This window comes from Salmonella sp. 5800, from assembly GCF_046558195.1.
Taxonomy (GTDB): Bacteria; Pseudomonadota; Gammaproteobacteria; order Enterobacterales; family Enterobacteriaceae; genus Salmonella; species Salmonella enterica.
In genome coordinates, this window is the sequence record NZ_JBGDOX010000001.1 from 169,673 (window position 1) to 226,860 (window position 57,188).

Annotated in this window: 54 protein-coding genes (2 of these 54 running past the window's edge); 19 read left to right on the forward strand and 35 right to left on the reverse strand. The window is 52.8% G+C overall.

What is annotated here, in order from left to right; all coding sequences use genetic code 11:
• From rsxC to blr, 6 genes are all read right to left on the reverse strand, one after another.
• On the reverse strand, positions 1-1,072 hold the 5' portion of the coding sequence (gene rsxC, locus ACLJZ5_RS00870; RefSeq protein WP_024798531.1) for an electron transport complex subunit RsxC. The gene continues 1,025 nt to the left of window position 1, outside the view; only the first 1,072 of its 2,097 coding nucleotides appear in the window; it begins with the start codon at positions 1,070-1,072; its stop codon lies off the left edge, out of view.
• Entirely contained in the window at positions 1,065-1,643 is a 579-nt protein-coding gene (gene rsxB, locus ACLJZ5_RS00875; protein ID WP_001092600.1) for an electron transport complex subunit RsxB, read from the reverse strand. Before rsxB ends, rsxC begins: the two co-directional genes overlap by 8 nt.
• On the reverse strand, positions 1,643-2,224 hold the full coding sequence (gene rsxA / locus ACLJZ5_RS00880) for an electron transport complex subunit RsxA (protein WP_000133179.1): 582 nt from the start codon (positions 2,222-2,224) through the stop codon (positions 1,643-1,645). The genes rsxB and rsxA overlap by 1 nt, the downstream gene beginning before the upstream one ends.
• Positions 2,225-2,300: 76 nt before the next feature.
• On the reverse strand, positions 2,301-2,741 hold the full coding sequence (locus tag ACLJZ5_RS00885) for a DUF2569 domain-containing protein (protein ID WP_000214061.1): 441 nt from the start codon (positions 2,739-2,741) through the stop codon (positions 2,301-2,303).
• Positions 2,742-2,829: 88 nt separating this feature from the next.
• Positions 2,830-3,045, reverse strand: coding sequence for a transcription modulator YdgT (gene ydgT, locus ACLJZ5_RS00890; RefSeq protein WP_000217946.1), 216 nt, complete (start codon positions 3,043-3,045; stop codon positions 2,830-2,832).
• A gap of 298 nt (positions 3,046-3,343) precedes the next feature.
• The gene (blr, locus tag ACLJZ5_RS00895) at positions 3,344-3,469 is read right to left on the reverse strand and encodes a division septum protein Blr (protein ID WP_001708800.1); all 126 of its coding nucleotides are present in this window, start codon (positions 3,467-3,469) and stop codon (positions 3,344-3,346) included.
• Positions 3,470-3,676: 207 nt separating this feature from the next.
• On the opposite strand from blr, the gene ACLJZ5_RS00900 reads away from it, so the two are divergent.
• The gene (locus ACLJZ5_RS00900; protein ID WP_000998242.1) at positions 3,677-4,717 is read left to right on the forward strand and encodes an oxidoreductase; all 1,041 of its coding nucleotides are present in this window, start codon (positions 3,677-3,679) and stop codon (positions 4,715-4,717) included.
• A gap of 74 nt (positions 4,718-4,791) precedes the next feature.
• Here ACLJZ5_RS00900 and add read toward each other — a convergent pair whose 3' ends face one another.
• From add to malX, 3 genes are all read right to left on the reverse strand, one after another.
• The gene (add, locus tag ACLJZ5_RS00905) at positions 4,792-5,793 is read right to left on the reverse strand and encodes an adenosine deaminase (RefSeq protein ID WP_000565565.1); all 1,002 of its coding nucleotides are present in this window, start codon (positions 5,791-5,793) and stop codon (positions 4,792-4,794) included.
• Between the two features lie 217 nt (positions 5,794-6,010).
• Positions 6,011-7,183 (reverse strand): MalY/PatB family protein, encoded by a 1,173-nt coding sequence (locus ACLJZ5_RS00910; protein WP_024798052.1) that lies wholly within the window; start codon positions 7,181-7,183, stop codon positions 6,011-6,013.
• Positions 7,184-7,192: 9 nt separating this feature from the next.
• Positions 7,193-8,785 carry a maltose/glucose-specific PTS transporter subunit IIBC gene (gene malX, locus ACLJZ5_RS00915; protein ID WP_000208903.1) on the reverse strand — a complete coding sequence of 531 codons (1,593 nt, stop codon included), beginning with the start codon at positions 8,783-8,785 and terminating at the stop codon, positions 7,193-7,195.
• 172 nt (positions 8,786-8,957) lie between these two features.
• Here malX and ACLJZ5_RS00920 point away from each other — a divergent pair, with 172 nt between their 5' ends.
• Positions 8,958-9,986: a Mal regulon transcriptional regulator MalI gene (locus ACLJZ5_RS00920; protein ID WP_000951918.1), complete on the forward strand. Its 1,029-nt coding sequence runs from the start codon at positions 8,958-8,960 to the stop codon at positions 9,984-9,986.
• A gap of 57 nt (positions 9,987-10,043) precedes the next feature.
• Here ACLJZ5_RS00920 and ACLJZ5_RS00925 read toward each other — a convergent pair whose 3' ends face one another.
• Positions 10,044-11,552, reverse strand: a complete 1,509-nt coding sequence (locus ACLJZ5_RS00925; RefSeq protein WP_024798053.1) for a YdgA family protein — start codon at positions 11,550-11,552, stop codon at positions 10,044-10,046.
• Between the two features lie 102 nt (positions 11,553-11,654).
• Positions 11,655-12,830, reverse strand: a complete 1,176-nt coding sequence (manA, locus tag ACLJZ5_RS00930) for a mannose-6-phosphate isomerase (RefSeq protein ID WP_024798054.1) — start codon at positions 12,828-12,830, stop codon at positions 11,655-11,657.
• Between the two features lie 199 nt (positions 12,831-13,029).
• Here manA and fumB point away from each other — a divergent pair, with 199 nt between their 5' ends.
• Complete coding sequence (gene fumB, locus ACLJZ5_RS00935) at positions 13,030-14,676, forward strand: class I fumarate hydratase (protein ID WP_000066609.1); 1,647 nt, start codon at positions 13,030-13,032, stop codon at positions 14,674-14,676.
• A gap of 167 nt (positions 14,677-14,843) precedes the next feature.
• Positions 14,844-16,247 (forward strand): class II fumarate hydratase, encoded by a 1,404-nt coding sequence (gene fumC / locus ACLJZ5_RS00940; RefSeq protein WP_024798055.1) that lies wholly within the window; start codon positions 14,844-14,846, stop codon positions 16,245-16,247.
• Here the strand turns inward: fumC and tus are convergent.
• From tus to rstA, 5 genes are all read right to left on the reverse strand, one after another.
• A complete protein-coding gene (tus, locus tag ACLJZ5_RS00945) occupies positions 16,244-17,173 on the reverse strand; it encodes a DNA replication terminus site-binding protein (RefSeq protein ID WP_000092497.1) in 930 nt (309 codons plus the stop codon). The two genes, fumC and tus, sit on opposite strands and share 4 nt — an antisense overlap.
• A gap of 75 nt (positions 17,174-17,248) precedes the next feature.
• Positions 17,249-18,550 (reverse strand): two-component system sensor histidine kinase RstB, encoded by a 1,302-nt coding sequence (gene rstB, locus ACLJZ5_RS00950; RefSeq protein ID WP_024798056.1) that lies wholly within the window; start codon positions 18,548-18,550, stop codon positions 17,249-17,251.
• Between the two features lie 110 nt (positions 18,551-18,660).
• A complete protein-coding gene (locus ACLJZ5_RS00955) occupies positions 18,661-20,367 on the reverse strand; it encodes an amidohydrolase (protein WP_077914000.1) in 1,707 nt (568 codons plus the stop codon).
• Between the two features lie 152 nt (positions 20,368-20,519).
• Positions 20,520-21,671: a porin OmpS2 gene (ompS2, locus tag ACLJZ5_RS00960; protein WP_020839367.1), complete on the reverse strand. Its 1,152-nt coding sequence runs from the start codon at positions 21,669-21,671 to the stop codon at positions 20,520-20,522.
• A 478-nt stretch (positions 21,672-22,149) separates the two neighbouring features.
• A complete protein-coding gene (gene rstA, locus ACLJZ5_RS00965; RefSeq protein ID WP_001080048.1) occupies positions 22,150-22,881 on the reverse strand; it encodes a two-component system response regulator RstA in 732 nt (243 codons plus the stop codon).
• Between the two features lie 126 nt (positions 22,882-23,007).
• Between rstA and ACLJZ5_RS00970 the strand changes: the two genes are divergently transcribed.
• Complete coding sequence (locus ACLJZ5_RS00970; RefSeq protein ID WP_000524877.1) at positions 23,008-23,343, forward strand: GlpM family protein; 336 nt, start codon at positions 23,008-23,010, stop codon at positions 23,341-23,343.
• Between the two features lie 61 nt (positions 23,344-23,404).
• Here ACLJZ5_RS00970 and ACLJZ5_RS00975 read toward each other — a convergent pair whose 3' ends face one another.
• Complete coding sequence (locus tag ACLJZ5_RS00975) at positions 23,405-24,787, reverse strand: amino acid permease (protein ID WP_000412353.1); 1,383 nt, start codon at positions 24,785-24,787, stop codon at positions 23,405-23,407.
• A 298-nt stretch (positions 24,788-25,085) separates the two neighbouring features.
• Positions 25,086-26,030 (reverse strand): DUF1471 family protein YdgH, encoded by a 945-nt coding sequence (gene ydgH / locus ACLJZ5_RS00980; RefSeq protein WP_000769292.1) that lies wholly within the window; start codon positions 26,028-26,030, stop codon positions 25,086-25,088.
• A 526-nt stretch (positions 26,031-26,556) separates the two neighbouring features.
• Between ydgH and pntA the strand changes: the two genes are divergently transcribed.
• Together pntA and pntB are read left to right on the forward strand one after the other, a co-directional pair.
• On the forward strand, positions 26,557-28,086 hold the full coding sequence (gene pntA, locus ACLJZ5_RS00985) for a Re/Si-specific NAD(P)(+) transhydrogenase subunit alpha (protein WP_001219354.1): 1,530 nt from the start codon (positions 26,557-26,559) through the stop codon (positions 28,084-28,086).
• Positions 28,087-28,096: 10 nt separating this feature from the next.
• Positions 28,097-29,485 (forward strand): Re/Si-specific NAD(P)(+) transhydrogenase subunit beta, encoded by a 1,389-nt coding sequence (gene pntB / locus ACLJZ5_RS00990; protein WP_024798533.1) that lies wholly within the window; start codon positions 28,097-28,099, stop codon positions 29,483-29,485.
• Between the two features lie 174 nt (positions 29,486-29,659).
• Here the strand turns inward: pntB and ACLJZ5_RS00995 are convergent, their stop codons facing one another.
• Complete coding sequence (locus ACLJZ5_RS00995; RefSeq protein WP_001118268.1) at positions 29,660-30,694, reverse strand: AI-2E family transporter; 1,035 nt, start codon at positions 30,692-30,694, stop codon at positions 29,660-29,662.
• Positions 30,695-31,111: 417 nt separating this feature from the next.
• Here ACLJZ5_RS00995 and mdtJ point away from each other — a divergent pair, with 417 nt between their 5' ends.
• Together mdtJ and mdtI are read left to right on the forward strand one after the other, a co-directional pair.
• Entirely contained in the window at positions 31,112-31,474 is a 363-nt protein-coding gene (gene mdtJ, locus ACLJZ5_RS01000) for a multidrug/spermidine efflux SMR transporter subunit MdtJ (protein ID WP_000500278.1), read from the forward strand.
• Entirely contained in the window at positions 31,461-31,790 is a 330-nt protein-coding gene (gene mdtI / locus ACLJZ5_RS01005; protein ID WP_001183821.1) for a multidrug/spermidine efflux SMR transporter subunit MdtI, read from the forward strand. Before mdtJ ends, mdtI begins: the two co-directional genes overlap by 14 nt.
• A 34-nt stretch (positions 31,791-31,824) precedes the next feature.
• On the opposite strand, the gene ACLJZ5_RS01010 is transcribed toward mdtI, so the two are convergent.
• Positions 31,825-32,646 (reverse strand): trypsin-like serine peptidase, encoded by an 822-nt coding sequence (locus ACLJZ5_RS01010; protein WP_000549649.1) that lies wholly within the window; start codon positions 32,644-32,646, stop codon positions 31,825-31,827.
• A 268-nt stretch (positions 32,647-32,914) separates the two neighbouring features.
• Positions 32,915-33,163, reverse strand: coding sequence for an acid resistance repetitive basic protein Asr (gene asr / locus ACLJZ5_RS01015; RefSeq protein ID WP_024798371.1), 249 nt, complete (start codon positions 33,161-33,163; stop codon positions 32,915-32,917).
• A 235-nt stretch (positions 33,164-33,398) separates the two neighbouring features.
• On the opposite strand from asr, the gene ACLJZ5_RS01020 reads away from it, so the two are divergent.
• Complete coding sequence (locus tag ACLJZ5_RS01020) at positions 33,399-33,491, forward strand: KPN_01571 family protein (RefSeq protein WP_023218294.1); 93 nt, start codon at positions 33,399-33,401, stop codon at positions 33,489-33,491.
• Between the two features lie 66 nt (positions 33,492-33,557).
• On the opposite strand, the gene ACLJZ5_RS01025 is transcribed toward ACLJZ5_RS01020, so the two are convergent.
• The gene (locus ACLJZ5_RS01025; protein WP_000091796.1) at positions 33,558-34,811 is read right to left on the reverse strand and encodes an MFS transporter; all 1,254 of its coding nucleotides are present in this window, start codon (positions 34,809-34,811) and stop codon (positions 33,558-33,560) included.
• A 119-nt stretch (positions 34,812-34,930) separates the two neighbouring features.
• On the opposite strand from ACLJZ5_RS01025, the gene ACLJZ5_RS01030 reads away from it, so the two are divergent.
• The 3 genes from ACLJZ5_RS01030 to bioD all read left to right on the forward strand — a co-directional run bounded on the left by ACLJZ5_RS01030 (position 34,931) and on the right by bioD (position 37,999).
• Entirely contained in the window at positions 34,931-35,830 is a 900-nt protein-coding gene (locus ACLJZ5_RS01030; RefSeq protein ID WP_001019577.1) for a LysR family transcriptional regulator, read from the forward strand.
• A 127-nt stretch (positions 35,831-35,957) separates the two neighbouring features.
• Complete coding sequence (gene mlc, locus ACLJZ5_RS01035) at positions 35,958-37,178, forward strand: sugar metabolism global transcriptional regulator Mlc (RefSeq protein WP_000225094.1); 1,221 nt, start codon at positions 35,958-35,960, stop codon at positions 37,176-37,178.
• 125 nt (positions 37,179-37,303) lie between these two features.
• Positions 37,304-37,999, forward strand: coding sequence for a dethiobiotin synthase (bioD, locus tag ACLJZ5_RS01040; protein ID WP_000919233.1), 696 nt, complete (start codon positions 37,304-37,306; stop codon positions 37,997-37,999).
• Here the strand turns inward: bioD and clcB are convergent.
• From clcB to ACLJZ5_RS01095, 11 genes are all read right to left on the reverse strand, one after another.
• The gene (gene clcB / locus ACLJZ5_RS01045) at positions 37,955-39,244 is read right to left on the reverse strand and encodes a voltage-gated ClC-type chloride channel ClcB (protein WP_031617772.1); all 1,290 of its coding nucleotides are present in this window, start codon (positions 39,242-39,244) and stop codon (positions 37,955-37,957) included. The two genes, bioD and clcB, sit on opposite strands and share 45 nt — an antisense overlap.
• Positions 39,245-39,379: 135 nt before the next feature.
• Positions 39,380-40,528: an osmoprotectant ABC transporter ATP-binding protein OsmV gene (gene osmV / locus ACLJZ5_RS01050; RefSeq protein ID WP_000593093.1), complete on the reverse strand. Its 1,149-nt coding sequence runs from the start codon at positions 40,526-40,528 to the stop codon at positions 39,380-39,382.
• Positions 40,528-41,175, reverse strand: a complete 648-nt coding sequence (osmW, locus tag ACLJZ5_RS01055; protein WP_000379677.1) for an osmoprotectant ABC transporter permease OsmW — start codon at positions 41,173-41,175, stop codon at positions 40,528-40,530. Before osmW ends, osmV begins: the two co-directional genes overlap by 1 nt.
• A gap of 9 nt (positions 41,176-41,184) precedes the next feature.
• Positions 41,185-42,087: an osmoprotectant ABC transporter substrate-binding protein OsmX gene (gene osmX, locus ACLJZ5_RS01060; protein ID WP_001211196.1), complete on the reverse strand. Its 903-nt coding sequence runs from the start codon at positions 42,085-42,087 to the stop codon at positions 41,185-41,187.
• Between the two features lie 28 nt (positions 42,088-42,115).
• Positions 42,116-42,826, reverse strand: a complete 711-nt coding sequence (gene osmY / locus ACLJZ5_RS01065; protein WP_000557304.1) for an osmoprotectant ABC transporter permease OsmY — start codon at positions 42,824-42,826, stop codon at positions 42,116-42,118.
• Positions 42,827-43,130: 304 nt separating this feature from the next.
• Positions 43,131-43,745 (reverse strand): Tat proofreading chaperone DmsD, encoded by a 615-nt coding sequence (gene dmsD / locus ACLJZ5_RS01070; protein ID WP_000206565.1) that lies wholly within the window; start codon positions 43,743-43,745, stop codon positions 43,131-43,133.
• 42 nt (positions 43,746-43,787) lie between these two features.
• Positions 43,788-44,645 carry a dimethyl sulfoxide reductase anchor subunit family protein gene (locus ACLJZ5_RS01075; protein WP_000534695.1) on the reverse strand — a complete coding sequence of 286 codons (858 nt, stop codon included), beginning with the start codon at positions 44,643-44,645 and terminating at the stop codon, positions 43,788-43,790.
• A 1-nt stretch (position 44,646) separates the two neighbouring features.
• On the reverse strand, positions 44,647-45,264 hold the full coding sequence (dmsB, locus tag ACLJZ5_RS01080) for a dimethylsulfoxide reductase iron-sulfur subunit DmsB (protein WP_000213062.1): 618 nt from the start codon (positions 45,262-45,264) through the stop codon (positions 44,647-44,649).
• A 10-nt stretch (positions 45,265-45,274) separates the two neighbouring features.
• Positions 45,275-47,710: a selenate/tellurate reductase subunit YnfF gene (ynfF, locus tag ACLJZ5_RS01085; protein ID WP_024798369.1), complete on the reverse strand. Its 2,436-nt coding sequence runs from the start codon at positions 47,708-47,710 to the stop codon at positions 45,275-45,277.
• 101 nt (positions 47,711-47,811) lie between these two features.
• A complete protein-coding gene (gene ynfE / locus ACLJZ5_RS01090) occupies positions 47,812-50,250 on the reverse strand; it encodes a selenate/tellurate reductase subunit YnfE (protein WP_024798368.1) in 2,439 nt (812 codons plus the stop codon).
• A 156-nt stretch (positions 50,251-50,406) separates the two neighbouring features.
• Positions 50,407-50,715 (reverse strand): DUF1161 domain-containing protein, encoded by a 309-nt coding sequence (locus tag ACLJZ5_RS01095; protein ID WP_000975516.1) that lies wholly within the window; start codon positions 50,713-50,715, stop codon positions 50,407-50,409.
• 103 nt (positions 50,716-50,818) lie between these two features.
• Between ACLJZ5_RS01095 and ACLJZ5_RS01100 the strand changes: the two genes are divergently transcribed.
• A complete protein-coding gene (locus ACLJZ5_RS01100) occupies positions 50,819-51,529 on the forward strand; it encodes a YnfC family lipoprotein (protein WP_024798367.1) in 711 nt (236 codons plus the stop codon).
• A 40-nt stretch (positions 51,530-51,569) separates the two neighbouring features.
• On the opposite strand, the gene speG is transcribed toward ACLJZ5_RS01100, so the two are convergent.
• Both speG and ACLJZ5_RS01110 read right to left on the reverse strand, forming a co-directional pair.
• Complete coding sequence (gene speG / locus ACLJZ5_RS01105) at positions 51,570-52,130, reverse strand: spermidine N1-acetyltransferase (protein WP_000199997.1); 561 nt, start codon at positions 52,128-52,130, stop codon at positions 51,570-51,572.
• Between the two features lie 35 nt (positions 52,131-52,165).
• Positions 52,166-52,507 (reverse strand): DUF1283 family protein, encoded by a 342-nt coding sequence (locus tag ACLJZ5_RS01110; protein WP_001066440.1) that lies wholly within the window; start codon positions 52,505-52,507, stop codon positions 52,166-52,168.
• Between the two features lie 152 nt (positions 52,508-52,659).
• Here ACLJZ5_RS01110 and ACLJZ5_RS01115 point away from each other — a divergent pair, with 152 nt between their 5' ends.
• The 5 genes from ACLJZ5_RS01115 to ACLJZ5_RS01135 form a co-directional block, all read left to right on the forward strand.
• The gene (locus tag ACLJZ5_RS01115; RefSeq protein WP_000921389.1) at positions 52,660-52,986 is read left to right on the forward strand and encodes a YnfA family protein; all 327 of its coding nucleotides are present in this window, start codon (positions 52,660-52,662) and stop codon (positions 52,984-52,986) included.
• A 121-nt stretch (positions 52,987-53,107) separates the two neighbouring features.
• Positions 53,108-54,322, forward strand: a complete 1,215-nt coding sequence (gene rspA, locus ACLJZ5_RS01120) for a starvation-sensing protein RspA (protein WP_000706264.1) — start codon at positions 53,108-53,110, stop codon at positions 54,320-54,322.
• 10 nt (positions 54,323-54,332) lie between these two features.
• Positions 54,333-55,352 carry a Zn-dependent oxidoreductase gene (locus ACLJZ5_RS01125; protein ID WP_000836487.1) on the forward strand — a complete coding sequence of 340 codons (1,020 nt, stop codon included), beginning with the start codon at positions 54,333-54,335 and terminating at the stop codon, positions 55,350-55,352.
• Positions 55,353-55,405: 53 nt separating this feature from the next.
• Positions 55,406-56,785, forward strand: coding sequence for an MFS transporter (locus tag ACLJZ5_RS01130; protein WP_000192118.1), 1,380 nt, complete (start codon positions 55,406-55,408; stop codon positions 56,783-56,785).
• A gap of 143 nt (positions 56,786-56,928) precedes the next feature.
• Positions 56,929-57,188, forward strand: partial view of a mannitol dehydrogenase family protein gene (locus tag ACLJZ5_RS01135; protein ID WP_024798485.1) — the beginning only. The gene runs 1,207 nt beyond the window's last position; 260 of the gene's 1,467 nt are visible here — the first part of the coding sequence; its start codon is at positions 56,929-56,931; the stop codon falls past the right edge of the window.

Consider the following 57,188-nt stretch of genomic DNA (forward strand, 5'->3'; position numbering starts at 1 on the left):
TGGTGATTTTTACGACCGGTACGTCAAGCCAGGGAAGGGTGAATCCCATCAACGGGCCGCCCATGATGACCATCTGGTCAGCGGAAGGGCAGAACCCGGCATCGTTAAGCAAATGACGAACGGGAGTGCCGAGCCGCGCCCAGACGTTACCCGGACGGCTTACCGCTTCACCCGTTAAGGTGACGACGCGTTCTGTGATCGGTTCGCCGTCAACCACGGCGCGTTTAACGGCATAAGCCGTACCGACGTTTTGCATCAGCACGCCAATATCAGAGGATCGCCCGCCGTGGGGAACCTGTTTTCCCGTCAGTATTTGGGTGAGCTGTTTTGCGCCGCCGGAAGGGTATTTGGTTGGGATAACACGTAACGAAATGTCGTGAGCGTCAGCCAGTACGGCACGCAGCATGGAAATAGCCTGCGGTTTGTTATCTTCAATGCCGATTAAAACCTCACGCGGTTGCAGAATATGCGCCAGGATGCGAATACCTTCCACAATCTGCGCGGCGCAGTCCTGCATCAGACGATCGTCCGCCGTAATGTAAGGTTCGCACTCTGCGGCATTGATAATAAGCGTAGTGATTTTATCGCCGCCGCCCTGCAATTTAACGCCGGTGGGAAACCCTGCGCCGCCAAGCCCGGCAACGCCATACTGATGAATGCGTTCAATGAGCGCTTCACGGCTGTGGGCGCGGTAATCAGACCAGCCCTCGCGTTCAATCCAGCGGTCCTCGCCGTCGGCATCAATGATGACGCTTAACTCCGCCAGCGCCGAAGGATGTGCCGTCGAGTGGGGGGCAATAGCGATAACCGTCCCGGAGGTGGGCGCGTGTACCGGCAGCATTCTCCCACGTCCACGGGTAAGCGCCTGGCCGCGTAGCACGCGATCGCCGACGCTAACGCACAGCTCGCCCTCAGCGCCAATGTGCTGTTTTAAAGGGATAACAAAGCGCGGCGCTAAAGGCACCTGGCGCAGCGGCGTGCCGTTTGACTGGGTCTTCATTTCGGGCGGATGAATACCACCGTCGAAATCCCAGATTTTATCTTTTCTGAAAGCGGAAAATAGTTTAAGCATGTTGTTCCACGGGAATGATGCGAACGGGAATGGTGTTCAAATCCCATTTCCAACTGTCGGGCGTCTCATTCACCGGACGTAATTCGATGCAGTGCGTCGGACACGGATCGACACACAGATTACAGCCAGTACAGAGATCGCTCATGACCGTGTGCATGGCGCGCGTTGCGCCAACGATGGCGTCAACCGGGCAGGCCTGAATGCATTTTGTGCAGCCAATGCAGTTATTTTCATCAATAACTGCCAGCATACGTACTGGCGCGGCCTGCTGTTCTTCACCATCGCATGGCTGCGGCTCTACGTTTAGCAGCTCTGCCATTTTCAGCATGACGGCTTCGCCGCCGGGCGCGCAACGATTGATTTTCTCGCCCTGGAGACCCACGGCTTCGGCGTAGGGGCGACAGCCGGGATAGCCGCACTGACCACACTGGCTCTGCGGCAAAATCGCATCGATTTTTTCAACAACCGGATCATCTTCAACCGCGAATCGGCGGGAGGCATAACCCAGAATGGCGCCGAACACCAGGCCCAGAAGGGTCAGGGCGCCAACGGCAATCCAGATAGTATTCATTACAACTTCACCAAACCACTAAAGCCCATAAAGGCCAAAGACATTAATCCTGCGGTAATCAATGCTATCGCGTTACCACGAAAAGGGGCGGGCACATCCGCCACGGCAAGGCGTTCGCGGATGGCGGCAAACAGAACCATCACTAATGAAAAACCGACGGCGGCGGAAAATCCGTACAGCGCCGACTGAAGAAAGTGATGACCGAGATTAATATTCAGTAACGCTACGCCCAGAACCGCACAGTTAGTGGTAATCAGTGGTAAGAAGATGCCTAACAAGCGGTATAACGCCGGGCTGGTTTTCCGTACAACCATTTCGGTAAATTGCACGACCACAGCAATGACGAGGATAAAGGCCAGCGTCCGCAGATAAATCAGATCCAGCGGAATAAGTATCCAGGTGTCGATAAGCCAGGCGCATATCGACGCCAGCGTCATGACAAAGGTCGTCGCGAGGCCCATCCCCATGGCGGTTTCCAGTTTTTTGGATACGCCCATAAAGGGACAAAGGCCCAGGAATTTGACCAGTACAAAGTTATTGACCAGTACAGTTCCGACAAAGAGCAGCAGGTAATCAGTCATGTTTCGGCCTGAAATAAAAAAGCCGCCTATTATCTGTCAAACTACCACAGGCGACAACAGGTTAACTGTAGGGTTATTACGGATTAACAAACGTTGTTTTGACGCGCGCTGAACGTTTGAGATAAGGCACAATGAGCGCCGTCGCCAACAGTGGGAAGAGTAACTGACGCACGGCAAAGGCATCTGAGACGGGCGAAAAGGCAAATGCTTTAACCGCCAGTAACACCGACACCAGCAGCCAGATAATGTAATGCTTCGGCACGCAGCGTCTGCGTTTGAAGAATGCGATTGTCAACCACAGGGTATAGTACCACATGGCGATAGCGGTAATAAATGAAATGCCCCATAGCAGTAAATTACCGGTTTCCTGTCCGCTAAGCGTCTTGAACGTTTGCGGTGTGGCAAGCGCCATAACGTAGAGTAATAACGCCAGCGAGGCGCTCAACAACGCGACTAACAGCCAGGCTAACGGGCCAAGAAGCCAGCCTCCAATTCGTTGTGGCGGTGTTGTAGTCATATCTTCTCCGGGGTTACGCGCATTAACGGTCATGCCGCTCATTTTGGGGCAAATATTATAAGGTTTTTGATGTTAAACGCTACTTTCTTTATTGCACATAGCGCCAGACGGATTGCGGAACCTGACCTACATCAAACAGGCGTCCTCCGGAAACCAGTTCGGCACGGCGGTGATCTGCAGCGCGATACATATTAACAATATCCATGTCATCAGTAAGGGTATAGTTAAGGTGGTCGAACAGTTTTTCCAGACTTTCGAGCGAACTAATTTTGCGGAATTTTAATAGATAATCCTGAACAGTCATATAAAGTTGATCCATATTAAATATAATGCCAACGGAGTAGTCACTGATAAAAAATAAACAAAACCGCACCAGTGAGAGGTCAGGGGTGCAGGTAAAAAGGGAATATTCTTACCGGTAAAGAGTCAGGCGCCACATGGCGCCTGGGGCGAAAGGTTAACGCGCTTTCCTACAACAGGCAATAAACGTCAGACCAGATAGGACATATTTCGTTTTTTTTTGCCGGTTTTTGACTTTTCTTTGCACCCCCCGGGGCGCCGCTTACCGTACCACGCGAAAATGCCTTTACATTATCTGACGCTTACTTCTTCTGAACGGAAGCCGTGGGCTCTGGTGGTTGGTAATTGTCAATATGGTTGGCAATACCTAAAAGAATGACTGAGATAACGAGAACTATCCACCCAGTTAATTCAATAAGACGATTCATTATTGACGACATTTGCTTTGATTTATCCATAAACACAGGGGGTAAATGTTACTTTCCTGGCGAACGGTCGGCAAGAGGGAGGGAAACGTTTTCAGCCTCTGTTCTGTAACAAGTTAATCATTTGATGCTACGTTGATGGTCAGGACGCTATTGCGGCTAGTCGCACGATGGTGTGGAATAGCGATATCTAAAACCGGAGGCAGTGAGATGAATGACAAAATCCGCGTTGGGTTAATCGGTTATGGCTACGCCAGTAAAACCTTTCATGCGCCCTTAATTATGGGAACGCCAGGGCTAGAGCTTGCGGCGGTATCCAGCAGCGATGAAACAAAAGTGAAAGCAGACTGGCCGGCGGTCTCCGTGGTCTCTGAGCCCCGACACTTATTTAACGATCCGCATATCGACCTGATCGTGATTCCGACGCCCAACGATACCCATTTCCCGCTGGCGAAAGCTGCGCTGGAAGCCGGTAAGCATGTGGTGGTTGATAAACCCTTTACCGTGACACTGTCACAGGCGCGAGAATTGGATGCGCTTGCGCGGAGTACTGGCCGGGTACTTTCCGTCTTCCACAACCGACGTTGGGACAGCGATTTTTTGACGCTGAAAGCCTTGCTGGCGGATGGCGTGCTCGGCGAGGTGTCCTTGTTTGAATCCCACTTTGATCGCTTCCGTCCCCAGGTGCGCGACCGCTGGCGCGAGCAAGGCGGGCCGGGAAGTGGTATCTGGTACGATCTGGCGCCGCACTTGTTGGATCAGGCCATTCAACTTTTTGGCCTGCCGGTCAGCATGACGGTGGATTTAGCGCAGCTGCGTCCGGGCGCGCAATCTACAGATTATTTCCACGCGATTTTATCCTACCCCCAGCGCCGCGTGATTTTGCACGGTACGATGCTGGCCGCGGCGGAATCCGCGCGATACATCGTTCATGGTTCGCGCGGTAGCTATGTTAAATATGGCCTCGATCCCCAGGAAGAACGGTTAAAAAACGGCGAGCGTTTACCGCAGGAAGACTGGGGATACGACATGCGTGACGGCGTATTGACCCTGGTTGAGGGAGAGACGCGCAAAGAAGAGAACTGGCTTACGTTGCCGGGTAACTATCCGGCATATTATGCCGCCATCCGCGATGCGTTAAACGGTAACGGTGAAAATCCCGTGCCGGCAAGTCAGGCGATTCAAATTATGGAGTTGATTGAACTGGGCATGGAATCGGCAAAACATCGCGCGACGCTGTGTCTTGCCTGAGATGTCGCATTTCTCCGCCTGGGATAGCATTAAACCGCAGGCGGAGAGAGGGCGTTAGCATCAATAAAGCAATTTTACGCCGCGGCCACTTTTTCGCGCAGCGCACGTTTTTCGCCATCGCTCAGAAAGGCGATTTCCAGACCGTTAATCTGCGCCTGGCGAATCTGTTCGCGGCTCAATCCTGCCGCTGGCGCGGCGACGTGATATTCATGGATAATATCTACGCCCTGAACAGCCGGATCGTCCGTATTAAGACTGGCGAGAACGCCATGCTCAAGGAAGGTTTTGAGCGGATGATCTGCCAGCGATGCGACGGTACTGGTCTGAATATTCGAGGTCAGACAGGATTCAATACCGATACGCTGCTGTGCAAGAAAATCCATTAACGCGCGATCTTCGACAGCTTTTACGCCATGTCCGATACGTTCGGCCCCCAGTTCGCGAATCGCCTGCCAGATACTTTCCGGCCCTGCGGCTTCGCCTGCGTGAACGGTAATATGCCAGCCCGCATCGCGCGCCCGATTAAAGTGTGACAAAAACAGACTGCCGGGAAAGCCCAGCTCATCACCGGCTAAATCCAGCGCGGTGATTTTCTCTCTGTGCGCCAGCAGCGCATCAAGCTCCTGTAAACATGCCGCCTCGCCGAAGGTACGGCTCATAATGCCAATGAGTCGCGCCTCGACGCCAAACGTGTTACAGCCGTCGCGTACGCCGTCGATAACGGCTTCAACCACGCCTGCGATCGGTAACTGATGCGCCATCGCCATATAGCCGGGCGAAAAGCGAAGCTCGACGTAATGCAGGCCGTTACGTGCGGCATCTTCAATATTTTCAAAGGCCACACGGCGGCAGGCGTCAAGCGATGCCAGGACTTTTACCCCCCAATCGAGCTTCGTGAGAAAGCTCACTAAATCGGGTTCGGTTGAGGTGACCTGGACATGCGGAATCAGCGTTTCCAGCGTTTGGGCGGGAAGGGCGATGTTGAACTGCCGACCAAGATCCAGAATTGTTTGGGCGCGAATGTTGCCATCAAGGTGGCGGTGGATGTCAGTCAAAGGAAGCGTAATATCAATCATGGGCGCACTCAATTTTTAATAAAAGTGCGCACCATTATACTACAGATTGATAATCCTCTGGAAATTTTGCAAAAACGGAGTCATTACGTTGCAACTTCGCGAGAGCGCGGGAGAAATTTTGTATCATTCTCTTTAACGCGCCCCCAGTCAGCTCACGGGGGTTGTCTCTGTTATCGCATCTTAGGATAAAGGGTCAGCCCACCGCTTGTAGACAGTATCAGCGAACGGTGCGGATAGCGTTAATCAATCCGTTGACGCCTTTTTCAAGTTTCAGTCGAGGGCATCCGGCATTCAGACGCACAAATCCCCGGCCTTCGGCGCCATAGGTATCGCCGGGCATAATGGCGACTTTCTCCTGATGAATGAGCGTGTGCTGTAATTTTTGATCGTCAATGCCGAGTGGACGGAGATCAATCCAGGCCAGATAGGTCGATGGCGGCGCTTGCCAGTTCAACGTCGGAAAGGCGCCATTCAGCGCCTGCTCAATATAGCGCATATTAGCCGCCAGCGAGGCGCGTAACGCATCCAGCCACGTCGCGCCGTGCTGATACGCGGCAATATGCGCCGTGAGCGAGAGCACCGCTGGCGAAGAGAGGCCGTCGCGCCCTTTTAAGGCGGCCAGATAGCGTTCACGGCTTTCACTATTTTCAATGATTCCATAAGCGCCGGTTAATGCCGGAATGTTGAAGCTTTTCGAGCCGGAGGAGAGCAGCGCCCAGTCTCCGCGCGCGACATTGCTCCAGGGAATATGCGGCTGGTTTCCCCATACCATATCCATGTGAATTTCATCGGAAATCACCCGTACGCCATGGCGCTCGCACAGCGTTGACATCGTTTCCAGCTCGTCACGCGTCCACACTTTACCGGTGGGATTTTGCGGACTGCACAGCAGCAGGATTTTGCTTTCCGGACGCGCCAGCGCCGCCTCTAGTTTGGCCATATCGCAATACCAGGCGTTGCCTTCTTTCTCCAGCGGGACGGGAGTGACGATGCGATGGTTGCCTTCAATCGCCTTATAAAAAGCATCGTAAGCGGGGGTATGAACTACCACGCCATCGCCTTCGTCGGACCACTGGCGGATAAGCTCGGACGCCATATAGATAACGGAGGGGCCGTATACGAGGGAGTGGGCATCTATCGTGGTCTGATGGCGTGTCGCAAACCAGTGGGTAATCGCCCCTAAAAACGCCTCATTTTTCCAACGGCTATAGCCCAGCACACCGTGGGAAAGGCGCTGGTTTAGCGCCTCCAGGATACACGGCGCGGTGGCAAAATCCATATCCGAGATCGTAAAGGGGAGCAGATCGGCTTCGCCAAAACGATCGGCGACATAATCCCACTGCGTACACCATGTCCCGCGACGGTCAACTTCCTGTGAAAAATCGAACATATCTCTTCCTTATGCCTGAACGGTATTCATCAGACCAACCATTTCATCTTTTACCGACTGAACCTGCGGGCCGATAACCACCTGCAAATTATGCTGATTGAGCTGTACGACGCCTATCGCACGATTGTCCTTCAATGCCTGGACATCGACAAGCGACATATCTTTCACGGACAGACGTAGGCGGGTGATGCAGTTGTCCAGACTCACGATATTTTCCGTGCCGCCTAATGCCGCCAGGATAGCAGGCACGTTGTAGCCGGATTTTCCTGGCGCGCCAGCGATCGCTTTTTCAATGCTGGTGGCGATCTCCGCTTCGCGCCCCGGTGTTTTGAGGTTAAAGCGTGTAATGGCGAAGCGGAAAATGAGGTAGTAAACCGCAAACCAAATCGCCGCCACTACCGGAACCAGATACCATTTTGTTGACAGACCATGCAGGATGCCAAACACCACAAAATCAATAATATTGCCATCCGTATTGCCGATAGTGACGCCGAGAATAGCCATGATGGTAAAGCCCAGCCCGGTCAGCAGAGCATGAATAACGTACAGCACCGGCGCTACGAACAGGAACAGGAATTCCAGCGGCTCCGTTGTACCGCCGACAACGCAGGCGATTAAACCGGAAATCAATAATCCTTTAATTTTAGGGCGGTTTTCTGGACGGGCACAGTGGTACATTGCCAGCGCGGCGCCCGGCAACCCACCGAGAAACGCCGGCATTTTGCCTTGCGATAAGAAGCGAGTGGCGCTTTCAGAGAAGCCGTGCGTCGTTGGGCAACTGAGTTGGGCCTGGAAAATAGTCAATGCGCCGCTCACGGTATGCCCGCATACCTCTTGCGTACCGCCCGCCTCGGTGAAGCGAATCAGCGCTACCAGAATATGGTGCAGACCAAAAGGCAACAGCAGACGCTCGCCGGTGCCGAAAATCATCGGTCCAAAGTCGCCGGCGCTATTGATGATATGACCCAGTCCACTAATTCCCATCGCAAAAACCGGCCAGACGAGCGGGATAACCAGGCCGACAAGCCCCATCACAACGGCGGAAACGATAGGCACAAAACGCGTACCGCCGAAAAAAGCCAGCGCATCCGGCAAACGAATGGTATGAAACCGTTCATGCAGCATCCAGACAATAATACCAGCGATAACGGCGCCGAGGATGCCGGTATCGATAGAGGGGATGCCCAGAATATTTTGTACGTTATTGGCTTTCAGCACCGCCGCATCGGTGGTCGGCAGAATGCCTTTTGCCGTGAGCCAGAAGTTGACTGCAAGGTTCATGACCGCATAACCGACGAACCCGGCAAACGCGGCGACGCCTTTGTTTTCCCGCGCCAGACCAAGCGGAATCGCGATACAAAACATCACCGGCAGGAAGCTAAAGGCAAAAGAACCTACTTTACTCATCCAGGTGAAGATAGCCTGTAGCAAGGGATTACCCAGCACGGGGAGCAGGGTGATAACGTCGTGGCTACTGAGCGAGCTGCCGATACCGAGCATAATGCCGCAGAACGAGAGCAAGGCGACGGGCAACATAAACGTTTTGCCCAGTTGCTGGAAAAATTCCCATAGCGTTATTTTTGGCGTGGTTTTCGTCGTCATCTAACGACTCCTTGTTAATAAAGGCCGGTGTCAGGTTATGATGGCGAAAAGATAAAACGTTTTATCAAATTTTAGTGCGGCATTAATCACATTACTGACCGATAATAACGCGTATAAAGATAACGGATAGGTAAAACGTTTTATCTGTCAGATTCTGGAGCGATTTGTTGACATGGCTATCGCCAAAAAAATCACTATCCACGATGTTGCGCTGGCGGCTGGCGTGTCGGTGAGCACCGTTTCCTTAGTGCTGAGCGGCAAGGGGCGAATATCGGCCGCGACCGGCGAGCGCGTGAACGCGGCAATTGAACAACTGGGTTTTGTGCGTAACCGCCAGGCGTCCGCGCTGCGTGGCGGGCAAAGCGGCGTTATCGGTTTGATCGTGCGTGATTTATCGGCACCCTTTTATGCCGAATTGACCGCCGGGTTAACGGAAGCGCTGGAAGCGCAAGGCCGTATGGTTTTTCTCCTGCACGGGGGGAAAGATGGCGAACAGCTAAATCAGCGTTTTACCATGTTGCTCAATCAGGGCGTGGATGGCATGGTGATCGCCGGTGCGGCGGGCAGTAGCGAAGCGCTGAGAGCGCAGGCCGACGCACAAGGAATTCCGGTCGTGTTTGCGTCACGCGCCAGCTATCTTGATGATGCGGATACCGTTCGGCCTGACAACATGCAGGCGGCGCAGCTCCTGACGGAGTACCTTATTCGTCAGGGCCATCAGCGCATCGCCTGGCTGGGAGGACAAAGCGCATCTTTAACCCGCGCGGAGCGCGTGGGCGGCTATTGCGCGACGTTGTTAAAATACGGTCTACCGTTTCACAGCGAGTGGGTCGTGGAATGCGCTTCCAGTCAGAAACAGGCAGCAGAAAGCATTACCGCGCTGTTGCGATACAATCCGACCATTAGCGCTGTCGTTTGTTACAACGAAACCATTGCGATGGGGGCGTGGTTTGGCCTACTGAGAGCCGGACGACAGAGTGGCGAGAGCGGTGTCGATCGTTATTTCGAGCAGCAGGTGTCGCTGGCGGCGTTTGCTGATGTGGCGGAGAACGCCCTCGACGACCTGCCGATTATCTGGGCCAGTACGCCGGCGCGAGAAATAGGCTATACCCTGGCCGAACGAATATTGCAGCGTATTGCTCACGACGAGCACCATGTGCGGAGTCAAACGATAGCCGCTCGCCTGGTAACGCAAAAGTAGAGGCTGCGCGTCGTTCGGCGCAGACCGGGTGCAGCGTCGCGACACCCGGCAAGGCGATTATTGTTGAGGCAGCGCCGGAACGTCCGGAACGGAAAGCGCCGGCATCCCAAACAGGCCGACAAAGTCTTCCAACGGCATTTTTTGTCCGTTGAGCGTGATCTGGCCATTGGCGTACTGCAAACTGGAGGCGATAGTATTATCCTTCAGCGTTGTCAGTCGGAACATCTGACCCATTGCGGACAGCCCCTGCACCTGCTGTTTTGCCAGTTTTTCCGCATCATCCTGCTGATAGCCTTCCAGCTTTGCTATCTGCGTCATAAACTCGACCGCCATGTCCATTGGAATTGCCAGTTTCGCATCCAGCGATTTCACGGAGCGGTCGACTTCCTGCGCCAGCGTTTGCGGTTGTGCCGTTGTGGTTGCCGGATCTTTGAGGAACAGCGACAGATTCAGCGTGGTTTCCCCTTTGGCGTTTTTCCAGCTAAGCGGCGCCAGGGTCAGTACCGGATCGCCTTTTAACAGCACGGGGAGAGCGCTAAAGAACGCTTCAGTGACTTTTTGCTGATAAAGCTCAGGATTCTGCGCCACGTCCGGCTGATTCAACAGCGCCTGCGTTTGCGCATGATATTGCTGACTAAACTGGTGCCAGGCTTCGCCGTCGATTTGACCGACTTTCAGCGTTAATTTACCGCTGCCTAAATCCTGATTCTGCACTTTCAGGCTGTTAAGCGAGTAATCCAACTGGCTGTTAATGGTTTTTCCGTCGTTGACGAGATCGGACTTGCCGGCAATTTCCATCCCTTCCAGCACCGCCATCTCTTTACCCTCAATGGCGATGGACAGTTTATCCAGCGTTAACTTTTGGTCGCCCACACGTTCGCCAAAGCTTGCCAGTTTACTGGTACCGTCGGTTTTCAAATTATTAAAGGTGAGTTGGACCTTCTGATTATATTCGTTAACGGCATCGACAAGGCCGCTCTGCGCTTCGCCTGACAGCGAAACCACATTACCGTCTTTATCGGCGTTAAGCTGGAATTCGCCGCCGCTAAAGGCGACCTTTTCACCGGCATTCTCGTAGTTTAACGGCTTGAGAGAGATATCGGAGCGGGTATCGCCGCCATAACCAATGCGGGTATTGATAACAAAGGGCGCGTCGCCTTTCGCAATATCAAAGAGGGGTTTTGCCGCATCGTTATTCACCAGGGTGGTTTTTACCGACGCCATAGAAGGGATCAGATTGAGCGTTTTGAGCTGGGCGAGCGGGAAGGGGCCATGTGAAACGGACTCGTCCAGCACAATGCTTTGCCCAGGCTTCAACCAGGTATTGTCTGCGCCGGCAACCGGTTTGACAACCAGTTGCAGATGGCTACTGAACACGCCACGCTGGTAGTTTTGATAACTTAATTCGACACCGGCCTCCGGCGCAGTACGCTTGAGCTGTTCATTGGCCTGAGTCACCATTTCTGAAAGATGGTTCTCCAGCTTTTTCCCCGTATACCAGGCGCCGCCTGTCCAGACGATGCCAAGTGCAATCACTACACCTGCAGCTACCAGTGTTTTTTTCATATCAATTGTCCATAAAAATGAAACCAGGCGGATTAAACCGCCTGGAGGAGTTTTACGTCTGTTATAAGCTTAGCAAGAGTTGTTAAAAAATTCAGTACGTTGCTACAGCTTGTTATAAACACGCGCTAAACGGCCTGTGCCGCTGGCGTTAACCGGAGACTCATCCGCGCCGATAAAGGCAGATTCACCCGGCTTCAGTACCAGACGCTGTTCATCTTTACGTAACACCGCCTCACCCTCAACGCAGAACAGAATCGCGGCGCTGTGTTGGCCGATGCTCGTCTCCTGAAGCGCCAGGTCGTGCAGTGAAAAAGCAAAATCGTCAACCGGAATTGGGAAGTCCAGCTCCGCGCCGCTTTTTACCGGGGCAGTCAGCAACTCGCTGGCAGGCTTAGGTTCGAACTTCACGTTCGCGACCAGCTCAGGGATGTCGATATATTTTGGCGTAAGGCCAGCGCGCAGAACGTTATCGGAGTTCGCCATGACTTCCAGCGCAATGCCCTGCAGATAAGCGTGAGGCGTTTCGGCAAACAGGAACATCGCTTCGCCGGGATTCAGTTTGACCACATTCAGCAACAAAGGAGAGAAAAGCCCGCTGTCGTCAGGATAATACTCTGAAATCACGCGGATCGTTTGCCACGGTTCGCCTTGCTGGCTGTTAAGCGCCGCTTTGAGTACGGCTAACGCGCGGGATTTTTCTTCGCCTTGCATATTCAACAGGCTGGCGAAAAGCTGGCTCAGACGTTCAGCGTTTGGCGCCTGCAAAAAGTGGGCGATAGCGGAATGCGCGCCGGCGACAGGTTGCAGTAAAGAGACAATGTCAGAAAATTCGCGGAACGCGTTCATCGCCAGGAAAGGCGTCAGGGCAAAAACCAGCTCTGGTTTATGGTTAGGATCTTTATAGTTCCGCTCTGCGGCATCCATGGGGATACCCGCCGCATTTTCTTTCGCGAAACCGATTTCGGAGTTGCGTTTATTCGGGTGTACCTGAATAGAGAGCGGCTGCGCGGCGCACAGTACTTTAAACAGAAACGGCAGTTCGCCGAAACGGTTGGCTACCGCTTCGCCCAGCATGGCGGTTTTATTCTTTTCGATGGCGTCACGCAGGGAGACGGTTTCGCCGTTGGCGGTGGTGATTCGCGAGCTGCTTTTGGGATGCGCGCCCATCCAGAGTTCAGCCATTGGCTGCTGCTGCGGATTGGCGATGCCATAAAGTTCCGTTAACGCAGTTTTACTTCCCCAGGCATAGTTTTGCACTGAGTTAATGAGTTTTTGCATTATCAAGCCCTGTTTCAATGTGGAGATTAATGGGAGGTATTAAACCAAGAAACCCGCATGAAGTAACCTCCGGGCGTAAAAAGTCGTACTTGTCTCAGTTTTTGTTAAAAAATTGTGTAGGATAGTGTTACTCGCTTTGAGTCGGGCAATGGAACACCTGCCCAGAGAATAACCATACCGAGCGGTAAGTGAGAGCACAATGTCAAACAAACCCTTCTTTTATCAAGACCCTTTTCCCCTCAAAAAGGACGATACCGAGTACTACTTGTTGACCAGCGAACATGTTTCCGTCGCCGAATTTGAAGGACAAGAGATCCTGAAAGTCGCGCCGGAAGCGCTCACGCTGTTGGCGCGTCAGGCCTTCCACGATGCGTCTTTTATGCTACGTCCCGCGCATCAGCAGCAGGTGGCGGATATTCTGCGCGATCCGCAGGCCAGTGAAAACGACAAATATGTCGCGCTGCAATTCCTGCGAAACTCCGATATCGCGGCCAAGGGCGTGTTGCCCACCTGCCAGGATACCGGTACGGCCATTATTGTCGGCAAAAAAGGCCAACGCGTCTGGACTGGCGGAGGTGATGAAGCGGCGCTGGCTCGCGGCGTATATAACACCTATATCGAAGATAACCTGCGCTATTCGCAAAACGCGGCGCTGGATATGTACAAAGAGGTCAATACCGGTACTAACCTGCCGGCGCAGATCGATCTCTACAGCGTCGATGGCGATGAATATAAATTCCTCTGTATCGCTAAAGGCGGCGGATCGGCGAATAAAACCTACCTCTATCAGGAGACAAAAGCGCTTCTGACGCCGGGTAAGCTCAAAAATTATCTCGTTGATAAGATGCGTACGCTGGGCACCGCCGCCTGTCCGCCGTATCACATTGCGTTTGTCATTGGCGGCACCTCGGCGGAAGCGAACCTGAAGACCGTTAAGCTGGCCTCGGCAAAATACTATGATGCGCTACCGACCGAAGGCAATGAACACGGGCAGGCCTTCCGCGATATTGAGCTGGAAAAAGAATTGTTGCTTGAGGCGCAAAATCTTGGCTTGGGCGCGCAGTTCGGCGGCAAATATTTCGCTCACGATATTCGTGTCATCCGATTGCCGCGCCACGGGGCATCGTGTCCGGTAGGTATGGGCGTGTCCTGCTCCGCGGATCGAAATATTAAAGCGAAGATCAACCGGGAAGGGATCTGGATCGAGAAGCTGGAGCGCAATCCAGGTAAATATATTCCTGAGGCGCTGCGCCAGGCGGGAGAGGGCGAGGCGGTGCGCGTTGATCTTAACCGTCCCATGAGCGAGATACTGCAACAACTGTCGCAGTATCCGGTATCAACGCGCCTGTCGCTGAACGGCACGATTATTGTGGGCCGCGACATCGCGCACGCTAAACTGAAAGAACGGATGGACAGAGGCGAAGGTTTGCCGCAGTACATCAAAGATCATCCTATCTATTATGCGGGGCCGGCAAAAACGCCGGAAGGGTACGCCTCCGGGTCGCTTGGGCCGACTACCGCAGGACGGATGGACTCTTATGTTGATCAGCTCCAGTCGCAGGGCGGCAGTATGATCATGCTGGCGAAAGGCAACCGCAGCCAGCAGGTGACCGATGCCTGTAAGAAACATGGCGGCTTCTACCTGGGCAGTATCGGCGGCCCGGCAGCCGTTCTGGCGCAGGGCAGTATCAAGCGCCTGGAGTGCGTGGAATATCCTGAACTGGGTATGGAGGCTATCTGGAAAATTGAAGTGGAGGATTTTCCGGCCTTTATTCTGGTGGATGATAAAGGTAACGATTTCTTCCAGCAGATTCAGTCATCGCAGTGCGCGCGCTGCGTTAAGTAATGTCGCCGCCCTGCGGGGCGGTAACATGATTCGCTATTTTGCCGGAGAACGGCGCAAGCGCCTTATCCGGTCTACACCGTTGTGTTGTTATCGTTAATACTCATAAGACCGCAAACATGTGAGCAATGTCGACACATGATCTCATCAACTTGAGTAAGGAGCAGGTAATGGTAACGGTACGCCGCGAGAAAGATTCAATGGGCGCGATTGAAGTCCCGGCAGATAAACTGTGGGGGGCGCAGACTCAACGTTCGCTGGAGCATTTTCGGATTTCCACGGAGAAAATGCCCGTCTCGCTCATTCACGCTCTGGCGTTGACCAAGCGCGCTGCTGCGAAGGTCAACCAGGACTTAGGGTTGTTGGCGGCGGAAAAAGCCAGCGCGATTATCCAGGCGGCTGATGAAGTGCTGGCGGGGAAACATACTGATGAGTTTCCGCTGGCGATTTGGCAAACCGGGTCCGGTACGCAAAGCAACATGAATATGAATGAGGTGTTAGCGAACCGCGCCAGTGAAATTTTGGGCGGCGTTCGCGGTATGGAACGCAAGGTGCATCCCAATGATGACGTCAATAAGAGTCAAAGCTCAAACGATGTGTTCCCAACCGCCATGCACGTGGCGGCGTTACTGGCGTTACGCGAACACCTCATCCCGCAATTATCTGCATTAACGGATACGCTTCGCGATAAATCCCACGCTTTCGCCGATATTGTCAAAATTGGCCGTACTCACCTGCAGGACGCGACGCCGCTCACCTTAGGCCAGGAGATTTCCGGTTGGGTAGCCATGCTGGAACATAACCTCAGGCACATTGAGCACAGTTTACCGCACGTCGCGGAACTGGCGCTCGGCGGAACCGCAGTAGGGACAGGGCTTAATACCCACCCGGAATATGCCCGGCGCGTGGCCGAGGAACTGGCGACGATTACCGCGGCGCCGTTTGTTACCGCCCCGAATAAATTCGAAGCGCTGGCGACCTGTGACGCGTTGGTACAGGCGCATGGCGCATTAAAAGGGCTGGCGGCCTCGCTGATGAAAATCGCCAACGATGTTCGCTGGCTGGCGTCCGGCCCGCGCTGTGGCATTGGCGAGATTGCTATCCCGGAGAATGAGCCAGGCAGTTCCATTATGCCTGGTAAAGTGAATCCGACCCAGTGTGAAGCGGTAACGATGCTATGTTGCCAGGTGATGGGTAACGATGTGGCCATCAATATGGGGGGCGCATCGGGCAACTTTGAGCTCAACGTCTATCGTCCGATGGTTATTCATAATTTTCTGCAAACGGTGCGCCTGCTGGCCGATGGCATGGCGAGTTTCAATCAACACTGTGCGTCAGGAATCGAGCCAAACCGCGAGCGTATTACGCAGTTGCTGAATGAGTCGCTGATGCTGGTCACTGCGCTCAATACGCACATCGGTTACGATAAAGCGGCGGAGATTGCGAAGAAGGCGCATAAAGAAGGGCTGACGCTCAAAGCCTCAGCCGTGGCATTAGGATACCTTAGCGACGAGGAGTTCGACGCCTGGGTACGTCCGGAGTTGATGGTTGGCAGTATGACGCCGGGACGTTAATCCGCCACATACAGGTGCAGTCGCGGAATAATCAGTCGCAGCGGCTGCGCCTGTGGTTTAAAACGGTGCTGAATATTATCGGCGTCATAGTTTTCCAGCCCGCCAATATCCGGCACGCCAGCGCCGTTGTCCGTGTTGATTAATGCGATAATCGGCGTGGGGCAGGCGTGTTGCACCTGTTTCTGCTGGCCTTTATACCAGATGCGGGCGATCGGCTGTACTTTAACCGGACGCTTAATCTTGAGTCGGGCCTGCTGCGGTAAGGCAGCGATATCCTGATATTCCCGTTCCAGCTTGAATTGCCATTGTTCGCGCGTCCACGGCGGGACGCTGCGCGGCGACGCGAGGCTTTTTTTCAACTGGCTCAGAACCTCATCCCGGCTTAAATTTTTAATAATATGTTTATTTGCCCAGCCGAAACGTATGGTAGCGGGGTTATTGATAAGCGTCAGCGTGCGGTAAGCGTTCAGCGTAATTAAGCCGGGTAGATGCCGATGCACCCACTCAAAACGTGCCGCTGAGGGAAGACCGGACTCTACCGTAACCATCTGCTCGAAGGTGGTTTTCAACTGGTTAATGCGCTGTACCTGATTTTCCAGATCTAACTGTGTCGCATTATCCACTTGATAGCATAAGACGCCAGGCAGGCGGACGGCGGCTTTACTGCTGCGGTTTTCGGACTGCTGTTGAATAAACAAATGGCGATAGTGACGTAGCGCCAGCGTTTCGGCCTCTTTCCCCAGATGTTGCGTTACCTCGATAGTATCCAGCGGCGCATGTTCCGCCTCTTTGGTCACCTGCGGCAGTGAAAAGACACGGGCGATAAGTAGCGAATGCTGCTGTAGATTATCCGTCAGCGCCGCCAGGTGTTGTTCTATCTGGCGAAAAGTGCCATTCAGGCGTTCAACGAGATCGTAGCGGGACATGGTATTACTCACTTTAGTTACAACATACTATATGTATAGCACAGTTCCCGCCGCTCAACCAGCGTGCAAAATACGTCAGGCAGCGGTCATGTCGGGCATCGCGTGCCAGACCGGCCAGTGAAAGCTAAATTTTGCGCCGCCCAGTTCGCTCTCGTCACAGACGACGTTACCGCCCATCGCCAGGGCGATAGAGTGTACGATGGCGAGTCCAAGCCCGCAGCCGCCTGTCGCCCGGTCTCTACTGGGGTCGAGTCTGACAAAAGGTTCAAATATGCGCTCTCGGGCATCCGCTTCAATGCCGGGGCCGTCATCTTCGACTATCAGCGTTGCCTGACTGCCGTCGAGTAACAGGCTGACCTGAACGGTGGTACGACTGTAGCGCAACGCATTATTCAGCAGGTTATCCAGCACTCGCGACATTAACCGCATATCAAGCGCGCCATAATCGCCGATTACACATGTGACAAGGTTTACGGCGCGTTCCGGGGTCACGCTCTGCACATCCTGCAAATGCGCGAGCAACCAGGCGGGGAGGTCGGGTTCGGTCAACATCAGTTCATTTTGCGGTCGGTCAAGGCGCGCATAGGTGAGCAGTTCTTCAATCAGCGCTTCCAGTTGACCAATATCGCGATTGAGCGCCTGTGATTCCGGCGGTGCCAGATTTTCACTCATTTCAAGCCGATAGCGTAAACGTACCAGCGGCGTGCGAAGTTCGTGGGCGATACCGTCAATCAGCTGTTTTTTACTGGCGATCAGAGCATTAATATTATCCGCCATCTGGTTGAACGCGACGCCCAGACGTTCGAAACTGGAGCCATTATCGAAGTGCAGGCGTTCAGTCAAATGACCCTCGCCAAAGCGCTGCGCGGCGGATTCGAGCCTGAGCATTTCTTGCCAGTGCGGGCGCATCCAGATAAACACAGGAAAGGCGAGAGAAAAGGCAATGAGCGCCATTAAGGCGATATCCAGCAGTCGCATTTGATGCAGGAAATAGAGATAGGGAACCGGGCCAACCGCCAGGACGTAATGGCTGCGCGGGATACGCTGAATAAAGGTGTATTGATCGTCAAGCGCGACAATATCGCCTTCACGCAGTCGCTGCGTGGTGGCGGCATCAAGCTTATAGTGATTTAACGGTTCAACGCGTAAATCGAAAGAGAGGTTCAGGTCCATCTCTTTTAACGTTTTCCCCCATTCACGCGGCGGAATTTCCCGCAGTTCGCTGCGCATCAGATAGAGCGAACTTTTCATCAGATCGTCGAGCGATTGCCTGCCCGCGCGTTCGGCAGTGAATTTGTACACCAGTCCGACCAATAAGGTCATGACCAGAAAACAGACGAACAGCAAAAGGTAAAACTGCACAAACAGCTTTTTCATCAACGCCCACCGGATCTTAATACATTAGCTCTATCGCGCGCTGACGAAAAAGATTTCCCGTCAGCGCCGCTGGTGGGTTATAAAAGCAGGCTTTGCGTCAACTGACAACCTCATTGTCCGGCGTTAAGGTCCGGACTTTCGTGAACAATGCGTCCATCGACAAGCGTCAAAACAGCGCGAATGGTATCAATTCTGTCTTCCGGCATCGTCATAAATGGCTGATTGAGTACCGCCAGATCGGCCTGTTTTCCGACGCTAAGCTGGCCCCGGTGTTGTTCGGCAAAGGCGAGCCAGGCGGCATGACGTGTATATAACGCTAGCGCTTCCAGACGCGTGAGCCGCTCGCTGGCGGGTTTACGCACGGAACCGCCTGACGCTATACCGGTGATATGATATTCGATAGCGTGCCAGACACCGGCAATGCCAATACGCGTCGAATCGGTGCCGCCAGCTACCACAAGTCCTTTATCCAGCGCCAGTCGAACCGGCGGCGAATTGTCCGTCGCGCCGGGTGGATTGGCGTCACGGATGGCAAGCCCCTCAAAGTAAGGCCCCATTTGCACAGTGTATGCCAGGCCCAGCTTACGCATTCGCTCAAGCGTCTGTGGCGAACCGGTATTCAGATGCGCAATAGACCAGCGGAGAGGACGCAGATCGTACTGCTGCGCTACCTGCTCAAAAATCGTCAATATCGCGTCGGCGCTGTCATCGGTATAGGCGTGGATCTCAAGCGGTATTCCCCGTTTTGCCGCAAACGTCGCGACCTGGCGAAGCGCGGTTTTATCCTGCTCTGAGGAAGAAAATCCTGGGGCCATCCGCACGCCGTCATTCATTCCGGCCACCAGGCTTTCCCCCAGGCCAAGAAAAGCCAGTTGCCCGTCATCGGCACGCGCCGGGCGAAAGGCCATCAGGTTGCTGAACCACTGCGCTTCATGACCTTTCGCTTCCGGCTGTACCGGAATGCGATACCCCACGCGCAGCGGTAAATCCCCTTGGTTTCGCATTGCAAATAAAGGCTCATAAGCGGCGGCAGGCCCGGCAGAGGGGTCAATGATGCCGGTCACGCCGCGAGCGTTCATATCAGCGAAAAATTGTCGCAGACCGCCCTCGCGATCGGCGTTACTACTTATGCTGGCAAAAAGCTGGTTAAACGCGGCGATGTCACCAAATAATTTCCCCGTGGCGCTACCTTTTGTGTCGCGCTCTACGCGGATTCCCGCTAAATCAGGAGGAGGGGTGTCGTTAAGGCCAAGTACGTCTATACCGCGCTGATTCACTAACGCATAGTCGTAAAGATACTGAATATAAGCCGGATGATTGGGAAGGGCGTGGCTCAATTCGGCTACCGTCGGCGCCCGGTTTTCTGCAAATTGTGCCGGTATCCACGATCCCACTACGGCTACCCATTGATCGTGGGGACGACGGTTAGCGTCGGCGCGTAATTTATCCAGCGCGTCTTTAAGCGAAGGGCTGTCGTACCAGTAGGTTTCGAATGTCCAGGTTTGTCCGCCGCGAATGGCGTGGATGTGGGTATCGGTCAGGCCGGGTATCACGGTTTTACCCTGTAAATCGATGGTACGGGTATGGTCGCCGCGCCATTCATTTGTCGCCGTATCATCGCCAATCGCCACAATCCGCGAGCCGGAAATCGCCAGCGCCCTGGCCTGCGGCTGGGCATCATTCAGAGTGATGATATTACCGTTATGCAAAATAATATCCGCTGCCGGGCGGGCGGCGGTGGCTGCGCCTGTGGCCGTGAGCAGAAAGAGAAGCGCGGTTCTGGAAATCAGAGACGGGACGAGACTGATCATTAGCATGTTCCTTTTGTCGGGCGATAAGCAAACCATAGAGAGCGAACAAGAATTGTTCAATCTGTGCCCAGGGAACAGTGCGTTCTGTTTTTAGAACGGTGGTGATAGAAAAAGAAAAGCCCGCCGAAACGGCGGGCTTGAGAAGAATTAATGAATAATTAGAACTGGTAAACCATACCCAGCGCGACGATATCATCAGTGCTGATACCGGCATCTTTATAGAACTGGTCGTCATCATCCAGCAGGTTGATTTTATAATCAACATAGGTGGAGAAGTTTTTGTTGAAATAGTAGGTAGCACCTACATCAGCATATTTAACCAGGTCTTTATCATCGCCATTAACGTTGTTATAGGTTAGATCTTTACCTTTAGACATCAGGAAAGAAACCGCCGGGCGCAGACCGAAATCAAATTGATATTGGGCTGTAACTTCGAAGTTTTGCGTTTTGTTTGCTACGCCGCCAGCATAACCCGCGTCCGTTTTACCATAAGGCGTCATATTACGGGTTTCAGAATACATAGTCGCTAAATAGATGTTGTTGGCATCATATTTCAAACCAGCTGTCCAGGCATCCGCTTTGTCGCCGCCAGCAATAGTGCCGCCTGCATTGACTTGCTCATTAGTACGATCGGAAGTGGTATACGCAGCGCCTGCGCTGAAGCCCATGCCAATATCATAGGTAGTAGAAATACCGAAGCCATCACCGTTATCGTAACGAATATCGTCGCCATCATTACGGTTATTGGTACCGATATTTACATCGTCAGCGCTTTGGCTTTCATTTTTACCCTGATATTGCAACGCGAAGTTCAGACCGTCTACCAGACCGAAGAAATCAGTGTTACGGTAGGTGGCCACGCCGTTAGCACGACCGGTCATGTAGTTGTCAGCGTAAGTGTAGGAGTCGCCGCCGAACTCAGGCAGCATATCGGTCCAGCCTTCTACGTCGTACAGGACGCCGTAGTTACGACCATAGTCGAATGAGCCGTAGTCGCCGAATTTCAGGCCGGCGAATGCCAGACGAGTCCAGGAATTAGCGCCTTCGCCTTCGGTAGTGTTAGCCTGAACGTTATATTCCCACTGGCCGTAACCGGTCAGTTGGTCGTTAATCTGTGTTTCGCCTTTAAAGCCGACACGCATATAGGTCTGATCGCCATCTTTAGAAGAGTCATCAGAGAAATAGTGCAGGCCGTCTACTTTCCCGTAAAGGTCCAGTTTGTTGCCGTCTTTGTTATAAATTTCAGCGGCGTGTGCTGCGCCAGCAGCCAGCAGAGCCGGGATGACAAGTGCCAATACTTTTCTTTTCATTTTTTATCCTTAAAAACTTAACTTATTTGCAAAAGATTGAACTTCTACAGATTCGTTGAATCAAAGGCATCCTAATCTGAATAATATTATTTCAGCAAATGCTAACTTTTCTTATATGTTATTAATTAATACAAAAGTTACTGTCGGAAACGCATATATTTATGGTGAATATATTTTTTGTTATATATTCATGATTATGATTTGTTTGATTTCACAATTTGCGAAAAAAGACGGCAATATAGCGGCGGGCAGACATTCTGTTATCAATTTTGTGAACTGGCTTCGAGTTTTTTTAATTTAATTTTCTTGAGCGAAAAAGACGTAATGATGAACCACAACGCAGAGAAAACGGTAATAAAGGGGCTGTTCCGACTAATAAAAATAGCATCCATGTATACAATGTCTGTTTTTTGAACAGTGGCGGTGATGAGCATCGCCACTATGACTTGATAAAGGCAGGTAAAATCTGTCGGCTAACTTATCCCGTCGTTTCGTCCCAGGCATGAGGGGCAAAAAGATAGCCTTTATTGCGAATGGTCTTTATACGATAGGGCTCAGCAGCGCTATCCAGCAGTTTCTTACGCAGGCGGGAAATCGCCACATCCACGCTGCGATCCAGACCATCATAATTGACGCCGCGCAGCGTTTTTAGCAACGCGTCGCGATCCATAATTTGTCCGGCGTGTGTCGCCAGTTCCCAGAGCAATTCAAAATCGGCGGTGGAGAGCGATATGAAATCGCCGTTGAGCTGGACCGCCCGGTTTAGGGGATCGATGGTTAACGCGCCAAAACGCAGCGCTTTATGCGGCGTAAGCGCGCTCTCCTGAAGACTTTTTGCCTGTTGCGTTTGTTCGCTTTGCCGCAGGTGTAAGCGCAGACGCGCCAGCAAAACGGCCGGAGGCGTGGTTTTGAGGATGTAGTCGCAGGCGCCCATCTCCAGCGCCAGAATATGATTCATATCACTGTCCAGCGAGGTGAGCAGGACAATCGGGCCTTGCCAGCGGTGGCGTAAATCGCGGCATATCGTCATGCCATCTTTACCTGGAAGCATAATATCCAGTAAAACCAGATCGGGCTGAGTGGTGAGGATAAGATCCTCCGCCCGGTCACCACGCGGCTCAACAATGACATCAATATCATGTTTCGCCAGATAAGCGGCAATGAGAGAACCCACTTCAGCGTCGTCTTCAACAAATACAATGCGGTTCATATTATAAATGGAGAATAGAAAACGCCAACATACACCGCCTCTGTTTTCCCTTCCATAAATCTTTTCTAAACGAGAGCGGTTCCGTTATGCTACACGCTGTTGTTATTAGCATGTTAAGGCAAGGTAATGGGACTCGTGATTAAAGCTGCCCTGGGGGCGCTGGTCGTCGTATTGATTGGTCTGCTGTCAAAAACGAAAAATTATTATATCGCCGGATTAATTCCTTTGTTTCCAACGTTTGCGCTTATCGCGCACTATATTGTGGCCAGCGAGCGGGGCATCGACGCGATGCGTACCACCATCGTCTTTAGCATGTGGTCGATCATTCCTTATTTCATTTATCTTGCAACGCTATGGTATTTCAGCGGCGTGATGCGCCTGCCCGTCGCGCTTGGCGGTGCGGTGGTCTGCTGGGGGCTAAGCGCGTGGCTGCTGATTTTTTGCTGGATTAAATGGCATTAATATTGGCAAAGACCGTGGTTTCCCCATCGTAATACAGACGGATATTACGATGGGGAGGTTGTTAACCCACCAGCATCCACGTAGCCGGAACCGCCGCGACCAGCAATAAACCAATCAGCACGACTTCCTGACGATTTAATACATTGTCATGCTTGTGCGTCCGACGCGCATACAGGAAAACCAGTAATCCAGGCGCGTACAGTACGACGGACAGCAGCAGGTGCATAGGGCCCGACGCATATAATAACCATAAGCCATAAATACAGGCTCCGATACCGACCGCCCGATGGAGGGGACGCGTTGCAATCTTCAGCAGAAATGCGCCGACCAGAAAGTAGGGCACCAGAATCATTTCTGACGCAATCGTCAATAGCGTGTTGTAGTCTGAACCGGTAAGCCAGATCAGTACCAGACAGATTTGCACACAGATATTGGTGAGCCATAACGACGCAGAAGGCGCGCCTTGCGCATTTTGTCGCGCGAAGATGCCCGGGAAGGATTTATAGGCTGCCGCCAGAAACGGCACCTCCGCCGCCATGATAGTCCAGCTTAGATAAGCCCCGCAGACAGACACAATCAGTCCCGCCGCAATAATAATTTCTCCCCACGGCCCCATCATTTTTACCATCAGTCCGGCCATCGACGGGTTGCGCATCTCCGCCAGTTCCGGACGCGCAAGAACGCCAAGAGAAAGCAGAGTGACCAGGAGATATATTCCCAGCGCTGCGAGTACCGCCAGTAGCGTGGCGCGGCCTACATCGCGTTTATTTTTCGCTCGGGCCGAGACGACGACGGCGCCTTCAACGCCAATAAACACCCACAGCGTAATAAGCATGGTGTTCTTGACCTGTTCCCATACGGGAATACCGAGTTCAACACCGGTGAAGTCCAGTGTGAAGGTATCCAGTTTGAACATCATGATAGCCAGCACAATAAACGCGCCGAGCGGCAACAGTTTCGCCAGAGTCGCGACCAGATTGATGCTGGCTGCCGTTTGTACGCCGCGCAGGATGAGGAAATGGACAATCCAGAGCAGGACTGAAGCGCCAACAATAGCCTGCCAGGTATTACCGTCGCCAAACAGACGCAGCGCAGGCGTATCGGTAAAGAAACTCAGCGCTGAAAAAACGATAACCAAATAGGATACGTTGGCGATGACCGCGCACAGCCAATAGCCCCAGGCAGAACAAAAGCCAATCAGTTCGCCGAAGCCTTCGCGGGCGTAAGTAAAGATACCGCCGTCAAGCTCGGAGCGAATGCGCGTGAGGATTAACATGGCGAATGCCAGTAAGAGTATCCCCACGCCGGTAATGGCCCAGCCAATTAACAACGCAGCCGGACTGGCAACGGCGGCCATATTCTGGGGCAGACTGAAAACACCTGCGCCAAGCATTGAGCTTAAAACCAGCGCGGTCAGCGCGCTCAGTCCCAGTTTTTTTTCCATTGGTATCCAGCTATAAAAATGAAATTGGAAGAATAATTATTATGGCAAAACGCATAAAAATGGTGAAAGCCACTAAGGCGCGGGATTTTACGGAGAGAAGGGACCGCATGCAACGGCCTGGATAAGATTTATCGCCAAAAAAGCGAAAAGTGAGATTCATCGCGATATTTGACGGAACGGGCATCCCGCGAGAAAGTGCCGGATGGTGGATTATCAGGCCTGCCGTTGAACGATCGTGTAGGCCTGATAAGGCAGGTATGCCGCCATCCGGCGAGAAAGCCTGATGGCGACGCGCGCCTTATTTATAGAGGTCGGCGCTGATGGTGATGTTATTGCCGCGCTCCTGCCACTGACGCGTAATATGATAATACTTAGCGCCTTTCTTCGCCGCGCGTTTGGCGACCTGGTAGGAGATTTCTGTCATATTGCCGTAGTTGCCGGTGAACTTAACGCTGTCGAAAGGCACCATCATCGCAGCCGTCGCTTTATTCAGCTCCTCAACTTTTGTGCCATCCGGAAGTGTGACAGTGTAACGCCCACCTTTGGTGGATTGCGTTTCGAAGAAACGGCCTACTTCGGCGCTCGGCGAGGCTGACGTAGCGACGCCTGGAATTTCGACTTTCTTCGCAGCTTCGCCGCCCTGAGCCAGCGCGGCGCGGCCAGCTTCAGAGTCTGCCGGAATAGCGTCCGGGCTCTGGACGATGCGTTTTTTCGCATCTTGTTTATAGATAAATGCAGTGATGCGCTGGTTTCCGCCCTGATTCGCATCCACCTGACGAACAATATAGAAAGCGTATGCGTCTTTCTGTTTCGCCGCTTTCGTAATGGCATCGTTAACTTCCGGCTGGCTACGGTAGAAGCCCTGAACGGTGACGGTGTCATACGGTTCTAATTGTACGGCCTGGTCTTTCGGTAATTCCACGATGCCATTAATGACACGATTTTTGGGCGCGTCGGCTTTCGGCGCGTCGGCTTTATACACGTCCGCCACAACACGCCAGTTACCACTGTTGCCGAACTCCGAGGTGTCGACAACATAGAAGGAGGCTGCGCCTTCTTTATCTGCGCGGCGGGACACGGCGGAGACCGCATCGCCAATAGCATTAAAACGACCGGTAATAACGATGCGGTCATAAGGTTTTAGTGCAGCCGCTTGCTCCGGCGTCAGTTCTGTTGCTGCATGGACAGAAAAAGCAGCCGCAGAAAGCAGTGCCGACGCCAGGAGAGTGTTCTTAAGCTTCATAAAAATAATCCTTCGCCTTGCGCAAACCAGGTACTGGTATTGTTATTGACTAGAAACGTGGCTGATTATTGCATTTAAACCATATGGATGTCTGCGGGATTTTTCACGCATCGTGTCATGTATCCTATCTTTGATGATAACATTTACCGATATGTCGAAAAAAACGGCGTCCGGGCGGCTAAGCTCATGAAGCGCATGAATTTAATAAGTTAATTTAATGTTAATTTCTTGATATCGACAGTGGTTTAATGATGTTTTACTGTCAAATTTGAGCGAATTATCAGCCCTCGCAGGCCATTTTCAAGGCATTATGGCTGCTTAGCGGCTGAATCGTTCATGTTTTGCAAATTTGATAAAAAATTATGTTTTTTGGCGCTAGATCACAGGCGTTATTTTCAGTAGGTTATAGAGAGTTTGTAACGGTTTTATTCTGCTGGGGTAACATTTACCTCAAACGCGGGCAGGCGTACGCTTCTCGCGCTTACTGACAAACCATCATCAAAAATACCGATGGAAGGGAACATTTATGCGAATTGGCATACCAAAAGAGCGGTTACCCAATGAAACCCGTGTCGCTGCGACGCCGAAAACGGTAGAGCAGCTACTGAAGCTGGGGTTTAGCGTCGCTATCGAAAGCGGGGCGGGTCAACTGGCAAGTTTTGACGACAAAGCGTTTGCGCAGGCTGGCGCGGATATTGTAGACGGCAATGCTATCTGGCAGTCGGAAATTATTCTCAAGGTTAATGCGCCTGAAGAAGATGAAATCGCTTTACTGAACCCCGGGACTACGCTGGTCAGTTTTATATGGCCTGCGCAAAATCCTGGGTTAATGGAGAAACTTGCCGAACGTAAGGTCACGGTGATGGCGATGGACTCCGTGCCGCGTATTTCCCGCGCGCAGTCGCTCGACGCGTTAAGCTCAATGGCGAATATCGCGGGTTATCGCGCCATTGTAGAGGCCGCGCATGAATTTGGGCGCTTCTTTACCGGGCAAATCACCGCCGCCGGGAAAGTGCCGCCGGCGAAGGTGATGGTGATTGGCGCGGGTGTAGCCGGTCTTGCGGCTATCGGCGCGGCAAACAGCCTGGGGGCGATTGTCCGCGCGTTTGACACTCGTCCTGAAGTCAAAGAGCAGGTCCAGAGTATGGGGGCTGAGTTCCTCGAACTGGATTTTAAAGAGGAAGCCGGTAGCGGCGATGGTTACGCCAAAGTCATGTCCGAGGCGTTTATCAAAGCGGAAATGGCGCTCTTTGCCGCCCAGGCCAAAGAGGTCGATATCATCGTTACCACCGCGTTGATTCCGGGCAAACCTGCGCCGAAGCTGATTACCCGCGATATGGTCGATTCTATGAAGGCCGGCAGCGTGATTGTCGACCTGGCCGCGCAGAATGGCGGTAACTGCGAATATACCGTCGCCAATCAGGTTGTGACGACGGACAATGGCGTGAAAGTGATTGGCTACACCGATCTACCGGGGCGTTTGCCGACGCAGTCATCCCAGCTTTATGGCACCAACCTGGTTAACCTGCTGAAGCTGCTGTGCAAAGAGAAAGACGGCAATATTGACGTGGATTTTGACGATGTCGTGATCCGTGGCGTGACGGTGATTCGCGACGGCGACATTACCTGGCCTGCGCCGCCAATCCAGGTTTCCGCGCAGCCACAGGCCGCGCCTAAAGCAGCACCTGCGCCAAAAGAGCCGGAAAAGCCCGCTTCACCCTGGCGGAAGTATGCGTTAATGGCGCTGGCGATCATTCTTTTTGGCTGGCTGGCCGATGTCGCGCCAAAAGAGTTCCTCGGCCATTTTACCGTGTTTGCGCTCGCCTGCGTGGTTGGTTATTACGTGGTGTGGAACGTGTCTCATGCGCTTCATACGCCATTAATGTCGGTGACCAACGCAATTTCAGGGATTATTGTTGTCGGGGCATTATTGCAAATTGGTCAGGGCGGCTGGGTCAGCTTCCTGAGCTTTATCGCGGTGCTTATCGCCAGCATTAATATTTTCGGTGGCTTCACCGTGACTCAGCGTATGCTGAAAATGTTCCGGAAAAACTAAGGGGTAACACATGTCTGGAGGATTAGTTACAGCTGCATACATTGTTGCCGCGATCCTGTTTATTTTCAGTCTTGCCGGGCTTTCAAAGCATGAAACGTCCCGCCAGGGGAATAACTTCGGTATTGCCGGGATGGCGATCGCGTTGCTGGCGACCATTTTTGGGCCGGATACCGGCAACGTGGCATGGATTCTGGTCGCCATGATTATTGGCGGCGCGATTGGCATCCGCATGGCGAAAAAAGTTGAGATGACCGAGATGCCGGAGCTGGTCGCGATTCTGCACAGTTTCGTGGGCCTGGCGGCGGTACTGGTTGGTTTTAACAGCTATCTGTACCATGACGCCAGTCTGGCGCCGGTGCTGGTGAATATCCATCTGACCGAAGTCTTCCTCGGTATCTTTATTGGCGCAGTCACTTTCACTGGATCGATCGTAGCGTTTGGTAAACTGCGCGGCAAAATCTCTTCTAAGCCGTTGATGTTGCCTAACCGTCACAAAATGAACCTGGCGGCGCTGGTTGTTTCTTTCCTGTTGCTGCTGGTTTTTGTTCGTACCGAAAGCGTGGGTCTACAGGTTCTGGCGCTGCTGCTGATGACCATTATCGCGCTGGCGTTTGGTTGGCATCTGGTCGCCTCTATCGGCGGGGCGGACATGCCGGTGGTTGTTTCAATGCTGAACTCCTATTCCGGTTGGGCTGCCGCGGCGGCTGGCTTCATGTTGAGCAACGATTTGCTGATTGTGACCGGCGCGCTGGTCGGTTCGTCAGGCGCGATCCTGTCTTACATTATGTGTAAAGCGATGAACCGCTCTTTCATCAGCGTTATTGCTGGTGGGTTCGGTACTGACGGCTCCTCAACGGGCGACGATCAGGAAGCTGGCGAACATCGCGAAATCACGGCGGAAGAGACCGCTGAGATGCTGAAAAACTCCCACTCCGTCATTATTACGCCGGGGTACGGGATGGCGGTGGCGCAGGCGCAGTATCCGGTGGCGGAAATCACCGAAAAACTGCGTGCACGCGGTATCAAGGTGCGTTTCGGCATTCATCCGGTGGCGGGTCGCCTGCCGGGGCATATGAACGTGCTGTTGGCGGAGGCGAAAGTGCCTTATGACATCGTGCTGGAGATGGACGAAATCAATGATGATTTCGCCGATACCGATACCGTGCTGGTAATTGGCGCGAACGATACGGTGAACCCGGCGGCGCAAGACGATCCCCGCAGCCCGATCGCCGGTATGCCGGTTCTCGAAGTGTGGAAAGCACAGAATGTCGTGGTCTTTAAGCGTTCAATGAATACTGGTTATGCTGGTGTGCAGAACCCGCTGTTCTTTAAAGAGAATACGCAAATGCTGTTTGGCGATGCCAAAGCCAGCGTGGATGCAATTCTGAAAGCGCTTTAATCTTTTAAACGTGCGGCGGCCTCTTCGGAGGCCGTTTTTATAAACTTCATCCTTTAAGCTGCCTCTTTGTTGGCTGCGCTCAGAAACCCCGGTCACATCGTTATCTATGCTCCCGGGGATTTCTTCCCTTGCCGCCGCGAGGCATCTTGAATGATTTTGTGTATGTATTGCATTTTATCTTTTGTTTAAATCGCTAAGCAGAACGGCGATACTCTGCCCGCCGGTGGTCTGTTCGAGGGCGATTTTGACAATGATGGTTAACGGAACGGAGAGCAACATGCCCACCGGACCTAATAACCAGCCCCAGAAAATTAACGACAAAAATACCACTAAGGTTGAAAGGCCTAAACCACGTCCCATGATTCGTGGCTCAAGGATATTGCCGAAGACCAGATTAATCAGCAGATAGCCTGCCAGCACCAGCAGCGCATCATAAAACCCGTTAAATACCAGCACCTGAATAATGGGCGGCAGGGCAGCGAGCACCGATCCAATATTAGGGATATAATTCAGCGCGAAGGCCAGTAGACCCCAGACAAAGGCGAAGCGGACATCCAGCGCGGCCAGCATTCCCCATGCGACCAGCCCCGTCACGATACTGATCGCTGTTTTTAACACCAGATAATGGGAAACGCTATCAAGCGCGCGTTGAATTGCCGCCATGCCCTCCACCGGACGGCTCATCATCTGCTGCAGTTTTTCAGGCAGTTGTGGAACCTCCAGCAGCATAAATACCACGGTCAATAACAATAAAAAGATGGACGACATGGCATTGGACAGTTGGGTGAGCAGGTTCGTTACCAGAGTCATGGCGGCGTTTGGATCGATATATTTCGCCAGCTCATCAACCGACACGCCAATGCCTGCTCGCTGTAACCACGGTTCAATACGTTGCAACGGTATCACCAATGAGGAGCGATATTGCGGTAGGGTACGAGCCAGTTCATTTAATGATGTCCCCAAATAGGCCAGTAGCAGTACCATTAACATAACAATAATCACAATGAGCAATGATACGGCGATAACGCGCGGAATTCGGCATCGGGTCATCCGTTGCACAACGGGATTGAGAACGACTGCAATAAATAACGCCAAAATAAAGGGAACAATGATATCTGCGGCGAAGCGGATACCGCTCAGAATAACTACCAGCATTCCCAGCATAATGACGATTTTTAGACCATTGAGCGTGATGATCGGTTTTGCCATATCAGTCCCTGTTTTCTGATGCCGACACGAATAATAATGTGATGTCGGTCGACCTGTTCTGGTTAAAATCAAACACTTCAGGTAAAGAAGTGAAAATATTTTGAGTTAATTCCTGGCTTATGATACAAATCAGGCGTGTTCAACTACCGAGGACAATTATCATCCGCGATGACGAGAAGCAACACTGCGGATAATTGTAATATTATGGACAATATGTTCAGCGCTTTTTTCTCCACGCAAACGCATCTTCACTCTACCTCCTTTTTCCTGCTTATCGGCGAGCAGCACTGGCGTAACGCACTTTAGTCTCTCACTTCTGCCTGAGCTGGCGCAATGCGCTGTGCTAACTGATTTTATTTTTTAGTTTGCTGCGTGCAGCAGACTTGAAAGAGTATATTCTCATGCAGGAGAAGTGTCATGTTTTACTGGATTTTATTAGCTCTGGCTATCGCGACTGAAATTACCGGCACGCTCTCAATGAAATGGGCTAGCGTGGGTAATGGCAATGCGGGTTTTATTTTAATGCTGGTGATGATCACGCTGTCATATATATTTCTTTCTTTTGCGGTAAAAAAGATTGCCCTGGGTGTAGCGTATGCCTTATGGGAAGGGATCGGCATTTTATTTATTACCATTTTTAGCGTGCTGCTATTTGATGAAGCATTATCAACCATGAAGATTGCCGGCTTGCTGACGCTGGTCGCCGGCATCGTATTGATCAAATCAGGGACGCGTAAACCCGGCAAACCGGTGAAGGAGGCGACTCGTGCAACAATTTGAATGGATACACGGCGCCTGGCTTGGGCTGGCAATAATGCTGGAAATCGCGGCTAACGTACTGTTGAAATTTTCGGACGGCTTTCGCCGTAAATGCTATGGCATCTTATCGCTTGCCGCTGTTCTGGCCGCCTTCAGCGCGCTTTCCCAGGCGGTTAAAGGGATAGACCTGTCGGTGGCGTATGCGCTATGGGGCGGTTTTGGTATTGCCGCCACGCTGGCGGCGGGCTGGGTGCTCTTCGGCCAGCGCTTAAATCCCAAAGGCTGGGTTGGCGTGATATTGCTGCTCGCCGGAATGGTCATGATCAAATTTGCCTGAGACGATCGCTGCCGGTCAGGCAGCGATTCCCGCATTAATCCTGCGCCAGAGCTTTCAGCTTATCGCGAAAGCCGGTGACGGATATGGCGCGGTTATCGGCGCGCCAGCGATCTTTAGCCGCAGGGGCGGAGCTTTGTACGCCAATGAGCTGCCATCCGCTATCCGTGTGCAATAAGAGCGGCGAGCCGCTGTCGCCAGGTAACGTGTCGCACTGGTGTGAGAGTACGGCATTCTGCGCCCAGCCGGTCACGACGCAATCCTGATGGGAATAGAGCGCATTCAGATGATCTTCCGGATAACCGGACTGCGTGACTTTTCGGTCTGCGGCTTTCAACGCCGCAGTGAGCGCCGCTTTATCGCCGGTAAATAAAGGCACTGGCGTGATACCGGAAGGTGGGTAGCGCAATATTACCAGACCAAAATCCCAGCTTGCCGCGGCAGGCGGCACAATCCAGCCATCGCCATCCGCTTTCAGGCGTCGGCCCAGCGACGGTTCAACGCGGCCTTCAATGCCGTGGATTTCATAGCGCCATACTCCTTTTCGCGCCACAAAACGCAGCGCAACCGCCTTGTCTGGTTTTCCTTTCGGTGGCGTTAGCAGGCAGTGACCTGCTGTCAGGGCGATATGCGGGGAGATAAGCGTTGCCGTACACAAATTACCGCTGGCGGTCTCTAGTTGCCCGATGGCATCCCACGGCGATTGGGTAGGATCGGCGACGGGCACCCGATCGTCATGGTTAAAAAAAAGCGTTTTGACGTCGCTGGCATCCGTAGCGTCTGTTTCAGCCCCCCTGGCTTTCGCCATAACCGGTAAAAAACACACTATGCCCAGTAATACAGCAATGGTTTTATGCATATCACACTCTGGTGGGTAATTATGATTATTAACAACAAACCCTCAGTACTACTATAGACGTGACGGTAAGAAAGTGGGAGTAAAATCAGATAACTACACTCAGGAAAGATAGAAATGCGTGGCAATAACGGCGCATAAAATAAGCACGATAAGAATGAGCTCAAAGCGGTAGCGAGACACTTTTTTGCCCTCCCGAAAGGCGGCGCTAAACCAGAACAATTTAGCGCCGTAAAAACGGGCGCGGGGGCGCGCCGCAGCATGTTACGACTTACGCAGCCGGTTGAGTAGTTGGTTTTGACGTGGTTTTGGCTGGCGCTTTACCACCTTTTTTCTGGTGCTTTTTAGCCGCCTGCGCTTTTTGCTCAACGGTTTTTTTATGCTGTTTTTTGTGGTGCTGGGTGGTCTGGGTTGTTTTGGCAGGCGCTGCGGTTTTCGCAGGCGCCGCAGTCTCAGCCGCGAATGCTGCGGAAGAGAGACCCATTGCAGCGGCAACAACCAGAGCTAATACTTTTTTCATTTTGATACCCTCGATTTGGTTTTCATTCAACCCCACTGCGGGGCCGGTGAAATGACTATATCGCTGTTATCAAAAGGCTTCCGTGAGTGATTGGTTTCGGCATGTAACGCTATGTACAATCCCCCAGTAACGTGATGTCAGCCCCCACCATAATAGGTAGCTTTACGTTACCGGCCGTTATTTTTGGTCGCAGAGTCGGTAATATCCGCCCTCCAGAATAACAGGCACACCGTATATGAATCCGATAATCTGGGGGGTATTTACGCTTCTGGCGCTGGATGCAATCAGAGAAGTTATGGGCGTATCAAGCCTGACAGGTCTATGGTGAACAGTGAGTCATGGCGTGAAACCAGCCCGGCGATAGCGCACGTTGCTATCGCCGGATTATTTCTTTTCAGGCGTGAAGACGATGATGTAACCGCGTCCCGACCAGGATGGCCAGCACCAGCATTAGCGCGATAAAACCGCCTACACCGTTCCAGCCGTAACTATGCCAGAATACGCCGCCTAGCGTCCCGGCGATACTGGACCCCAGATAATAGCTGAAAAGATAAAGTGACGAGGCCTGTCCCTTCGCCCGGCGCGCACGCGGGCCAATCCAACTACTGGCCACGGAGTGCGCGGCGAAAAAGCCGGCGGAAAAAAGCAGCATCCCGGCAAAAATCAGCCAAAGCGAGGTAAAAAGCGTCAGTAAAAGCCCACCCAGCATTACTGCGGTAGAGAACAGCATCACCGGCCCCCGGCCATAGCGTGAGGTCATTGCGCCAGCTTTCGGCGAGCTCCATGTGCCGGTGAGATAGGCTACGGATAACAGTCCGACCACGGCCTGGCTTAATTCCCAGGGGGAGAGCATCAGGCGATAGCCAATGTAGTTAAACAGGGTGACGAACGCGCCCATCAGTAAAAAGCCTTCCGCAAACAGCAGAGGTAACCCTCGATCGCGCCAGTGGAGACGGAAATTAATAAATAGCGTTTTAGGCCGTAGCGACGTGGGACGGAAATGTTGCGAGGCGGGTAAAATCTTCCAGAACATCAGCGCGGACGCCAGCGCAAAGCATCCGATGGCCGCCAGCGCGATGCGCCAGTTAAAAAAGTCGGTCATGACGCCGCTTAATAAACGCCCGCTCATCCCGCCGATGGAATTACCGCTAATATAGAGCCCCATAGAGAAAGCGACAAAGCTGGGATGGATTTCTTCACTCAGGTAGGTCATTCCCACCGCGGCGACGCCGCTTAACGACAGACCGATCAGCGCACGCATAATCAGAATACCATGCCAGCTGGTCATCATGGTTGATAACAATGTGCAGCAGGAGGCTAATAACAAGGCGGTGACCATCACCGGTTTACGGCCTATCGCATCAGAAAGCGGGCCGGTAAAAAGTAAGCCGATAGCCAGCATGGCGGTAGAAATAGAAAGTGAAACGCTGCTGCTGGCGGGGGAGACGCCAAATTCCTGGGAAAGTACCGGTAGTATAGGCTGAACGCAATAAAGGAGCGCGAAAGTCGCCAGGCCCGCGGAAAAAAGAGCCAGCGTGACGCGCATGAAAGGCGCTGTACCGCGTTTAATAAATTGAACCGGCTGAGAATGGCGTTGTTCATCGATATCGCTCGCCGTGGCGTCATCGAGAATAGTTGTACGACTCACGTTAAATCCTTGCTTTACATCTCCGTCAACTGGAGACGGGTAGAACCGACATGTAAAGCATAGAAAAAGCAAAATATTCTGTCTAATATATTAATTGTCTCAAATAAGACGTTAAAAATATGAATATCGAATTACGTCATTTACGTTACTTTGTGGCGGTAGCAGAAGAGCTGCATTTTGGTCGCGCCGCCGCGCGCCTCAATATCTCGCAGCCGCCGCTGAGTCAGCAGATACAAATTCTGGAGCAGCAGGTCGGCGCGCGATTACTGGCGCGGACCAACCGCAGCGTAGCGTTAACCGCCGCCGGGCGACAGTTTCTGGTGGATAGCCGACACATCCTGAGTCTGGTAAACGACGCCGCCGCTCGCGCCGAGCGGCTGCATCAGGGCGAAGCGGGTGAAATCCGTATTGGCTTTACGTCTTCAGCGCCTTTTATTCGGGCGGTATCGCATACCTTTTCGCTGTTCCGCCAGTCCTATCCGGGGGTGCATATGCAAACGCGTGAAATGAATACGCGTGAGCAAATCGCGCCGCTCAACGAAGGCGTACTGGATATTGGCTTGCTGCGGAATACGCCGCTGCCCGACACACTTAATCGCGAGGTGATTTTGCATGAGCCGCTTATGGCCATGATCCCGCGCGAACATCGGCTGGCGCAAAAGCCGGTCGTCAGTCTGACAGAACTGGCGGAAGAACCTTTCGTTTTTTTCGATCCGCATGTCGGGACGGGCCTCTACGACGATATTCTCGGCCTGATGCGGCGCTATAATCTGTCGCCGACCATCACGCAGGAGGTTGGCGAGGCAATGACCATTATCGGTCTGGTGGCGGCGGGACTGGGCGTCTCGATTCTGCCGGCATCCTTTAAGCGTGTACAGATGAGCGAGATGCGCTGGGTTCCCCTAGCAGAAGAGGACGCCGTATCTGAAATGTGGCTGGTATGGCCAAAGCATCATGAACAGAGTCATGCCGTACAGCGGTTTTGCCAACTGCTATTACTGGCTGCCCGACGGGATTAATTACGCTTAAAAAGGGTGAAAATGTGCAGTTAATCACACGGCTAAGCAAAAAGTTGACGGCGAGTATTGAAGTGTTTCACCATAGCACACAGATTATTTCGGAGCGCGAAAATAAAGGGAGTGAGCGGTGGTTGCTGATAGTCAGCCTGGGCATATCGATCAAATTAAGCAGACCAATGCTGGCGCAGTGTATCGCCTGATTGATCAGCTCGGACCGGTATCGCGAATTGACCTGTCTCGTCTGGCGCAGTTGGCGCCTGCCAGTATTACGAAAATTGTTCGCGAAATGCTGGAAGCGCATTTGGTTCAGGAACTTGAAATTAAAGAGGCGGGCAGTCGCGGACGTCCCGCCGTCGGGCTGATGGTGGAAACGGAGGCCTGGCACTATTTATCTATTCGTATTAGCCGTGGCGAAATTTTCCTTGCGCTGCGCGATCTTAGCAGCAAACTGGTGGTAGAAGAGTGTCTGCCGCTGCCGTTAACCGAAGCCACGCCGTTGCTTGAGCGAATTATTACGCACGTTGATCGGTTTTTTACCCGCCATCAGCAGAAACTGGAGCGTCTGACCTCCATTGCCATTACGTTACCGGGCATTATCGATACCGAAAACGGCGTTGTGCACCGGATGCCGTATTATGAAGACGTCAAAGAGATGCCTTTGGGAGATGCGCTGGAGCGGCACACCGGCGTACCGGTTTACATTCAGCATGATATTAGCGCCTGGACGATGGCAGAGGCGCTTTTTGGCGCTTCACGCGGCGCGCGCGACGTTATCCAGGTGGTGATTGATCATAATGTGGGGGCGGGCGTTATCACCGACGGTCATTTGCTTCATGCGGGCAGTAGCAGTCTGGTAGAGATTGGGCATACCCAGGTCGATCCTTATGGTAAGCGCTGTTATTGCGGTAATCATGGCTGTCTGGAGACCATCGCCAGCGTCGATAGCGTGCTGGAACTTACGCAGCTTCGGCTTAATCAGTCGATGAGTTCAATGTTGCACGGCCAGCCGTTAACGGTAGATTCACTGTGTCAGGCGGCGATGCAGGGAGATCTATTAGCAAAAGATATTATTAGCGGCGTTGGCGCGCATGTCGGACGCATTCTGGCTATCATGGTGAATTTATTTAATCCGCAAAAAATTCTTATTGGTTCGCCGCTAAGTAAAGCGGCTGATATCCTTTTTCCGGCCATTGCTGACAGTATCCGTCAGCAGGCGCTGCCCGCCTACAGTAGGAATACGGTAGTGGAAAGCACGCAGTTTACCAACCAGGGCACGATGGCCGGGGCGGCGTTGGTAAAAGACGCGATGTATAACGGCTCTTTGTTGATTCGTCTATTACAGGGTTAACATTTTTTAACTGTTGTACAAAAATTTGCGCTAACTCAAGCTGATTGCCCTTGCCATATCTTAGACTTTCTCCACTGTATTATTTTCTTGGCTTATATTTTCGAAGCATAACGGTGGAGTTAGTGATGCTGAAGCGTTTCTTTATTACAGGTACAGACACTTCTGTTGGGAAGACGGTGGTTTCCCGCGCATTACTACAAGCGTTAGCGTCGAGTGGTAAGAGCGTTGCAGGGTATAAACCTGTCGCTAAAGGGAGCAAAGAGACTGCAGAAGGGATGCGCAACAAAGATGCGCTGGTATTGCAAAGCGTCTCTTCGCTGGAGTTGCCGTATGAGGCGATTAATCCGATCGCGTTAAGCGAAGAAGAAAGCAGCGTCGCGCATAGCTGTCCTATAAATTACACCTTGCTGTCCAACGGTCTGGCGAGCCTGAGCGATAAAGTGGACCACGTGGTTGTGGAGGGCACTGGCGGCTGGCGTAGTTTGATGAATGATTTACGTCCATTGTCCGAATGGGTGGTACAGGAACAGTTACCGGTATTGATGGTGGTAGGGATTCAGGAGGGGTGCATTAATCATGCGCTACTGACTGCGCAAGCTGTCGCTAACGATGGACTGCCATTAATTGGCTGGGTGGCGAATCGTATCAATCCTGGCCTGGCGCATTATGCTGAAATTATTGATGTGCTTGGGAAAAAACTGCCAGCGCCGCTGATTGGCGAGTTACCGTACCTGCCGCGCGCCGAGCAGCGTGAGCTGGGGCAGTATATTCGTTTATCAATGCTCGGCAGCGTGCTGGCGGTAGATAGAATCATGGCGTAACGTTCGCGAGAGCACTGACGCGACTACACAGGCAATCAGCAGACCGGGGAGTAACTGATACTCGCCGGTCATTTCACAAATCATCAGGGTGGACATTATCGGCGCATGGGTTGTCGCCGCCAGTAGCGTCGCCATACCCGCCAGCCCCAATAAAATCGCTATTTCATTCGAGCCTGGCAGCCAGAATCCCCATATCCGACCCAGAAACATTCCAATTGATAATCCGACAAATAATGTTGGCGTAAAGACGCCGCCCGGCGCGCCAGACCCGCTGCTGGCGAGCACCGCCAGGATTTTGCACGCAAAAATTCCGCCAATCAGCGAGAATAGCGGTGGGGAGAGCAGAAATGATTGTACGACGCTATAGCCGTTTCCCCATACCGTGGGCGTGAGTAACGACAGTAATCCGACAATAAGCCCGCCCAACGCCAGTTGCCAGGGCGGCGACAGTTTTAAACGTAAGAAACTATTATGGCTGGCTGTCATCAGCCACATCAGCAACGGGCCGCACAGACCGGCGACCAGGCCGGTACTGACTATCATGACGTACTCCCGCGCGTGGAGATCAACGGTCAGATGTACGGTATAGAGTAGTGAATCGCTACCGTTTAATACATGGGTGGTTAGCAGGGCGACGACGGCGGAAACGACAACCGGGCCGAGGGAAGCCAGCATTAAGGTACCGAACAGGATTTCCGCGATAAACAGACTGCCCGCCAGCGGCGCATGGTAAGCGCCCGCCATGCCTGCAGCGGCGCCGCTGGCGATCCATAATTTCCATTCCTCACGCGGCGTGAAGCGTCGGGCAAAGCTGGATGCCGCCAGCGCGGCGAGGAGGATCATTGCGCCTTCGCGACCAATTGCGCTGCCGCTGACCACGACCAGCAGCGAGGCCAGCGATTTCACCAGACTGGCGCCAACGTCAAATTGCCCGTCGGTTTGCAATGCTTCCATATAGTCAGTGGGCGCATGGGGGCGCTGTTGGTTCATTTTTTGCCACCCCCACAGCAACAGACCAGCGGCCAGGCCGCCAAGCGCTGGCGTAATCAGCCGTCGCCAGGGCGAAAGCCCCTCAGCCGCATTCACCAGACTGCCGGTGTCATTACTCAGGAAAATCCACTCCAGCAATTGCATCGCATGACGGAAGGCGGCGACAGCCAGCGCCGCGAGAATACCAATGAGCGTAGCGATCAGCAGGCGACGAAACATCGCGCGCAGATCCGGGTAAGCGTGTAAACGATGCATGAGCAGGTAAACAGGGAGTTTCAGGATAGCCTATTCTGCGGGGAAATGGCGTCAGACGCAAAAGCACTATGTGCGATATAATATTGCGTACAATAATGATATTGCCGGATAGCGAGAGGCCATCCGGCGGCAACGTTAGCTGCTTTCGTGAATATTTAGCGCCCGACGAGTGCGGCCTGAGCTGAGATAATCGGCGATGTAATCCTGAGAGATTTCACCGTTATAGCGTCCGTCTTCATCAACGATCGGCATCCAGCTGGTATTACTTTCGTACAATCTGGACAGCACAATACGCAGGTTATCTTCCGCTTTGCCCGTAATACGGAAAGGATGGGTGATATCGGCGCAGATTCCGCTGGCGTTCCGCGCTTCCCGTCGCTTCACAAATCCCAGTGGCTTACCGTCGTTGTCAATGACGGTAATGGCGCGAATATCGTGATCATCCATAATGCCGAACGCCTCGCTTAACGGCGTGGAAGGCCGCGCGGTAATGGTTGGCTGTTGGTCGGTAACATCGCCTGCGGAGACCAGTAGCAAACGCTTTAACGTTCTGTCCTGACCGACAAACGACCCGACAAACTCGTTAGCCGGTTTGGCCAGCAGTTCATCAGGACTGGCGCACTGTACAATTCGTCCCTGACGGAACACGGCGATACGGTCGCCGAGCTTTAGCGCTTCGTCGATATCATGGCTGACCAGCATCACGGTCTTTTTTAGCTTACGCTGCATATCCAGAAACTGGTTCTGGATCACTTCGCGGTTAATTGGGTCCACCGCGCCGAAGGGCTCATCCATCAGCAGTACCGGCGGATCGGCGGCCAGAGCGCGGATCACGCCAATACGCTGTTGCTGTCCCCCGGACATCTCCTTTGGATAGCGATGCAGAAATTTTCTGGCATCCAGCGCCACCATGTCCATCAACTCTTCGGCGCGTTGCTTGCAGCGTGCTTTGTCCCAACCCAACATGCGCGGCACAACGGTAATATTTTCTTCAATCGTCATATTAGGAAAGAGGCCGATCTGTTGGATAACATACCCAATATTGCGGCGTAGCGTTACCGTATCCATATCGTTGGTATTCTCGCCGTTGATAAGAATATTACCGCTGCTGGGCGCGATCAGCCGGTTGATCATCTTTAACGTGGTGGTTTTGCCGCAGCCGGAGGGACCGAGTAAGACGCACATTTCGCCTTCCGGCACGTTCAGGTTGACGTTGTCGACGGCTTTTAGCGGCTGACCCTTTTTCTGTACAAATTGTTTGGTGAGATTTTCCAGTTTTATCATTATCGTATCCCCTTAGGTGTCAGTACGACTTGCAGACGATGCAACAGCCAGTCAAGCACAATCGCCAGTAGACAGATCATCAGCGCGCCGGCAATTAACATGCGAATATCGCTGCCGCTAATGCCGTTTAACAGTAGCAGCCCCAGACCGCCAGCGCCGATCACCGCGGCAATCGCCATCACGCCGATATTCATCACTACCGCGGTGCGGATACCCCCGAAAATAACCGGTAGGGCCATTGGGATTTCGACCCAGCGCAGCCGTTGCCAGAAAGTCATACCGATGCCGCGTCCCGCTTCACGCAGACCGGGCGGCAAACTATCAAGCGCAGTATGGGTATTCCGGACAATCGGCAGTAAAGAGTAGAGAAAAACAGCCGTCACGGCGGGCAGAACGCCAATACCATGCCCGATCAGCGAAAAGAGCGGGATCATTAACCCAAACAGCGCGATAGACGGAATGGTAAGAAGTAGCGTGGCGGCGCCCAGTACCGGCGTTGCCAGCCATTTGTGGCGTACAATCAAAACGCCTAACGGTACGCCGATGATAATCGCCAGACCGACGGCCAGCGCGACCAGCCAGAGATGCTGAAAGGTAAGGCTGGCGAGATAGCCTGCGTTATCCAGCATATAATGTATCGTATCCATAGGCGCTCCTTACAGCAGACCTTTGTCCTGCAAAAATTGATGGGCTACCTGTTGCGGCGTGCGATGTTCGATATCGACCTGGGCGTTTAGGGTCGATATCACATCGTTATTGAGCAGGCCGGAAAGGGTGTTTAAGGCGTCATCAAGGCCAGGATTGGCTTCCAGCACCTCTTTACGCACCACGGGCGTGACAGCGTAACTTGGAAAGAAGCCTTTATCATCTTCCAGCACTTTCAGATCAAACCCTTTCACCCGTCCGTCGGTGGTATAGACCAGCCCGGCGTCAACCAGCCCATCCCGAACGGCGTTATAGACCAGCCCTGGGTCCATCTGTCGTATTTGCGGGCGATCAAGCTGCATTTGGTAGGCTTGCTGAAGGGGCTTCATCCCATCGCTGCGCCCGGCAAATTCCAGATCGAGACCGAGCATCCAGTTGTGGTCAGGATCGTTCTGCCGGACCTGTTCGATTTTTGCCACCATTTGCGAGATGGTGGTGATATTTTCCGACTCGGCGCGTTTGCGCTGCATCGCGAACGCGTAAGTATTGTTCATGTCAGCCGGTTTGAGCCATACCAGGCCCAGCTTCGCATCCAGGCGTTTTACCGTGTCGTAGGTTTCCTGTGGACTCATGCGCTTATCGATACGGTTGAAAATAATCAGCGATGTACCGGTGTATTCCCAGGTAATATCAATTTGTTTATTCACCATCGCATTACGTGAAATCACCGCGGCGATATTGGTTTGCGGCTGAACCTGAAAGCCTTTTTTCTGCAAATACTGAACGGTCATAGCGGAAAGAATATGCTGCTCGGTAAAGCTTTTGGTAGCGAGAACCAGCGGCGCGGCCTGCGTCTGGCTACTGAACAACAGCGTTGTGGCAAGCCATCCCAACAGGTGTTTTTTGAATCTCATTTAACGCTCCTTATTGTTATTTATGCGTTCAGACGGTATGAGGGCTAAGGCGTCGCCCAAACCAGGCAAGCAGAGTGTCAAGAATCAGCGCGAATAACGCCGTGGCCGTTGCGCCGAGAATCAACGTCGGAAAATCGTTGAGATAAATTCCCGGGAAAATCAGCTCGCCGTAGCTGCTGGCGCCGATCAGAAAGGCCAGCGGCGCGGTGCCGACATTGATGGCGGTCGCGATGCGAATACCGGACAGCATCACTGGCCACGCATTAGGTAGCTCTACCTGACGAAGCCGCTGCCATTTTGTCATCCCAATCCCGTTCGCCGCTTCAATCAGTGAGGCGGGAACGGAACAGAGGCCCGCATAGGTATTGCGGACGATAGGCAGAAGAGAAGCCAGAAATAGCGCGACAATGGCGGGCGTATCGCCGATCCCGATAATCACCATCGCTAAGGCCAGGACGGCCAGTGGCGGCAAGGTATTACCAACATTAAAGATTTGCATGACATATTCAGCAAATCCTTTTGCCGCAGGACGGCTGAGTAAAATCCCACTCGGGATACCGACCAGTAAAGCAAAAAACATGGACGTAAAGACCAGCATCAAATGCCGTTGTCCGAGATACAGCAGATCGACCTGACGCGCTTTCAGCGTCTCCAGACCGATTCCCCAGATAAACAGCGCCAGTAACAGCAAAATGACGATAGTGAACCCAAGTACGCGTTTTAGGGTGAGGGTGTGCATTGCGGTGTGTCTCCCTGTTTGCATGTGTTATGGCGACGTTAAGAGTCGCGTGTTGTTATGCCATGTTCCGGCAGGGTGCTTTGAGCTATAGCAACACGTTGGGAAGGATTCCAGCGGAGCGTGATGTATAACACTGTTAAACATCTATTAACAATTATGCTTTGCCCTTATACGGCTTAGCGTGAACATTCACGATAAAGAATTATCTTAAAAATAGAAGCGTGGTGTGACGTTGTCACTTTTTGTAGATAAAAATAGGCCGCAATGGGAGAAAAGGCAGGTAAAATCCTGCCTTTTGTGGGGATTAACGGAATAACGGTTTTACAGCGACGGGAATAATGAGTTGAGCTTGCCATTGCGCCAGCGTCAGACGCGCCAGTTGCCCCAACGCCTGATAAAACGGATGCCCGGCATGATCGATAAATACGTCCAGAAAGCGGGACGACCACGGAAACAGATGCCAGGCCAGGAGTTGTTCGCATTCATGATGACGGTCATTCTCGGCAAGCCAGGCCGCCAGCAGCAACAGCGACCCAAAATGATCTTCTGGCTCGTTTTGCTGCATTTCAAACTGAATCCCGTTTTCGCGCATCCACTGACGTAGCGCCAGCGTAGAATCGCCAAATAATACGCTCTCACGATCCAGCCAGACGGAACCCCACGGCGGAGACGGCAGAGCGTAAGGGCCGATAAACAGACGCTGCCAGGCCTGTGGCAACGACTCTTCGCTATGGGTCTTAAACATAGCCGCCACAGGCGCAAGCGCCTCGGCATCAAGCGGCCACTGCGCCTGCCAGTCGTCGGTTAATAGCGCCTGAACCAGAGGAGCGGTTTCGTGGCTTTCCGGCGAATAATAAAACAACGCGCCAAGAACACGCGCCGTTACTGCAAAATCATCACGTTGTAAAAAAGTGGTCATTCAAACAATCCCGAAAGGTGCGGGTCGCCCCGCACGCATAAATTAACCTGCGACGGCCATACCTACGGTCATATGCAGGCCATAAAAAAGTCCGCGGCCAATAATTTCGCCTGCCAGCACCAGCACGACACCGAGCAGCAAACCAACGGTATGCGGTTCGCGGCGACGGATTAGCGGACATAGCCAGCAGCCTAATCCGGCAGCAAGCAAGACAATGCGCCAGACCTGTAGCATACCGTAATCCGGTGCGAGATGGCTGGCCTGTTGCACGGAACTGTGAATGGTTGAGAGAGACAGTCCTTGTAGTACGATGACCGCCACGCACACCACCAATGCCAGGCCGCTAATACTGGCAAACGTCACGCTGCAAAATGGGACGCGCGCGATGCGTAGCAGTAGCGCCGCAAACACCGGGCCGCACAGGAATGCCGTGAGGAAAAAGGCCAGCGTGGTGTAGCCATTATACCAGGTTGGCACGGTATCTATCTGATAAACGAGCGTCATTGCCCAGATGAATGCAATGCCGAGCGCCATACTGACCAGCAGCCACACTTTACCCAGCGCCGGGGGCATTTTACCGAGTACCGCCACCAGCCACCAGATGCCGCCTACGGCAAAGAACACCGATCCTGCGGCGATTTCATTACTCAGTGCGGAAGCGCCTACGCGGTTAAGCGAGTTAAACGCGCGCATCGGCGAGCCGAGATGCATAATCGACGCGAGGAATCCCAGTCCCATCACCAGCCACAGAAAAAACATGCTGCGCACGATGCGCTGACGGGCGATGGTATCGTCTTTTGCCGTCAGCCAGCCCAGTCCGCTAACGATTAACGCACCGACCACGCACTGACCAAAGACCGTGAAGATCATCAACGGCCATTCATGCCATCCACTTCCCATCTTATACCTCCTTCGGATTGGCCAGATAACCGGTAGTGTCCCCGGTCGGGCGGCTGTTGGCGTTGGGTTTAATCACAATATTCGGCTTCGTGAAATGCGCGCGCGGCAACGGCGCGACGGCAGCCAGCTCTCCGTGTTTTTTGCGCAGTTCGTCTATCGGGCCAAAGTCCAGCGCCCGCAGCGGGCAGGACTCCACGCAAATCGGCTTTTTGCCGTCGGCGACGCGATCATGACAGCCGTCGCACTTGGTCATATGACCTTTGGCGGCGTTGTACTGCGGCGCGCCGTACGGGCAGGCCATGTGGCAGTAGCGGCAGCCGATACAGACCTCTTCGTTCACCACCACAAAACCGTCATCGCGCTTGTGCATCGCGCCGCTCGGGCAGACTTTGGTACAGGCCGGGTCTTCGCAGTGGTTGCATGAAATGGAGAGATAATAGGCAAAGACGTTCTGGTGCCAGACGCCGTTATCTTCCTGCCAGTCGCCGCCCGCATACTCATAAATGCGGCGGAAGCTGACATCCGGGGTCAAATCTTTGTAGTCCTTGCAGGCCAGTTCGCAGGTTTTGCAACCGGTGCAACGACTGGAATCAATAAAAAATCCATACTGGGTTGTCATCGGTTACTCCTTACGCCTTTTCAACCTGAACAAGATTACTGTGTGACGGATTACCTTTCGCCAGTGGGGAAGGCCGGTGCGACGTCAGAATGTTAATGGAGCCGCCGCGATCGACTTTGTCGCCAAACATGTCGGCATTTAACCAGGCACCCTGGCCGATAGCGGTGACGCCAGGCAATATGCGCGGCGTGACTTTTGCCGGAATGAGCATCTCTCCATTCTGGTTAAAGACCCGCACGGTGTCGCCGTGCTGAATGCCGCGCGCTTGCGCATCAATCGGGTTGATCCAGATCTCCTGCGGACACGCCTGTTGCAGGACGTCTATATTGCCGTAGCTGGAGTGGGTACGCGCTTTATAGTGGAAGCCGGTTAGCTGTAGCGGGTAGCGCTGACGAAGCGGATCGTCCCAACCGTCAAAGCCTGGCGTATAGGCGGGTAAAGGATGGATAATCTCATCTTTCTTCAGCTCCCACGTGTTGGCGAGGGTTGCCAGACGCTCGGAATAGATTTCGATTTTACCGGACGGCGTTTTCAGTGGGTTGGCGGCAGGGTCTTCGCGGAAGGCGCGGAAAGCGACGTAGTGCTCCTCCGGGCATTTTTTCTTGAAAATCCCTGTCTGTTTCATCTCTTCGTAATCCGGCATTTCCGGGTTACGCGCTTTGGTTTTTGCGTGCAGGTATTTGACCCACTCATGCTGCGTGCGGCCTTCTGTGAAGGTCTGGTATACGTCCGGACCAAGCCGTTTAGCCACTTCACTGAGCGTCCAGTAAATGGGCTTTCTTTCAAATTTCGGCGAGGTGGCGGGCTGACCAAGAATGACATAGCCCATATTGCCTGCGGATTCGTGGGAAATCAGATCTTCCTGCTCGGTCGGCATTAAATCAGGCAGCAGAATGTCGCAATATTTTGCCGACGCGGTCATAAAGTGCTCGATGCCGACGATCATTTCACATTTACTGTCGTCCTGAAGCACCTCGTGGGTGTGGGCGATATCGCCATGCTGATTGATCAGCGTATTACTGGCGTAGCACCACAAAAATTTGATCGGCACGTCGAGCTTGTCTTTTCCCCGCACGCCGTCGCGTGTGGCGGTCATTTCCGCGCCATGATCGATAGCGTCGGTCCAGGTAAAGACCGAAATCTGGGTTTTTACCGGGTTCTCCAGCATAGAAAACCATTCGACGCCCAGATCCCAGGTGCCTTCGCGCACGCCGGAATTACCGCCATTTATGCCGACGTTACCGGTGAGTACAGACAACATGGCGATTGCGCGTGCGGTCTGCTCCCCGTTAGAGTGGCGTTGCGGTCCCCAGCCCTGGCAAATGTAAGCCGGTTTCGCCGAGCCGATTTCCCGCGCCAGTTGAATGATTTTTTCCGCCGGAATACTGGTAATCTGCGCGGCCCATTGCGGCGTTTTAGCAATACCGTCTTCGCCCTGACCCAAAATATAGGCTTTATAGTGCGCGTTACGCGGGGCCGAGGCGGGCAGAGTGGTTTCGTCGTAGCCGATGCAGTATTTATCCAGAAACGGTTTATCAATAAGATCTTCGGTAATCAGCACCCAGCCGATTGCCGCCGCCAGCGCGCCATCGGTACCTGGGCGAATCGGCAGCCACTCGTCTTCGCGGCCGGCGGCAGTGTCGTTATAACGCGGGTCAATCACGATCATCCGGGCGTTGGAGCGTTCGCGCGCCTGTTCGACATAGTATGTCACGCCGCCGCCGCTCATACGTGTTTCCGCGGGGTTATTGCCAAACATCACCACCAGTTTTGTATTGGCGATATCATCCGGACTGTTGCCGTCGTTGCCGCCGAACATATAGCTCATGGCCGCGCTGATTTGGGCGGTGCTGTAGCTACCGTAACGGCTGAGATAGCCGCCGCAGGCATTCATCAGGCGATACGGTACGTTAGAATTGGTAATATTGCCGCCGTCCACGCCGGTACCGTAAAGCACATGTACCGCTTCGTTGCCGTAATCCTTGAGGATACGTTTCAGGTTATCGCCGATGGTATCCAACGCTTCATCCCAACTGATACGTTCGAATTTGCCTTCTCCACGTTTACCAACGCGTTTCATCGGATATTTCAGGCGATCGGGATGATTCATCCGGCGACGAATAGAGCGACCACGCAGGCAGGCACGTACCTGATGGTTGCCATATTCATCGTTGCCCGTGGTATCCGACTCAACCCAATATACGGTGTCATCTTTTACGTGCAGGCGCAGCAGGCAGCGGCTGCCGCAGTTAACGGTACATGAACTCCAGACCGCTTTTTCTGCCACATTGCCAGATGCGAGGTCTGCTGCGGCGTGGGCGATGCGGGAGAACGGAAGGGTGAAGGCGCTACTGGCAAGCGCAAGGCTACCGATAGCAGAGTTTTTCACCAGGCTTCGTCGGCTGATACTGGCCGCCATTAATGCCTCAGGGTTGGTGATTTTCATAACAGCTCACTATGCTCATCCAAAAAAAAAGAGTTTTAAATGTTGTTGTGTTCGCAAAACGGGGAGCTCCGGGCGCGTAAAAACGTCCCGGAGCAGGCGGCTTAGATTTTTTCGATTTCCACCAGATTTGTATGTTGAGGATTCCCTTTTGCCAGGGGGGAAGGACGCAGCGTCGTGAGCGTATTGATGCAGGCGCTGTGGTCAATTTTATCGCCAGCCATATCCGCATTATGCCATGCGCCCTGACCCATCGCGCTGACGCCCGGCAGAATACGCGGCGTGACTTTGGCGGGTAGACGCACCTCTCCACGATCGTTAAAGACGCGAACCTTATCGCCATTCGCGATACCGCGTTTTTGCGCATCGAGCGGATTTATCCACACCTCCTGGCGACAGGCGGCCTGCAGAACATCAATATTGCCGTAGCTTGAATGGGTACGGGATTTATAGTGAAAGCCAAACAGCTGTAGCGGGAAGGTGCTCCGCTTCGGATCGTCCCATCCTTCAAAAGTAGGGGTATAAATCGGCAGTGGGCTTATCACGTCGCCTTCCGCCAGCTCCCAGGTACTGGCGATGTGAGCGAGTTTGCTTGAGTAGATTTCGATTTTACCGGACGGCGTTTTTAACGGATTGGCCTGCGGATCTTCACGAAATTTTTTATAGGCGACAAAATGGCCGTTGGGATCTTTGCGTTTATAGATGCCCATTTTTTTCAGCTCGTCATACGCGGGCAATGCCGGATCTCTTGCCTGCATTTTGGCGTACAGATATTGCAGCCATTGCGCCTGTGTACGGCCTTCGGTAAACCGCTGATACACATCGTCGCCGAGGCGTTTGGCGATTTCGCTGAGTACCCAGTAGATGGGCTTGCGCTCGAACTTAGGCGTCGTCGCCGGTTGGATAAAAATCAGATATCCCATATTGCCGGCGTAATCATTGGGGATGATATCTTCCTGTTCGACGGTCATGAGATCCGGCAGTAAAATATCGGCGTACTTCGCGGAAGAGGTCATAAAATTGTCGATGACCACAATCATTTCGCATTTTGCTTCATCCTGAAGAATTTCATGGGTTTTATTAATATCCGAATGCTGATTAATCAGGGTGTTGCCAGCGTAGTTCCATAGAAATTTGATCGGGACATCCAGCTTATCTTTGCCACGTACGCCGTCGCGCAGGGCAGTCATTTCCGGGCCGCGCGCAATGGCGTCCGTCCAGCTAAAGCAGGAGATGGCGGTTTTAACGGGATTCTCCAGGACCGGCAGACGTTCAATGGTAATGGTGTAAGTGGATTCGCGTGCGCCGCTATTACCGCCATGAATGCCGACGTTACCGGTCAGAATCGGTAACATGGCGATGGCGCGAGCGGTTTGTTCGCCGTTCGCCTGACGCTGCGGGCCCCAACCCTGACAGATGTAGGCCGGCTTGACGCTGCCTATCTCGCGCGCCAGTTTGATAATCCGATCGGCGGGGATGCCGGTAATATGCGATGCCCACTGCGGCGTTTTGGCGATACCGTCCTCGCCCTGGCCCAAAATATAAGCCTTATAATGGCCATTGGGGGGCGCGTCAGCCGGAAGGGTCTTTTCATCGTAGCCGATGCAATAGTTGTCGAGAAAAGGCTGGTCAACGAGATTTTCGTTAATCAATACCCAGGCTATTCCCGCCACCAGCGCGGCGTCGGTGCCGGGGCGAATCGGTATCCACTCGTCTTCACGTCCGGCAGCGGTATCGGTATAGCGCGGATCTATCACGATCATGCGCGCATTTGAGCGTTCACGCGCTTGCTCCAGAAACCAGGTAATGCCGCCGCCGCTCATGCGTGTTTCAGCCGGATTATTGCCGAACATGACCACCAGTTTACTGTTTTCGATATCAGACGTGCTGTTGCCGTCGTTGGAGCCATAGGTGTAGGGCATGGCGCAAGAAATTTGCGCGGTACTGTATGAGCCGTATTGATTCAACGAACCGCCGTAGCAGTTCATCAAACGCTTCACCGGCGAGGCGGCAGGCGACGAGCGGGTTATGTTGCCGCCTACGATGCCGGATGAATAGTGGATATAAACGGCTTCATTGCCGTAGGTCTCTACGGTCTTTTTCAGGCTGGCGCTAATGGTGTCCAGCGCTTCCTGCCAGCTAATGCGTTCAAATTTGCCTTCGCCGCGGCGGCCAACGCGTTTCATGGGATAGTTAAGGCGATCCGGATGGTTAATGCGCCGACGGATTGAACGGCCCCGCAGACAGGCGCGAACCTGATGATTGCCGTAGACATCGTCGCCAGTGTTATCAGTTTCAACCCACCAGACTTCATTATCTTTTACATGCAGACGCAGGGCGCAGCGACTGCCGCAGTTGACCGAACAGGCGCCCCAGACGATTTTATCTTCTTCGTTGCGCATAGCCTGCTGCACCGCCGCGGCCGCGGTACGCATCCCAAACGGTAAAGATACGCCTCCGGCAGCCAGCGCCAGTGAGCCAAGCGCCGCTGATTTCACTAACGTCCTGCGGCTAACGCCTGTTTGTTGCTTTTCTCCGGGCATCACTCACTCCATTGTCGTTATTATTTCGCTATATATTGATAACTATAACGAAATTATTAACATGCTAATGATGTAATGAGTTTACCCCTTTGGGAGTAAGGATTATTAATCCATGTCAAAGAGCGTTACCCTCCGGACCCGGAGGGCAGGAGGAGGTTATTGCGGTTCGGCGGATGAACCGTCCTGAGCGGGAGAGGTATTGGCTGGCGCATTGCCGCTGCTGGTGCGGGTATAAAGAATTTTATGCGTGTCGTTCGCGCAATGGCCCACCACCTGTGAGTCCGGCTGATCGGCCTGGTCGTTAGGAACAATAGTGAGCGTAAAATTATCCGCCGGCACGCCGTTATTGATGATACGTTGTTCAATATCGCTTTTTACTCTCTCGCACGATCCCGGTGCCGCCATCACCAGCGAGGGGGCGCTGACTAACGCCAGAGCGGCTATTGCAGTTGCGATTTTCATCATGAACTCCTGTGATTAATGACGATGTTCTAAGCTTAGCATTTTTCGTGTAAATAACTGTATTTGCTAATATGATGATAAATATCTTTTCATCCTGGTGACACGCGTGAAGAAACCCCTTTTACTGACGTTATTGTGCATAATACTGGCAGGTTGTGATAACCCGAAATCCCTTGAGTCTTTTACGCCGGAAATGGCCAGTTTTTCGAACGAATTTGATTTTGATCCATTACGTGGTCCGGTAAAGGATTTCAGCCAGACATTGATGAGTGAGAATGGCGAAGTGGCGAAGCAGGTCACCGGTACGCTTTCACAGGAAGGCTGTTTTGATACGCTTGAGTTACACGATCTGGAGAATAATACGGGGCTGGCGCTCGTGCTGGATGCCAATTATTACCGGGATGCTCAGACGCTGGAAAAAAAGGTGCAGTTACAGGGGAAGTGCCAGCTGGCGGCGTTGCCTTCGGCGGGTGTGACCTGGGAAACGAACGACAACGGTTTTGTGGTATCGGCGACGGGCAAAGAGATGAAGGTCGAGTACCGTTATGATAGCGAAGGCTATCCGTTAGGTAAGACAACCATAAACTCGCAGAATACGCTCTCTGTGACGGCAAAACCCTCCGCGGACCCGCGTAAAAAGCTGGATTACACGGCAGTCAGCCGGGTGGATGATCGACAGGTCGGCAACGTCACACAGAGCTGCGAATATGATGCGTACGCGAACCCTGTTGACTGCCGGCTTGTTATCGTCGATGAGAGCGTTAAGCCGGCAGTGTCCCACCATTACACCATTAAAAATCGTATCGATTACTACTAAACCGGGCGCGGTGCGACTCTCCGTGACTACCGCGCCGCGTTTACTGCGCGGTGGGTTTCAGGAGCGTAGAACCGGACGTTTTATGTTCATCCAGATACTGCTGCTGGAAGATACACATGCGGATGGTGTTACGGTATTCGCCGTTAATGAAGAACTCATGAATCAGCTCGCCTTCTACTCTAAACCCGAGTTTACGGTAGATGTGAATCGCTTTTTCATTCTCTTTATCGACGATCAAATACAATTTATAGAGATTGAGTACGGTAAATCCGTAATCCATCGCCAGTTTGGCCGCGCGTGACGCCAGGCCTTTTCCCTGGTACTCCGGCGAGATAATAATCTGAAATTCCGCCCGCCGATGCACATGGTTAATTTCCACCAGTTCCACCAGCCCGGCGTTTTCACCATCGCATTCGACGACAAAGCGCCGTTCGCTTTGGTCGTGGATGTGTTTGTCGTAGAGATCCGACAGTTCGACAAAAGCCTCATACGGCTCTTCAAACCAGTAACGCATAACGCTGGCATTATTATCAAGCTGGTGGACAAATCGTAAATCTTCACGCTCAAGCGGGCGCAGTCTGACCTTGTAGTCACTTGTCATACTGTATCCTTACACTTCCTTTTAGTTATCCTGCATCAGGGCGTAATAACGCGACCTGTACGACGATCCAGACACCGCAGCGTATTGGGCTCCCAATAGGCGTTGATGTTGGCGCTTTGCTCGCATTTATCGCGGTTATCAAAGGCGGCATCGGCTTTGTCCCACTCTTTTTCTGCGCGGGTATTCACTTTCTGACGCAGACTGCGAGTGTCGTTCCATTGTTCCTTTTCCATCGCCGCTTCCTGACGACTTTGTGCGCTATCTCCCGATTCAATCACCAGTTTACTGGTTTCAGCGAATGCGGAAGTAGTATATACAACGGCCGCCAACGTAAGCATTGCCGTCAGGCACAGGCGTTTGCTCAGCGTATTGTTCATCACAACATCCTTTCATTAGAGGGGAAAAAGCGGTAAACCACCTGTAAATTCTACACCAATCCTTATGCCTGGCATATACACAAGAATGGCCGGATAACCGTAACGATATTCTGTTGTATTATTACTTATCATTTCGTAACCAAATGAATCTCATGCTAAAGACGACTCTGCTTTTCTTTGTCACCGCCCTCTGTGAAATCATTGGATGTTTTCTTCCCTGGCTATGGCTTAAGCGCGGCGCCAGCGTGTGGTGGCTTCTGCCCGCCGCCGCGTCACTTGCGTTATTCGTCTGGCTTTTGACCTTGCATCCGGCGGCGAGTGGGCGGGTTTATGCGGCTTACGGTGGGGTATATGTCTGTACTGCGCTCCTGTGGTTACGTGTTGTCGATGGCGTCCGGCTCACGGTTTATGACTGGTGCGGCGCGCTGATCGCGCTGTGTGGAATGCTGATTATCGTCGTCGGATGGGGACGTACGTAACATTGCCTCGCGACCAGAACATTTTGTGATCTGGTAGCGCTTTTTACATCAATATACTTGTATGGTAGTAGCTCAGTTGGGTAAATTTCCTGCATCCCATAATGCGATGTAAGGAATAAAAATGAAGATTGTAGGGGCTGAAGTTTTTGTTACGTGTCCAGGGCGTAACTTCGTCACCTTAAAGATAACCACGGAAGACGGGATCACCGGTCTGGGGGATGCCACCCTGAACGGACGCGAGCTCCCGGTGGCCTCGTACCTTACCGATCACCTGTGCCCACAGCTCATCGGGCGGGATGCTCGCCGCATCGAAGATATCTGGCAGTTCTTCTACAAAGGCGCGTACTGGCGCCGTGGCCCTGTCACCATGTCCGCCATTTCCGCGGTTGATATGGCGCTATGGGATATTAAAGCCAAAGCCGCCAATATGCCGTTGTATCAGTTACTCGGCGGCGCTTCGCGTGAAGGCGTCATGGTGTATTGCCATACCACAGGCCACACCATCGACGATGTGCTGGAAGACTACGCGCGTCATAAAGAGCAAGGGTTCAAAGCAATCCGCGTGCAGTGCGGCGTTCCGGGGATGAAAACCACCTACGGCATGGCGAAAGGCAAGGGGCTGGCCTATGAGCCCGCGACAAAAGGCCAGTGGCCGGAAGAACAATTGTGGTCAACGGAAAAGTATCTCGATTTTACGCCAAAGCTGTTTGACGCCGTGCGTAATACGTTCGGTTTTAATGAACATCTTCTGCACGATATGCATCATCGGCTGACGCCTATTGAGGCTGCCCGCTTTGGCAAATGTATTGAAGACTATCGTTTGTTCTGGATGGAAGACCCGACGCCGGCTGAAAATCAGGCGTGCTTCCGCCTCATCCGCCAGCATACGGTCACGCCGATTGCCGTAGGCGAAGTCTTTAACAGTATCTGGGATTGCAAACAGCTCATTGAAGAGCAATTGATTGACTATATCCGCACCACGCTTACCCATGCCGGTGGTATTACCGGGATGCGCCGCATTGCCGATTTTGCCTCGCTCTACCAGGTGCGTACCGGTTCGCATGGGCCGTCCGATCTGTCGCCGGTTTGTATGGCCGCTGCATTACATTTCGACCTGTGGGTGCCTAACTTTGGCGTGCAGGAGTTTATGGGCTACTCCGAACAGATGCTGGAGGTTTTCCCGCATAACTGGACGTTCGAGGGCGGCTATATGCATCCGGGCGACAAGCCAGGACTGGGCATTGAGTTCGATGAAAAACTGGCGGCGAAATATCCGTACGATCCAGCCTATTTGCCGGTGGCCCGCCTGGAAGACGGCACACTGTGGAACTGGTAAGGAGCGAAAAATGAAAAGCATCGTAATCGAAAAACCGAATACATTAACTATCGAAACGCGCGCGCTTCCGCAGCCTGCGCCGGGTGAAGTTCGTATTAAAGTGAAACTGGCGGGTATCTGCGGTTCCGACAGTCATATTTATAGGGGACATAATCCCTTTGCAAAATATCCCCGTGTCATAGGCCATGAATTTTTCGGTGTCATCGACGCGGTAGGCGACAACGTCAATCACGACCGGATAGGAGAACGGGTATCCGTCGATCCGGTGATCAGTTGCGGGCATTGTTACCCTTGTTCAGTCGGTAAACCCAATGTGTGTACCTCGCTGGTGGTGCTGGGCGTGCATCGTGACGGCGGTTTCAGCGAGTATGCGGTGGCGCCGGCCCGTAATGCTCATCGCATACCGGACAACATCGCAGATCATCATGCCGTCATGGTTGAGCCGTTTACCATTGCGGCAAATGTGACGGGGCAGGTGAATCCAACCGAGCAGGACGTGGCGCTTATCTATGGCGCTGGCCCGATGGGACTGACGACCGTACAGGCGCTGAAGGGGGTTTATCAGGTTAAAACGGTCATAGTCGTTGATCGCATTGAAGAGCGTTTAGCGATGGCGAAGCAGAGCGGCGCTGACTGGACCCTCAATAATGGTCAACATTCACTGGCGGAATTTCTACAGCAGAAGGCGCTAAAACCGACCTTGATTGTCGATGCCGCCTGTCATCCCGCTATCCTGCAAGAGGCGATTACCCTTGCATCGCCTGCGGCACGCATTGTCCTGATGGGATTTTCCAGCGACCCGTGTGAGATTGTACAGCAGGGTATTACCGGAAAAGAGCTGGCTATTTATTCATCGCGTCTTAATGCCAATAAATTCCCGGTCGTGATTGACTGGCTGAATAAAGGGCTTATTGATCCGGATAAGCTGATAACGCATACATTTGATTATCAACATGTCACCGACGCGATTGAGCTTTTCGAGAAAGACCAGCGTCAATGCTGCAAAGTCTTACTCACGTTTGCGAAATAATATAAATAATTGCGAGTAAGTGGTACGCATCTTACCTCTTAGAGATTGCCTATATGACACAAATAAAGCATGAACGATCGACTCAGGATTTAGTGCGCGCTGCCGTATCTGGCTGGTTAGGCACCGCGCTTGAATTTATGGATTTTCAGTTATATTCACTAGGCGCGGCTCTGGTCTTCCATGAGATATTTTTCCCGGAACAGTCTGCCGCGATGGCGCTTATTCTGGCAATGGGCACCTATGGTGCAGGTTATATAGCCAGAATTATCGGCGCCTTTGTTTTTGGTAAAATGGGCGACCGCATCGGACGAAAAAAAGTATTGTTTATTACCATCACCATGATGGGGATCTGCACCACGCTGATTGGCGTACTGCCGACGTATGCGCAAATCGGCATTTTTGCGCCAGTATTACTGGTGACATTGCGAATTATACAGGGGCTGGGCGCCGGGGCGGAAATTTCCGGCGCGGGTACCATGCTGGCCGAGTATGCGCCGAAAGGAAAGCGTGGCATCATTTCCTCGCTGGTTGCGATGGGCACCAACTGCGGTACGTTGAGCGCGACGGCGATCTGGGCGGTGATGTTCTTTGCGCTTGAACGCGAACAGCTGATCGCCTGGGGATGGCGTATTCCTTTCCTGGCGAGCGTCGTTGTCATGATATTCGCGATCTGGCTGCGAATGAATCTGAAAGAAAGTCCGGTATTCGAAAAAGTAAGCGAAGGCGAAAAATCGCCAGCGTTAACGCCTGCGTCAGAAAATACATTGGGCGCGATGTTTACCAGCAAATCTTTCTGGCTGGCCACCGGTTTACGTTTTGGACAAGCTGGGAATTCGGGGCTTATTCAAACCTTCCTTGCCGGATATTTAGTTCAGACGTTATTATTTAACAAATCTATCCCAACCGATGCGTTAATGATAAGTTCCGTAATTGGTTTTATCACTATCCCACTCTTGGGGTGGTTGTCCGATAAATACGGTCGTCGGCTGCCGTATATAATATTGAATATCTCCGCGATTATCCTCGCCTGGCCGATGCTGTCTATTGTGGTAGATAAAACGTATAGCCCTGGCGTAATTATGGCGGCGCTCATTGTTATTCATAACTTTGCCGTGCTGGGATTATTTGCGCTGGAAAACATCACCATGGCGGAAATTTTCGGATCGCGTAATCGCTTCACCCGGATGGCGATTTCAAAAGAGGCAGGAGGCCTGGTGGCGGTCGGCTTTGGCCCTGTTCTTGCGGGGATCTTTTGTAACATGACCGATTCCTGGCTGCCCATCTTAATTATGCTGGTGCTCTACTCGTGTATTGGTCTGATTTCTGCGCTGTTGATGCCGGAGGTCAGAGATCGCGACCTGAGTTTGCCTGAGGATGCGGCGGAAGCGACAGCGGCAGAGAAGTTACGCCACTCCGCAACCCAGACGAGTTAAATCGTGTCGACGGTATGGCCGGAACGCTAATGCGGTTTCGGCCATGCTGCCCGGTCACTTTTGTTTAATTAGCGTAAATCCAAATGTACCAGGGCAGGCGTTACTCTGCGACTGTTCCGCTTTCAGAATATAGAGGTTATAAAATGCAAAACAGGCTTTTATCGGCAAAGGCGACGCTTCCTGATTACGATCGCGCGGCGCTGGTGGCGCGGATGGTCCATCTCGGTTTTGGCGCGTTTCATCGCGCGCATCAGGGGGTTTATACAGATATTCTGGCTGCGGAGCAGCATAGCGACTGGGGCTATTATGAGGTTAATCTTATTGGCGGCGAACAGCAGATTGCCGATCTAAAGCAGCAGGATAACCTCTATACCGTGGCGGAGATGTCGGCGGATGCCTGGAC

Excerpts from the sequence above, each read along its gene's own strand:
- rsxB (WP_001092600.1), bottom strand. The coding sequence starts at position 1,643 with ATGAATACTATCTGGATTGCCGTTGGCGCCCTGACCCTTCTGGGCCTG.
- rsxA (WP_000133179.1), bottom strand. The coding sequence starts at position 2,224 with ATGACTGATTACCTGCTGCTCTTTGTCGGAACTGTACTGGTCAATAAC.
- ACLJZ5_RS00885 (WP_000214061.1), bottom strand. The coding sequence starts at position 2,741 with ATGACTACAACACCGCCACAACGAATTGGAGGCTGGCTTCTTGGCCCG.
- ydgT (WP_000217946.1), bottom strand. The coding sequence starts at position 3,045 with ATGACTGTTCAGGATTATCTATTAAAATTCCGCAAAATTAGTTCGCTC.
- blr (WP_001708800.1), bottom strand. The coding sequence starts at position 3,469 with ATGAATCGTCTTATTGAATTAACTGGGTGGATAGTTCTCGTTATCTCA.
- ACLJZ5_RS00900 (WP_000998242.1), top strand. The coding sequence starts at position 3,677 with ATGAATGACAAAATCCGCGTTGGGTTAATCGGTTATGGCTACGCCAGT.
- add (WP_000565565.1), bottom strand. The coding sequence starts at position 5,793 with ATGATTGATATTACGCTTCCTTTGACTGACATCCACCGCCACCTTGAT.
- ACLJZ5_RS00910 (WP_024798052.1), bottom strand. The coding sequence starts at position 7,183 with ATGTTCGATTTTTCACAGGAAGTTGACCGTCGCGGGACATGGTGTACG.
- malX (WP_000208903.1), bottom strand. The coding sequence starts at position 8,785 with ATGACGACGAAAACCACGCCAAAAATAACGCTATGGGAATTTTTCCAG.
- ACLJZ5_RS00920 (WP_000951918.1), top strand. The coding sequence starts at position 8,958 with ATGGCTATCGCCAAAAAAATCACTATCCACGATGTTGCGCTGGCGGCT.
- ACLJZ5_RS00925 (WP_024798053.1), bottom strand. The coding sequence starts at position 11,552 with ATGAAAAAAACACTGGTAGCTGCAGGTGTAGTGATTGCACTTGGCATC.
- manA (WP_024798054.1), bottom strand. The coding sequence starts at position 12,830 with ATGCAAAAACTCATTAACTCAGTGCAAAACTATGCCTGGGGAAGTAAA.
- fumB (WP_000066609.1), top strand. The coding sequence starts at position 13,030 with ATGTCAAACAAACCCTTCTTTTATCAAGACCCTTTTCCCCTCAAAAAG.
- fumC (WP_024798055.1), top strand. The coding sequence starts at position 14,844 with ATGGTAACGGTACGCCGCGAGAAAGATTCAATGGGCGCGATTGAAGTC.
- tus (WP_000092497.1), bottom strand. The coding sequence starts at position 17,173 with ATGTCCCGCTACGATCTCGTTGAACGCCTGAATGGCACTTTTCGCCAG.
- rstB (WP_024798056.1), bottom strand. The coding sequence starts at position 18,550 with ATGAAAAAGCTGTTTGTGCAGTTTTACCTTTTGCTGTTCGTCTGTTTT.
- ACLJZ5_RS00955 (WP_077914000.1), bottom strand. The coding sequence starts at position 20,367 with ATGCTAATGATCAGTCTCGTCCCGTCTCTGATTTCCAGAACCGCGCTT.
- ompS2 (WP_020839367.1), bottom strand. The coding sequence starts at position 21,671 with ATGAAAAGAAAAGTATTGGCACTTGTCATCCCGGCTCTGCTGGCTGCT.
- rstA (WP_001080048.1), bottom strand. The coding sequence starts at position 22,881 with ATGAACCGCATTGTATTTGTTGAAGACGACGCTGAAGTGGGTTCTCTC.
- ACLJZ5_RS00970 (WP_000524877.1), top strand. The coding sequence starts at position 23,008 with ATGGGACTCGTGATTAAAGCTGCCCTGGGGGCGCTGGTCGTCGTATTG.
- ACLJZ5_RS00975 (WP_000412353.1), bottom strand. The coding sequence starts at position 24,787 with ATGGAAAAAAAACTGGGACTGAGCGCGCTGACCGCGCTGGTTTTAAGC.
- ydgH (WP_000769292.1), bottom strand. The coding sequence starts at position 26,030 with ATGAAGCTTAAGAACACTCTCCTGGCGTCGGCACTGCTTTCTGCGGCT.
- pntA (WP_001219354.1), top strand. The coding sequence starts at position 26,557 with ATGCGAATTGGCATACCAAAAGAGCGGTTACCCAATGAAACCCGTGTC.
- pntB (WP_024798533.1), top strand. The coding sequence starts at position 28,097 with ATGTCTGGAGGATTAGTTACAGCTGCATACATTGTTGCCGCGATCCTG.
- ACLJZ5_RS00995 (WP_001118268.1), bottom strand. The coding sequence starts at position 30,694 with ATGGCAAAACCGATCATCACGCTCAATGGTCTAAAAATCGTCATTATG.
- mdtJ (WP_000500278.1), top strand. The coding sequence starts at position 31,112 with ATGTTTTACTGGATTTTATTAGCTCTGGCTATCGCGACTGAAATTACC.
- ACLJZ5_RS01010 (WP_000549649.1), bottom strand. The coding sequence starts at position 32,646 with ATGCATAAAACCATTGCTGTATTACTGGGCATAGTGTGTTTTTTACCG.
- asr (WP_024798371.1), bottom strand. The coding sequence starts at position 33,163 with ATGAAAAAAGTATTAGCTCTGGTTGTTGCCGCTGCAATGGGTCTCTCT.
- ACLJZ5_RS01020 (WP_023218294.1), top strand. The coding sequence starts at position 33,399 with ATGAATCCGATAATCTGGGGGGTATTTACGCTTCTGGCGCTGGATGCA.
- ACLJZ5_RS01030 (WP_001019577.1), top strand. The coding sequence starts at position 34,931 with ATGAATATCGAATTACGTCATTTACGTTACTTTGTGGCGGTAGCAGAA.
- bioD (WP_000919233.1), top strand. The coding sequence starts at position 37,304 with ATGCTGAAGCGTTTCTTTATTACAGGTACAGACACTTCTGTTGGGAAG.
- clcB (WP_031617772.1), bottom strand. The coding sequence starts at position 39,244 with ATGCATCGTTTACACGCTTACCCGGATCTGCGCGCGATGTTTCGTCGC.
- osmV (WP_000593093.1), bottom strand. The coding sequence starts at position 40,528 with ATGATAAAACTGGAAAATCTCACCAAACAATTTGTACAGAAAAAGGGT.
- osmW (WP_000379677.1), bottom strand. The coding sequence starts at position 41,175 with ATGGATACGATACATTATATGCTGGATAACGCAGGCTATCTCGCCAGC.
- osmX (WP_001211196.1), bottom strand. The coding sequence starts at position 42,087 with ATGAGATTCAAAAAACACCTGTTGGGATGGCTTGCCACAACGCTGTTG.
- osmY (WP_000557304.1), bottom strand. The coding sequence starts at position 42,826 with ATGCACACCCTCACCCTAAAACGCGTACTTGGGTTCACTATCGTCATT.
- dmsD (WP_000206565.1), bottom strand. The coding sequence starts at position 43,745 with ATGACCACTTTTTTACAACGTGATGATTTTGCAGTAACGGCGCGTGTT.
- ACLJZ5_RS01075 (WP_000534695.1), bottom strand. The coding sequence starts at position 44,645 with ATGGGAAGTGGATGGCATGAATGGCCGTTGATGATCTTCACGGTCTTT.
- dmsB (WP_000213062.1), bottom strand. The coding sequence starts at position 45,264 with ATGACAACCCAGTATGGATTTTTTATTGATTCCAGTCGTTGCACCGGT.
- ynfF (WP_024798369.1), bottom strand. The coding sequence starts at position 47,710 with ATGAAAATCACCAACCCTGAGGCATTAATGGCGGCCAGTATCAGCCGA.
- ynfE (WP_024798368.1), bottom strand. The coding sequence starts at position 50,250 with ATGCCCGGAGAAAAGCAACAAACAGGCGTTAGCCGCAGGACGTTAGTG.
- ACLJZ5_RS01095 (WP_000975516.1), bottom strand. The coding sequence starts at position 50,715 with ATGATGAAAATCGCAACTGCAATAGCCGCTCTGGCGTTAGTCAGCGCC.
- speG (WP_000199997.1), bottom strand. The coding sequence starts at position 52,130 with ATGACAAGTGACTACAAGGTCAGACTGCGCCCGCTTGAGCGTGAAGAT.
- ACLJZ5_RS01110 (WP_001066440.1), bottom strand. The coding sequence starts at position 52,507 with ATGAACAATACGCTGAGCAAACGCCTGTGCCTGACGGCAATGCTTACG.
- ACLJZ5_RS01115 (WP_000921389.1), top strand. The coding sequence starts at position 52,660 with ATGCTAAAGACGACTCTGCTTTTCTTTGTCACCGCCCTCTGTGAAATC.
- rspA (WP_000706264.1), top strand. The coding sequence starts at position 53,108 with ATGAAGATTGTAGGGGCTGAAGTTTTTGTTACGTGTCCAGGGCGTAAC.
- ACLJZ5_RS01125 (WP_000836487.1), top strand. The coding sequence starts at position 54,333 with ATGAAAAGCATCGTAATCGAAAAACCGAATACATTAACTATCGAAACG.
- ACLJZ5_RS01130 (WP_000192118.1), top strand. The coding sequence starts at position 55,406 with ATGACACAAATAAAGCATGAACGATCGACTCAGGATTTAGTGCGCGCT.